53 protein-coding genes and 3 tRNA genes (2 of these 56 only partly in view) are annotated in these 56,289 nt (G+C 63.1%); 31 read left to right on the forward strand and 25 right to left on the reverse strand.

From position 1 onward, the window contains the following. Positions 1-255 carry the 5' end (the start) of a guanylate kinase gene (gene gmk / locus LFL96_RS15115; RefSeq protein WP_280996014.1) on the reverse strand. The gene continues 426 nt to the left of window position 1, outside the view, so 255 of the gene's 681 nt are visible here — the first part of the coding sequence; its start codon is at positions 253-255; its stop codon lies beyond the left edge, outside the window. Positions 256-273: 18 nt separating this feature from the next. Continuing rightward, positions 274-1,197, reverse strand: a complete 924-nt coding sequence (locus tag LFL96_RS15120) for a YicC/YloC family endoribonuclease (RefSeq protein WP_280996015.1) — start codon at positions 1,195-1,197, stop codon at positions 274-276. A gap of 326 nt (positions 1,198-1,523) precedes the next feature. Between LFL96_RS15120 and rph the strand changes: the two genes are divergently transcribed. The 4 genes from rph to LFL96_RS15140 all read left to right on the forward strand — a co-directional run bounded on the left by rph (position 1,524) and on the right by LFL96_RS15140 (position 4,285). After that, the gene (gene rph / locus LFL96_RS15125; protein WP_280996016.1) at positions 1,524-2,264 is read left to right on the forward strand and encodes a ribonuclease PH; all 741 of its coding nucleotides are present in this window, start codon (positions 1,524-1,526) and stop codon (positions 2,262-2,264) included. Further along, a complete protein-coding gene (rdgB, locus tag LFL96_RS15130; protein ID WP_280996017.1) occupies positions 2,257-2,904 on the forward strand; it encodes an RdgB/HAM1 family non-canonical purine NTP pyrophosphatase in 648 nt (215 codons plus the stop codon). Before rph ends, rdgB begins: the two co-directional genes overlap by 8 nt. Beyond that, on the forward strand, positions 2,901-4,130 hold the full coding sequence (gene hemW / locus LFL96_RS15135; RefSeq protein ID WP_280996018.1) for a radical SAM family heme chaperone HemW: 1,230 nt from the start codon (positions 2,901-2,903) through the stop codon (positions 4,128-4,130). Before rdgB ends, hemW begins: the two co-directional genes overlap by 4 nt. 65 nt (positions 4,131-4,195) lie before the next feature. Next, positions 4,196-4,285 (forward strand) — tRNA-Ser (locus LFL96_RS15140). A gap of 162 nt (positions 4,286-4,447) precedes the next feature. Here LFL96_RS15140 and LFL96_RS15145 read toward each other — a convergent pair. After that, entirely contained in the window at positions 4,448-5,209 is a 762-nt protein-coding gene (locus LFL96_RS15145) for a DUF6543 domain-containing protein (protein WP_280996019.1), read from the reverse strand. A gap of 171 nt (positions 5,210-5,380) precedes the next feature. Then, on the reverse strand, positions 5,381-6,148 hold the full coding sequence (locus tag LFL96_RS15150; protein ID WP_280996020.1) for a DUF6543 domain-containing protein: 768 nt from the start codon (positions 6,146-6,148) through the stop codon (positions 5,381-5,383). 253 nt (positions 6,149-6,401) lie between these two features. Between LFL96_RS15150 and LFL96_RS15155 the strand changes: the two genes are divergently transcribed. Continuing rightward, the gene (locus LFL96_RS15155) at positions 6,402-6,860 is read left to right on the forward strand and encodes a hypothetical protein (RefSeq protein WP_280996021.1); all 459 of its coding nucleotides are present in this window, start codon (positions 6,402-6,404) and stop codon (positions 6,858-6,860) included. A gap of 73 nt (positions 6,861-6,933) precedes the next feature. Here LFL96_RS15155 and LFL96_RS15160 read toward each other — a convergent pair whose 3' ends face one another. Together LFL96_RS15160 and LFL96_RS15165 are read right to left on the reverse strand one after the other, a co-directional pair. Further along, positions 6,934-7,164: a hypothetical protein gene (locus LFL96_RS15160; RefSeq protein ID WP_280996022.1), complete on the reverse strand. Its 231-nt coding sequence runs from the start codon at positions 7,162-7,164 to the stop codon at positions 6,934-6,936. A gap of 108 nt (positions 7,165-7,272) precedes the next feature. Next, positions 7,273-8,493, reverse strand: coding sequence for a Bcr/CflA family multidrug efflux MFS transporter (locus LFL96_RS15165; RefSeq protein ID WP_280996023.1), 1,221 nt, complete (start codon positions 8,491-8,493; stop codon positions 7,273-7,275). 202 nt (positions 8,494-8,695) lie between these two features. Between LFL96_RS15165 and LFL96_RS15170 the strand changes: the two genes are divergently transcribed. The 4 genes from LFL96_RS15170 to LFL96_RS15185 all read left to right on the forward strand — a co-directional run bounded on the left by LFL96_RS15170 (position 8,696) and on the right by LFL96_RS15185 (position 12,510). After that, positions 8,696-9,232: a hypothetical protein gene (locus tag LFL96_RS15170; protein WP_280996024.1), complete on the forward strand. Its 537-nt coding sequence runs from the start codon at positions 8,696-8,698 to the stop codon at positions 9,230-9,232. 91 nt (positions 9,233-9,323) lie between these two features. Beyond that, entirely contained in the window at positions 9,324-10,607 is a 1,284-nt protein-coding gene (gene hemL, locus LFL96_RS15175) for a glutamate-1-semialdehyde 2,1-aminomutase (protein WP_280996025.1), read from the forward strand. Positions 10,608-10,695: 88 nt separating this feature from the next. Then, complete coding sequence (ribD, locus tag LFL96_RS15180) at positions 10,696-11,862, forward strand: bifunctional diaminohydroxyphosphoribosylaminopyrimidine deaminase/5-amino-6-(5-phosphoribosylamino)uracil reductase RibD (protein ID WP_280996026.1); 1,167 nt, start codon at positions 10,696-10,698, stop codon at positions 11,860-11,862. A 15-nt stretch (positions 11,863-11,877) separates the two neighbouring features. Beyond that, positions 11,878-12,510: a riboflavin synthase gene (locus LFL96_RS15185; protein WP_280996027.1), complete on the forward strand. Its 633-nt coding sequence runs from the start codon at positions 11,878-11,880 to the stop codon at positions 12,508-12,510. An 81-nt stretch (positions 12,511-12,591) separates the two neighbouring features. Here the strand turns inward: LFL96_RS15185 and LFL96_RS15190 are convergent, their stop codons facing one another. Together LFL96_RS15190 and LFL96_RS15195 are read right to left on the reverse strand one after the other, a co-directional pair. Beyond that, a complete protein-coding gene (locus tag LFL96_RS15190; protein WP_280996028.1) occupies positions 12,592-12,894 on the reverse strand; it encodes a hypothetical protein in 303 nt (100 codons plus the stop codon). Positions 12,895-13,033: 139 nt separating this feature from the next. Then, positions 13,034-14,011: a LysR substrate-binding domain-containing protein gene (locus tag LFL96_RS15195; protein ID WP_280996029.1), complete on the reverse strand. Its 978-nt coding sequence runs from the start codon at positions 14,009-14,011 to the stop codon at positions 13,034-13,036. Positions 14,012-14,146: 135 nt separating this feature from the next. On the opposite strand from LFL96_RS15195, the gene LFL96_RS15200 reads away from it, so the two are divergent. The 5 genes from LFL96_RS15200 to LFL96_RS15220 all read left to right on the forward strand — a co-directional run bounded on the left by LFL96_RS15200 (position 14,147) and on the right by LFL96_RS15220 (position 20,006). Continuing rightward, positions 14,147-16,438, forward strand: a complete 2,292-nt coding sequence (locus LFL96_RS15200; RefSeq protein WP_280996030.1) for an NADP-dependent malic enzyme — start codon at positions 14,147-14,149, stop codon at positions 16,436-16,438. Positions 16,439-16,570: 132 nt separating this feature from the next. Further along, complete coding sequence (gene ribBA, locus LFL96_RS15205; RefSeq protein ID WP_280996031.1) at positions 16,571-17,704, forward strand: bifunctional 3,4-dihydroxy-2-butanone-4-phosphate synthase/GTP cyclohydrolase II; 1,134 nt, start codon at positions 16,571-16,573, stop codon at positions 17,702-17,704. A gap of 51 nt (positions 17,705-17,755) precedes the next feature. Next, positions 17,756-18,262, forward strand: coding sequence for a 6,7-dimethyl-8-ribityllumazine synthase (gene ribH / locus LFL96_RS15210; RefSeq protein ID WP_006050161.1), 507 nt, complete (start codon positions 17,756-17,758; stop codon positions 18,260-18,262). Then, complete coding sequence (gene nusB / locus LFL96_RS15215) at positions 18,259-18,693, forward strand: transcription antitermination factor NusB (RefSeq protein WP_280996032.1); 435 nt, start codon at positions 18,259-18,261, stop codon at positions 18,691-18,693. The genes ribH and nusB overlap by 4 nt, the downstream gene beginning before the upstream one ends. Positions 18,694-18,809: 116 nt before the next feature. Continuing rightward, positions 18,810-20,006, forward strand: coding sequence for a pyridoxal phosphate-dependent aminotransferase (locus tag LFL96_RS15220; protein WP_280996033.1), 1,197 nt, complete (start codon positions 18,810-18,812; stop codon positions 20,004-20,006). A 136-nt stretch (positions 20,007-20,142) separates the two neighbouring features. Here LFL96_RS15220 and LFL96_RS15225 read toward each other — a convergent pair whose 3' ends face one another. Further along, complete coding sequence (locus LFL96_RS15225; protein ID WP_280996034.1) at positions 20,143-21,339, reverse strand: lytic transglycosylase domain-containing protein; 1,197 nt, start codon at positions 21,337-21,339, stop codon at positions 20,143-20,145. Between the two features lie 616 nt (positions 21,340-21,955). Here LFL96_RS15225 and LFL96_RS15230 point away from each other — a divergent pair. Both LFL96_RS15230 and LFL96_RS15235 read left to right on the forward strand, forming a co-directional pair. Beyond that, positions 21,956-23,524 (forward strand): UbiD family decarboxylase, encoded by a 1,569-nt coding sequence (locus LFL96_RS15230; RefSeq protein WP_280996035.1) that lies wholly within the window; start codon positions 21,956-21,958, stop codon positions 23,522-23,524. A 90-nt stretch (positions 23,525-23,614) separates the two neighbouring features. Continuing rightward, on the forward strand, positions 23,615-24,292 hold the full coding sequence (locus LFL96_RS15235; protein WP_280996036.1) for a LysE family transporter: 678 nt from the start codon (positions 23,615-23,617) through the stop codon (positions 24,290-24,292). 9 nt (positions 24,293-24,301) lie between these two features. Here LFL96_RS15235 and LFL96_RS15240 read toward each other — a convergent pair whose 3' ends face one another. The 3 genes from LFL96_RS15240 to LFL96_RS15250 all read right to left on the reverse strand — a co-directional run bounded on the left by LFL96_RS15240 (position 24,302) and on the right by LFL96_RS15250 (position 26,436). Then, positions 24,302-25,267: a threo-3-hydroxy-L-aspartate ammonia-lyase gene (locus LFL96_RS15240; RefSeq protein ID WP_280996037.1), complete on the reverse strand. Its 966-nt coding sequence runs from the start codon at positions 25,265-25,267 to the stop codon at positions 24,302-24,304. A 198-nt stretch (positions 25,268-25,465) separates the two neighbouring features. Next, entirely contained in the window at positions 25,466-25,762 is a 297-nt protein-coding gene (locus tag LFL96_RS15245; protein ID WP_280996038.1) for a hypothetical protein, read from the reverse strand. Between the two features lie 380 nt (positions 25,763-26,142). Next, positions 26,143-26,436: a hypothetical protein gene (locus LFL96_RS15250; RefSeq protein WP_281000894.1), complete on the reverse strand. Its 294-nt coding sequence runs from the start codon at positions 26,434-26,436 to the stop codon at positions 26,143-26,145. 112 nt (positions 26,437-26,548) lie between these two features. On the opposite strand from LFL96_RS15250, the gene LFL96_RS15255 reads away from it, so the two are divergent. From LFL96_RS15255 to LFL96_RS15270, 4 genes are all read left to right on the forward strand, one after another. Beyond that, positions 26,549-27,538, forward strand: a complete 990-nt coding sequence (locus tag LFL96_RS15255; RefSeq protein WP_280996039.1) for a DUF2520 domain-containing protein — start codon at positions 26,549-26,551, stop codon at positions 27,536-27,538. A gap of 80 nt (positions 27,539-27,618) precedes the next feature. Then, on the forward strand, positions 27,619-27,939 hold the full coding sequence (locus LFL96_RS15260) for an EthD family reductase (protein ID WP_280996040.1): 321 nt from the start codon (positions 27,619-27,621) through the stop codon (positions 27,937-27,939). 222 nt (positions 27,940-28,161) lie between these two features. Next, positions 28,162-28,725: a YggT family protein gene (locus tag LFL96_RS15265; RefSeq protein ID WP_280996041.1), complete on the forward strand. Its 564-nt coding sequence runs from the start codon at positions 28,162-28,164 to the stop codon at positions 28,723-28,725. Positions 28,726-28,845: 120 nt separating this feature from the next. Continuing rightward, positions 28,846-28,919 (forward strand) — tRNA-Gly (locus tag LFL96_RS15270). 244 nt (positions 28,920-29,163) lie between these two features. On the opposite strand, the gene LFL96_RS15275 is transcribed toward LFL96_RS15270, so the two are convergent. After that, complete coding sequence (locus LFL96_RS15275) at positions 29,164-29,547, reverse strand: hypothetical protein (protein ID WP_280996042.1); 384 nt, start codon at positions 29,545-29,547, stop codon at positions 29,164-29,166. Between the two features lie 310 nt (positions 29,548-29,857). Between LFL96_RS15275 and trmB the strand changes: the two genes are divergently transcribed. Beyond that, positions 29,858-30,643 (forward strand): tRNA (guanosine(46)-N7)-methyltransferase TrmB, encoded by a 786-nt coding sequence (gene trmB, locus LFL96_RS15280; RefSeq protein ID WP_280996043.1) that lies wholly within the window; start codon positions 29,858-29,860, stop codon positions 30,641-30,643. A gap of 95 nt (positions 30,644-30,738) precedes the next feature. Here trmB and LFL96_RS15285 read toward each other — a convergent pair whose 3' ends face one another. The 3 genes from LFL96_RS15285 to LFL96_RS15295 all read right to left on the reverse strand — a co-directional run bounded on the left by LFL96_RS15285 (position 30,739) and on the right by LFL96_RS15295 (position 32,636). Next, the gene (locus tag LFL96_RS15285) at positions 30,739-31,575 is read right to left on the reverse strand and encodes an undecaprenyl-diphosphate phosphatase (RefSeq protein ID WP_280996044.1); all 837 of its coding nucleotides are present in this window, start codon (positions 31,573-31,575) and stop codon (positions 30,739-30,741) included. 79 nt (positions 31,576-31,654) lie between these two features. Then, positions 31,655-32,248: a DUF1439 domain-containing protein gene (locus tag LFL96_RS15290; protein WP_280996045.1), complete on the reverse strand. Its 594-nt coding sequence runs from the start codon at positions 32,246-32,248 to the stop codon at positions 31,655-31,657. A gap of 148 nt (positions 32,249-32,396) precedes the next feature. Beyond that, positions 32,397-32,636, reverse strand: a complete 240-nt coding sequence (locus LFL96_RS15295) for a YkgJ family cysteine cluster protein (protein ID WP_281000771.1) — start codon at positions 32,634-32,636, stop codon at positions 32,397-32,399. 431 nt (positions 32,637-33,067) lie between these two features. Here LFL96_RS15295 and hemN point away from each other — a divergent pair, with 431 nt between their 5' ends. The 3 genes from hemN to LFL96_RS15310 all read left to right on the forward strand — a co-directional run bounded on the left by hemN (position 33,068) and on the right by LFL96_RS15310 (position 36,404). After that, positions 33,068-34,459, forward strand: a complete 1,392-nt coding sequence (hemN, locus tag LFL96_RS15300) for an oxygen-independent coproporphyrinogen III oxidase (protein WP_280996046.1) — start codon at positions 33,068-33,070, stop codon at positions 34,457-34,459. 106 nt (positions 34,460-34,565) lie between these two features. Continuing rightward, positions 34,566-34,650, forward strand: a tRNA-Leu gene (locus tag LFL96_RS15305). A gap of 596 nt (positions 34,651-35,246) precedes the next feature. Beyond that, the gene (locus tag LFL96_RS15310) at positions 35,247-36,404 is read left to right on the forward strand and encodes a glycosyl hydrolase (RefSeq protein WP_281000773.1); all 1,158 of its coding nucleotides are present in this window, start codon (positions 35,247-35,249) and stop codon (positions 36,402-36,404) included. A 236-nt stretch (positions 36,405-36,640) separates the two neighbouring features. Here the strand turns inward: LFL96_RS15310 and LFL96_RS15315 are convergent, their stop codons facing one another. Genes LFL96_RS15315 through LFL96_RS15330 form a run of 4 tightly spaced genes read right to left on the reverse strand, consistent with a single transcriptional unit; the run spans position 36,641 to position 43,855 of the window. Then, complete coding sequence (locus tag LFL96_RS15315; protein ID WP_280996047.1) at positions 36,641-37,651, reverse strand: hypothetical protein; 1,011 nt, start codon at positions 37,649-37,651, stop codon at positions 36,641-36,643. A gap of 50 nt (positions 37,652-37,701) precedes the next feature. Further along, complete coding sequence (locus tag LFL96_RS15320; RefSeq protein WP_280996048.1) at positions 37,702-39,009, reverse strand: sel1 repeat family protein; 1,308 nt, start codon at positions 39,007-39,009, stop codon at positions 37,702-37,704. A gap of 2 nt (positions 39,010-39,011) precedes the next feature. Further along, entirely contained in the window at positions 39,012-41,000 is a 1,989-nt protein-coding gene (locus LFL96_RS15325; protein WP_280996049.1) for a phosphatidylserine/phosphatidylglycerophosphate/cardiolipin synthase family protein, read from the reverse strand. Next, entirely contained in the window at positions 40,997-43,855 is a 2,859-nt protein-coding gene (locus tag LFL96_RS15330; RefSeq protein ID WP_280996050.1) for a type VI secretion system Vgr family protein, read from the reverse strand. Before LFL96_RS15330 ends, LFL96_RS15325 begins: the two co-directional genes overlap by 4 nt. Before the next feature lie 329 nt (positions 43,856-44,184). On the opposite strand from LFL96_RS15330, the gene LFL96_RS15335 reads away from it, so the two are divergent. The 3 genes from LFL96_RS15335 (at position 44,185) to LFL96_RS15345 (ending at position 46,012) form a co-directional block, all read left to right on the forward strand. Then, positions 44,185-44,595 carry a lysozyme inhibitor LprI family protein gene (locus LFL96_RS15335; protein ID WP_280996051.1) on the forward strand — a complete coding sequence of 137 codons (411 nt, stop codon included), beginning with the start codon at positions 44,185-44,187 and terminating at the stop codon, positions 44,593-44,595. 116 nt (positions 44,596-44,711) lie between these two features. Next, positions 44,712-45,734 carry an SH3 domain-containing protein gene (locus LFL96_RS15340; RefSeq protein ID WP_280996052.1) on the forward strand — a complete coding sequence of 341 codons (1,023 nt, stop codon included), beginning with the start codon at positions 44,712-44,714 and terminating at the stop codon, positions 45,732-45,734. Next, positions 45,731-46,012, forward strand: coding sequence for a hypothetical protein (locus LFL96_RS15345; RefSeq protein WP_280996053.1), 282 nt, complete (start codon positions 45,731-45,733; stop codon positions 46,010-46,012). Before LFL96_RS15340 ends, LFL96_RS15345 begins: the two co-directional genes overlap by 4 nt. Before the next feature lie 173 nt (positions 46,013-46,185). Here the strand turns inward: LFL96_RS15345 and LFL96_RS15350 are convergent, their stop codons facing one another. After that, positions 46,186-47,571 (reverse strand): amino acid permease, encoded by a 1,386-nt coding sequence (locus LFL96_RS15350; RefSeq protein WP_281000775.1) that lies wholly within the window; start codon positions 47,569-47,571, stop codon positions 46,186-46,188. Positions 47,572-47,785: 214 nt separating this feature from the next. Between LFL96_RS15350 and LFL96_RS15355 the strand changes: the two genes are divergently transcribed. Further along, complete coding sequence (locus LFL96_RS15355; RefSeq protein WP_280996054.1) at positions 47,786-48,766, forward strand: alpha/beta hydrolase; 981 nt, start codon at positions 47,786-47,788, stop codon at positions 48,764-48,766. Between the two features lie 70 nt (positions 48,767-48,836). Here LFL96_RS15355 and poxB read toward each other — a convergent pair whose 3' ends face one another. From poxB to LFL96_RS15370, 3 genes are all read right to left on the reverse strand, one after another. Continuing rightward, positions 48,837-50,561 (reverse strand): ubiquinone-dependent pyruvate dehydrogenase, encoded by a 1,725-nt coding sequence (gene poxB / locus LFL96_RS15360; RefSeq protein ID WP_280996055.1) that lies wholly within the window; start codon positions 50,559-50,561, stop codon positions 48,837-48,839. 120 nt (positions 50,562-50,681) lie between these two features. Further along, the gene (locus LFL96_RS15365) at positions 50,682-51,674 is read right to left on the reverse strand and encodes an isoaspartyl peptidase/L-asparaginase (RefSeq protein WP_280996056.1); all 993 of its coding nucleotides are present in this window, start codon (positions 51,672-51,674) and stop codon (positions 50,682-50,684) included. Positions 51,675-51,920: 246 nt separating this feature from the next. Next, positions 51,921-53,177 carry an MFS transporter gene (locus LFL96_RS15370; RefSeq protein WP_280996057.1) on the reverse strand — a complete coding sequence of 419 codons (1,257 nt, stop codon included), beginning with the start codon at positions 53,175-53,177 and terminating at the stop codon, positions 51,921-51,923. A gap of 94 nt (positions 53,178-53,271) precedes the next feature. Here LFL96_RS15370 and LFL96_RS15375 point away from each other — a divergent pair, with 94 nt between their 5' ends. After that, on the forward strand, positions 53,272-53,982 hold the full coding sequence (locus tag LFL96_RS15375) for a 16S rRNA pseudouridine(516) synthase (RefSeq protein WP_280996058.1): 711 nt from the start codon (positions 53,272-53,274) through the stop codon (positions 53,980-53,982). Between the two features lie 168 nt (positions 53,983-54,150). After that, a complete protein-coding gene (locus tag LFL96_RS15380; protein ID WP_280996059.1) occupies positions 54,151-54,339 on the forward strand; it encodes a hypothetical protein in 189 nt (62 codons plus the stop codon). Positions 54,340-54,413: 74 nt separating this feature from the next. Here LFL96_RS15380 and LFL96_RS15385 read toward each other — a convergent pair whose 3' ends face one another. Next, on the reverse strand, positions 54,414-55,472 hold the full coding sequence (locus LFL96_RS15385; protein WP_280996060.1) for an NAD-dependent epimerase/dehydratase family protein: 1,059 nt from the start codon (positions 55,470-55,472) through the stop codon (positions 54,414-54,416). Between the two features lie 108 nt (positions 55,473-55,580). Here LFL96_RS15385 and LFL96_RS15390 point away from each other — a divergent pair, with 108 nt between their 5' ends. Then, positions 55,581-56,289: the 5' portion of a CDP-6-deoxy-delta-3,4-glucoseen reductase gene (locus LFL96_RS15390; RefSeq protein WP_280996061.1), read on the forward strand. 323 nt of this gene lie beyond the right edge of the window; only the first 709 of its 1,032 coding nucleotides appear in the window; it begins with the start codon at positions 55,581-55,583; the stop codon falls past the right edge of the window.

The raw sequence follows: 56,289 nt of genomic DNA on the forward strand, positions 1-56,289 counted from the left end.
CTCGCCGGTGTCGTGACGCGCCATGAAATCGTCGACGGTCGTGAAGTGGTAGTGCTCGCCGTCCTGCTCTTTCGGACGCGGCGGGCGCGTGGTGTACGAGATCGACAGACGGATCGCGTCGTCACCGGCGAGCAGCGCGTTCACGAGCGTGGATTTGCCCGCGCCCGACGGCGCCACCACCATGAACAGGTTGCCCGGATAAGTGCCGGCATAAGGATGGCGCGCTGCGCCGCTTTCGCGTGTGTGGTCGGTCATGTTCGTGTTGCTCCCGCTTTATTCCAGATTCTGTACTTGCTCGCGCATCTGTTCGATGAGCAGCTTCAGCGTCATCGACGAGTCCGCGAGTTCCTTCGCGGCCGCCTTCGAGCCGAGCGTGTTCGCCTCGCGATTCAGTTCCTGCATCATGAAGTCGAGGCGCTTGCCGACCTTGCCGCCTTTCTGGATCACGTGGCGCGTTTCGTTCAGATGCGCGGTAAGGCGCGACAGCTCTTCCGCGATGTCGATGCGGATGCCGTACATCGTCACTTCCTGGCGAATCCGCTCGTTGATCTCTTCGCGCGACACGATCGTCGCGGCCGCATCCGGCGCGGCGATGCCGAGCGCTTCCTGCAGCCGCTCGACGATCTTCTGCTGATGCTTGGCGATCAGCTCCGGCACCAGCGGCGTAATTTTCGTGACGATCGCTTCCATCTCGGTGACGTTGGCGATCAGCATGGTCGCGAGTTGCGCGCCTTCCCGGCCGCGCACGTCGATCAGATCGGTGATTGCCTGCTTGCCGCACGCGAGCACCGCATCGCGCAGTGTCTCGGGCGCGATGCCGGTTTCGGCGAGCACGCCCGGCCAGCGCAGAATTTCACCCGTGCGCAGACGGCCCGCTTCGGGGAACGTGGAGAGCACCGTGCGTTCGAGCAGCGCGAGTTGCGCCAGCGCGTCGCGGTTGATCGAACCCGCGTTGGCGGTCTGCTCGCTGCGCTGCAGGTTGATACGGATATCCACCTTGCCGCGCGACAGTTTGTTCATCAGCATTTCGCGCAGCGTCGGTTCGCAGACGCGCACGTCTTCCGGCATGCGGAAGTTCAGATCGAGAAAGCGCGAGTTCACGGTGCGCAGTTCGACCGATACGCTCACGCCGCCGGTGCCCGAGGCCGCGACGAGTTCGCGCGTGGCGCTCGCATAGCCAGTCATGCTGTAGATCATCGTAGTTCTCGCGATTGTGGCCATGCGCTCGACGATGGCCGGAGAGTCGAAGCGCCCGGCGTGTACGAGACGCGGGGCGGGAAACCGGCATTATCCCATTTTTGGCGAAAGGGCCGCCCCGAGTCGCCTGCCGCGATACCGGCCGGCGACTCGCGCAAGCCGATACGTGCAGCGGTGTTCGCGACAATCATGCGGCGATCGCGCGGCAACCTCACGGCGATCGCGCGGCGATCGCACAAGGATCACGCGACAAGCCGCGAACCGCGTCACACGTTCGGCGGTAAAATCGCCGTTTCCCTCCTGCTTTTCTCCATACCGATCCCGACATGAGCAATCAGACCCAACGCCCCAGCGGCCGTCAGGCAAATCAGCTGCGCGACGTGCGCATCACGCGTCACTACACGAAGCATGCGGAGGGCTCGGTGCTCGTCGAATTCGGCGACACCAAGGTCATCTGCACCGCGAGCATCGCCGAATCCGTGCCGTCGTTCCTGCGCGATCGTGGCCAGGGCTGGCTGACCGCCGAGTACGGCATGCTGCCGCGTGCCACGCACACGCGCAGCGACCGCGAAGCGGCGCGCGGCAAACAGACCGGCCGCACTCAGGAAATCCAGCGGCTGATCGGCCGCGCGCTGCGCTCGGTGTTCGATCTCGAGAAACTCGGCGCGCGCACGCTGCACATCGATTGCGACGTGATCCAGGCCGACGGCGGCACGCGCACCGCGAGCATCACCGGCGCGTTCGTCGCCGCGCATGACGCGGTGGCGAAACTGCTCGCCACCGGCCGCATCGAGAGCTCGCCGATCACCGACTATGTCGCCGCGATTTCGGTCGGCGTGTACGACGGCCTGCCGGTCCTCGATCTCGACTACGACGAAGACTCGCAGTGCGATACCGACATGAACGTGGTGATGACCGGCGCGGGTGGTTTCGTCGAAATTCAGGGCACCGCCGAAGGCGTGCCGTTCTCGCGCGACGAAATGAATGCGCTGCTCGATCTGGCGAGCGACGGCATCAACACGCTGGTCGCGAAACAGAAGGAAGCGCTGGAGCAGAAGAGTGAATGAGTTGCCTCCGGACGAAGGTGGGCTGGCGCCGGCATCGTCGTTGAAGAAGGTGGTGCTGGCGTCGAATAACGCGGGCAAGCTGCGCGAGTTCGCGGCGCTGTTCGGCGCGGCCGGCATCGAACTGATTCCGCAAGGCGCGCTGAATGTGCCCGAGGCGGAAGAGCCGTATCCGACCTTCGTCGAGAACGCGCTGACCAAGGCGCGCCACGCGGCGAAGCTGACCGGCCTGCCCGCGCTCGCCGACGATTCGGGTCTGTGTGTGCGCGCGCTGCGCGGCGCGCCCGGCGTCTATTCGGCGCGCTACGCGCAACTGGCCGGCGGCGAGAAAAGCGACGCCGCGAACAACGCGCGCCTCGTCGAAGCGTTGCGCGGTGAAACCGATCGTCGCGCGTACTACTTCTGCGTGCTGGCGCTGGTGCGTCACGCAGACGATCCCGAACCGCTGATCGCCGAAGGCCGCTGGCATGGCGAGATGCTCGACGCGCCGCGCGGCGAGCACGGCTTCGGCTACGACCCGTACTTCTTCCTGCCCGCGCTGAACGCGACCGCCGCGCAGCTCGAACCGGCGGTGAAGAACGCGGCCAGCCATCGCGCGATCGCGTTGCGGCAATTGCTCGCGCGTCTGACGGAGGAAGCGTGATTCCGATCAAGCCGGCGCCCGCCGACATCGGCAACGGCGTGATCAAGGCGTTCACGTCGCCGGGCAGCATCCGTTTGACGTCGCTGCCGCCGTTGGCGCTGTACGTGCACTTCCCATGGTGCGTGCGCAAGTGTCCGTATTGCGATTTCAACTCGCACGAATGGAAGGGCGACGCGTTCCCCGAGAACGATTATCTCGACGCGTTGCGCGCCGATCTCGAACTGGCGCTACCGTTGGTGTGGGGGCGGCAGGTGCATACGGTGTTCATCGGCGGCGGGACGCCGAGTCTGTTGTCGGCGGCGGGACTCGACCGGATGCTGTCGGACATCCGCGCGCTGCTGCCGCTCGACGCGGATGCCGAAATCACGCTCGAAGCGAACCCCGGCACGTTCGAAGCCGACAAGTTCGCGCAGTTTCGCGCGAGCGGCGTGAACCGGCTGTCGGTGGGAATTCAGAGTTTCAACGAAGCGCATCTGAAGGCGCTCGGCCGGATTCACGACGCGTCGCAGGCACGGCATGCGGTCGAAGTCGCCGCCAACACGTTCGACAACTTCAATCTCGACCTGATGTTCGCGTTGCCGGGACAGACGCTCGCCGAATGCCAGGCCGATATCGACACGGCGTTGTCGTTCGCGCCGCCGCATCTGTCGCTGTACCACCTGACGCTCGAACCGAACACGCTGTTCGCGAAGTTTCCGCCCGCGCTGCCCGACGACGACGCCTCCGCCGACATGCAGGACTGGATTCACGAGCGCACCAGCGCCGCCGGTTACGGCCGTTACGAAGTGTCGGCGTATGCGCAGCCGCATCGGCAGAGCAAACACAATCTGAATTACTGGCGCTTCGGCGACTATCTCGGCATCGGCGCGGGCGCGCATACCAAGCTGTCGTTTCCGAACCGGGTGCTGCGCCAGGTGCGCTACAAACATCCGTCGACCTTCATCGAACAGGCGAAGGCCGGCACGGCGGTGCAGGAAGAGCACGAAGTTTCGCCGCGCGATCTGCCGTTCGAATTCATGCTGAATGCGCTGCGACTGGTGGAAGGGTTTCCGGTGCATCGCTTCATCGAGCGGACGGGGTTGTCGATGACGTCGATCGAGCCGGCGTTGCAGGAAGCGGAACGACGCAAGCTGATCACGCGCGACCACGAAAAGATCGCGCCGACGCCGCTCGGTCAGGCGTTCCTGAACGATCTACAGGAGCTGTTTCTGAAAGATCCGCAGTGATGGGTGGCGTTTGAGGTTCGGACGGGTGTCGCGGCGGGATATTTTCAGGTTACAATTTAGGGCTTGGAGGTGTGGCCGAGTGGTTTAAGGCACCGGTCTTGAAAACCGGCGAAGGAGCAATCTTTCCGTGAGTTCGAATCTCACCGCCTCCGCCAAATTCCTGTTGTCCGCGTACCCGTTCCCGTTCCCGCCGTTGCTCTACGGCAGACCCATCCGAATCGTTCCGATGCCGCAGTTGATCTCCTCGATCCACTGTCTACCGGTGTCTGCCGGGAAGCTGACCTCATCGCCCTCCCCGGCATCTCGTGCTCCCACTCCTAATGCTGCAGTTCGTTCTGCAACTGCACCAATTGCTGGTTCGCCTGCTGGATCTGTTGATTCACGGCTTGCAGCTGATTAGTCACATTGCCGAGCTGCGATTGCAGCATGCCTTGAAGCTGCGCCAACTCCGCAGGCGAGCGATTCGCATGCTGCGGGCCGGGAAACTGCTGTAGCTGACTGTGCAGATTCTGATGCTCCTGCTGTAGCTGCGCCTGCTGGTTTTGCAAATGCTGCACCTGCTGCTGCAATTGAAGAACCGCATGCTGCCCCCATCCGATACCCGCCGGCGGCGCCCCTCTAAAACCGCCGGGCAAGCCCACATCACCATGCGCGCGCCAGTTGCCGCTCTCGTCCTGCTTGACGGGGTATGCGTATTTCGCCGGATTGTCCGGGGTGTGTATGCGCCAAGTGCCGTTGTCCTTGTCATAGCGCGCCGGGTACGTCTGATCGCCTTGTCTGAGGTAAGCCTGTCCGTCATCGCCGCGAAACACGCCGCGAGTCGACGGGTCGTCGCGCAATGGACCGCCGGGCGTAACTGCGTAACCCGTCAGCATGCCGCCCAGCGAATCAAAGGCATGCTGACCTGCGATCTCACCATTCGTCCTTGGGCTGAACGTCGCCGGCGCCTGGTCGCCGTGGCCTGCATGGAAAAAGGTGGAACTGGACGGCTCACCGCGAGAAGGACGCCCCTCTACATGAGAAACCCCATGCGTCTGAACAAGCCCTGGCTGATAGCTGTCGACTGACTGCAGTTTCATTTCAGCACTCCCCTTCAAGTGAAAATCGAAATCCGTATTGCCTGACGGTCGAGGCCTGCAGGAACAACACTTCCCGAATGGCACGTCGACGCCACCGCCGACCACGAATCCGGCTATCCTGGACAGGCCTCGCGACCACATGACGAGACTGCCCCTGCGTTGACGCGACCACTAATCCATCTGCTGCAGTTCGGCTTGTCGCTGAGCTATTTCCTGCCGCAGATCGATGGGCCGCTGGAAGATCTCATAACTGTGCGCGTTCAATTCCTGCCACCGCCGTTCCGTCTCCTGAGGCGATAGGCCATGGATCTGGTTCGGAAAATCGCGCTGCCGATCAAGTTGTTCCCGCGCTCGCGCCTCTGCCTGCTGCAATTGGCCTTGCAGTTGCTGAATTCGCTGCTCCACGATCTGCCGCGGGCCACCGCTTATCTCGGCCTTGGCGGGTTTCTGTCCACCGCCGCCCTTCAACCCGACCTCGCTGTGCGTGTGCCAGTTACCGCTTTCATCCTGTCTCACCGGATACGCGTATTTCGTCGGATTCTCCGGGCTGTGAACGCGCCAGGTCCCGTTGTCCTTGTCATATCTGACCGGATAGGTTTGATCGCCTTGCTTGATAAACGCCTGGCCGTTGTCGCCCCGGTACACGCCGCGCGTTGCCTGATCGGCACGCATGTGTGTCTGCTCCGACGCAGTACCCGCGCCCGTCCAGTTCTTCAGCATCGCATAGGTCTGCTGGCCCGCACCTTCACCGGTAACACGCGTATTCGATGTCGCCGGGCCGTGTTCGCCGTTGCCATGAATCATCGCGCCGTTGTCCGCTGCTTCGCGACTGGCAGGTGAGCGTTCCGAAGGCGGCATCCCGGACGGTGCACCATTGCCTCGAGCCACCTCCACATGCGCGGGATAAGCCGCTTGACTGCCGAATGGATGAACTTTCATTTCGCAATTCCTGTTCAAGTGAAACGTCGAAATTAGCCTTGTCGAACACTTCCCGCGAAGAGAAGTGCGAGTCCATTGCAACAGCAGTCCCTACCCGCGCGGTCGTATTTATATCGATGCGACCTCGCGACGCTTCAAACAACCGTATGCCACGACCAACGAAAAACTCAGCACAAACACTCGCCTCAACTTCCCGGCGCGCCGGTCGATATCAAAACTATCCGTGCATGACGCACACGCCTGGGAGGCACTCATGAAAATCCGTTCGCTGTCCATTGCATTGATTTGGGTCGCGGCAGGCTCGGGCGCGGCATCCGCGATGGCGGACACCTCCGCGGCGCTAAACAACGATGACAACGCAACCGTATTCGGTTCCGCGACGTTATCGAACGTGCAGGATGTCGGCGGCAACGCGCGAGTTGGAGCGTTGCCGGCGGTAGTGGGTATGGATGCGTTGCGCGGTGCAAGCGGCAACCTCGGCGTCAATCTCGCCGCCGGTGCGCTGAATGCGCAATCGAATGAAATCGCGTTGGTCTCGACATCGCATGCCGGGATCACGACGCAGCAGAATGTGCATGCCGTCGCGCGACTCGACGGCGGTGCGTCGGCGGAACTCGGCGCCGGCGCGCTGGCCGGCATGAGTGGAAACGTCGGCGTGAATATCGCGGCAGGTGTGGGCAATGCGCAATTCAACGGGCTCGTGATTCACTGAGCCCAGCGAATCTGTCGATCACGCGAGTCGTACCCGCGACTTCGCGACGCGCTTGCGCGCCCCGCCGCCGGCCTCACACGCTGAGCAACGCCAATCGCTCGCGTGCATCGGCACAACGGCGGTTCAGATCGCGATGCATCGGCTGACTATCGAGCAATGCCGAAACATCGGACAAACCGTAATCAAAGCGCAAGACCTGTTCAATGTCCGTGTAATCGTGATACGCGCCGCTGTCGGCCAGCTTCCGCGCTTCGGCGAATGCAGCGTGTTGCCGTTCGCCGTTCATCAAGTCTCTGATCGCCATGATTGCCGCTCCGAGGAACAGTGACTCCATCATAGCAACGCAATTTGAAACGCACGGTAGCGCGCACGCAACACCTGGTGTTTTCCGTAGAAGCGTGACGCGCGAATGTCAAACGACTGTCATGGACGTCTTCTTTCCATGCGAGCGCATCACCAGAATCCGTCCGACATAACACAGCACGCCGGCCACGCCGACGACCACGCCCATGCCCTTCGGCGAGCCGTCCTGCCACAGTCCGACCGCGAGACTCGATAGCGCGCCGAGCGCGAGCTGCACCGCGCCGAACACGGCCGCCGCCGCGCCGGCATTGACCGGATAGCGATGCATCAGATCGGTCGTGCAATTGGCGGACAGCAGTCCCACCACGCCGACCACGAAGAACAGACCGAACACGATCGACCACAAGCCGCCGAGTCCTGTCACCGACACGAAGCACACGAACAGCGAAGCCACGCAACTGACGGTTGCGGCGAACGAAATGATCGGCAGCGAGCCGAGCCGGCCGACGAGCCGCGTGTTCATGAAATTGCCGAACATGATGCCGACGATGTTGAGCGCGAACAGAAAGCCGTAGTGCTGCGCCGACACATGAAAATATTCGATGTACACGAACGGCGTCGCGGTGATGTACGCGAACATCGACGCGAACGCCATGCCGCCGCACAGCATATGCCCCCACGCGACCGGATCGCGCAGCAGCTTGCCGTACGCGCCGAACGACTTGAGCAGCGCGGACTCGGCGCGCTTTTCCTTCGGCCACGTTTCCGGCACCTTGAGAAACGCGGTCACCGCGCACACGCCGCCGAACAGCGTCAACACCGCGAACACCATCCGCCAGCCGCCGAGCAGCAGCAACTGGCCGCCGATCAGCGGCGCGAGCAGCGGCCCGATCGACGTGACGATGGCGAGCATCGACAGCACGCGGGCGGCGTCGCTCGGGCCGTGAGCATCGCGGGCAATCGCGCGCGCCAGCACCGAGGCCGCGCCCGCGCCGAGCGCCTGGATGAAACGGAACGTCACCAGCGAGCCGATCGAAAACGACATTGCACAGGCGACGCTCGCCAGCGCATACATCACGATGCCGCCGAGCAGCACCGGCCGGCGGCCGTACGTATCGGACAGCGGACCGTACAGCAGCATGCCGATCGAAAAGCCGAACATGAAACTGGTCAGCGTGGTTTGCGCGGCGCCGGTGCTGATCGCGAAGGCCTGCGCGATGGTCGGCAGGCTCGGCAGATACATATCGATGGAGATCGGCCCGCATGCGGCGAGCGCACCGAGCAACAGAATCAGCCGGCCATCGGGCCGGCGTCTGGTGACGTGAGACATGGGAATCCAGATGAAGCGCCGCGCCGTGCACGGCGGCGGTGCGGGTGAAACGGGTCATGCGCTAACGCATGGACTCGATTGTACGCGACGGTTAACCGGTGGCCGTGCGCTACGCCAGTGCGGCAACGCGTGCACGGCGGCGGCATCGTCGATCGGGTAAGCTGCCGCGTGAACGACCGCCCTTCACCACCACGCCCTTGCGATGACCGCCTTCCTGCTGATCTGGAGCCCCAAGAAATGGCCCTGGCCCGAACTGCCCGAGGTAGCCAAACGCGTCGCGGCGGGTGAGGCGGTGACCGATGCGTGGGGCTGCGGTTTCGCGCGCGGCATTCTGCCGGGCGACCGCGTGTTCCTGCATCGCGTCGCGCAGGAACCCAAGGGCATCTTCGGCTCCGGTTACGTCACGCGCGCGCCTTACGAGGTGCCTGACGCGGCGACCAAACGCGGCTACCGGCTATGCATCGACTTCGTGTACGACCGCCTCGTCGACGCGCATCAGGCGGTGGTGATTCCGCGCGAAGCGTTGCGCGCGCATCCGTTCTCGGTGCAGACGTGGGACGCGCAAAGCTCCGGCACGGTCATCAAGCCGATCGCCGAAGGCGCGCTGGAAAAGCGCTGGCGCGCGCTCGCCGGCAGACCGGGCGATAACCTGAGCGGCAAGCCCAGCGCTAGCCCCGGCGGCGACCCGCCCGCCAACCCGACCCATCGCCGGCCGCCGCCGGAAACCGCCTCACGCTGACTCCGGTACAATTTCCCCACCTATCCCAACGCCGCGCGAACCGCTTTCCCGCCGTCCGCGCCGCCGCGCAACCCCTATTCCATTCATCGTCATGTCGAACAATCAAACCCTCTTCGAACGCGCGCAACGCACCATCCCCGGCGGCGTGAACTCGCCGGTGCGCGCCTTCCGCTCGGTCGGCGGCACGCCGCGCTTCATCGAACGCGCGCAGGGTCCGTACTTCTGGGACGCGGACGGCCAGCGCTACATCGACTACATCGGCTCGTGGGGGCCGATGATTCTCGGTCACGTCCATCCCGACGTGCTGGAGGCCGTGCAACGCGTGCTGGGCAATGGCTTCTCGTTCGGCGCGCCGACCGAATCCGAGGTGGAAATCGCCGAGGAAATCTGCAAGCTGGTGCCGTCCATCGAACAGGTCCGCATGGTGTCGAGCGGTACCGAGGCCACCATGAGCGCGCTGCGTCTCGCGCGCGGTTTCACGAACCGCAGCCGCATCGTCAAGTTCGAGGGCTGCTATCACGGTCACGCGGACAGCCTGCTGGTCAAGGCGGGCTCGGGCCTGCTGACGTTCGGCAATCCGACCTCGGCGGGCGTGCCGGCCGATATCGCGAAGCACACCACCGTGCTCGAATACAACAACGTCGCGGAACTCGAAGAAGCGTTCAAGGCGTTCGGCAACGAGATCGCTTCGGTGATCGTCGAGCCGGTCGCCGGCAACATGAACCTCGTGCGCGCCACGCCCGAATTCCTGCAAGCGTTGCGACGCCTGTGCACCGAGTACGGCAGCGTGCTGATTTTCGACGAAGTGATGTGCGGTTTCCGCGTCGCGCTGGGCGGCGCGCAACAGGTCTACGGCATCACGCCGGATCTGACCTGCCTGGGCAAGGTGATCGGCGGCGGCATGCCGGCGGCGGCTTTCGGCGGACGGCGCGACATCATGGCGCACCTCGCGCCGCTCGGCGGCGTCTACCAGGCGGGCACGCTGTCGGGCAATCCGATCGCGGTCGCCGCGGGTCTGAAGACGCTGGAGCTGATCCAGGCGCCGGGCTTCTACGACACGCTCGCCGCGCGCACCACGCGCCTCGCGCAGGGTCTCGCGAATGCCGCGCGCGAAGCGAAGGTGCCGTTCGCGGCCGATTCGCTCGGCGGCATGTTCGGCCTCTACTTCGCCGAGTCGGTGCCGGCGAGCTTCGCCGAAGTCACGCAGAGCGACGTGCCGCGCTTCAACGCGTTCTTCCACAAGATGCTGGATGCGGGCGTGTACTTCGCGCCGTCGGCGTATGAAGCGGGCTTCGTGTCGATCGTGCACGACGACGCGATCATCGACGCGACGATCGATGCCGCGCGCGGCGCGTTCGCATCGCTCGCGGCCTGAATGAACGGCCTGATCTGAACGAACGGAGCGGGCCATCCCGCTTCGCACCAACCCGCCACCACCGACGACCTCTTCGCCCCGGACACCGATGTTCTCGCAAACCGATTTCGTCCACATGGAACGCGCGCTCGCTCTCGCGAAGCGCGGCATGTACACCACCGACCCGAATCCGCGCGTCGGCTGCGTGCTCGTCAAGCACGGCGAGGTCATCGGCGAAGGCTTCACGCAACCGGCCGGCCAGGATCACGCCGAAGTCCGCGCGTTGAAGGACGCGCGCTCGCGCGGCCACGATCTGCGCGGCGCGACCGCGTACGTGACGCTCGAACCATGCAGCCACTTCGGCCGCACGCCGCCGTGCGCGAACGCGCTGATCGACGCGCAGGTCGCGCGGGTGGTCGCGGCGATGGAAGATCCCAATCCGCAAGTCTCCGGACGCGGCCTCAAGATGCTGCGCGACGCCGGCATCGAGGTGCGTTGCGGACTGCTCGCGCAGGAAGCGCACGAGCTGAACATCGGCTTCGTGTCGCGCATGACGCGCGGCCGGCCGTGGGTGCGCATGAAGGTGGCCGCGTCGCTCGACGGCCGCACCGGTTTGCCTTCGGGCGTCAGCCAGTGGATCACCGGCGAAGCGGCACGCGCCGACGGTCACGCATGGCGCGCCCGCGCGTCGGCGATTCTGACCGGCATCGGCACCGTGCGCGAGGACGATCCGCGCATGACGGTTCGCGCCGTCGACACGCCGCGCCAACCGCAACGCGTGTTGATCGACAGTCAGCTCGACGTGCCGCCCGACGCGCAGATTCTGGCCGGCGCGCCCACGCTTATTTTCAGCGGTCATCTGGACGCGCCGCTTGCCGAGCGCGCGAGCGCATTGCGCGATCGCGGCGCGGAGATCGTGCCGTTGCCGAACGCCGCCGGCAAGGTCGACCTGCCCGCCGTGCTGAACGTGCTGGGCCAGCGCAACGTCAACGAATTGCACGTCGAGGCGGGCTACAAGCTGAACGGTTCGTTGCTGCGCGAAGGTTGCGTCGACGAGCTACTGGTGTATCTCGCGCCGAGCCTGCTCGGCGTGGACTCCATGAGCATGTTCAACCTGCACGCGCCCGACACGCTCGAAGGCCGCGTCAAACTGAATTTCCATACGATCGACCGGATCGGCGACGATCTGCGGATTCTCGCGCGCTTCGTGCCCGCCGTTTCGCGCGACACGGACGAGACCGGGATCGATCCCACGTCAGCACCCATTTCGAATTGACCAAGGACTAGCACGATGTTCACAGGAATCGTCGCGGCAGTGGGCCGCATTGAATCAGTCAAACCGCTCGGCACGGACGGCGACGCCGGCGTGCGCCTGAACGTCGACGCCGGCGGCCTCGATCTCGGCGACGTGCAGCTGGGCGACAGCATCACGATTCAGGGTGCGTGCATGACGGTGGTCGCATTCACGAACCATTCGTTCGAGGTGGACGTGTCGCGCGAAAGCCTGAACTGCACGGCGGGGCTCGGCGAACCCGGCGAGGTGAACCTGGAGAAAGCGCTGCGCGCGCACGACCGGCTCGGCGGACATATCGTGTCCGGCCACGTCGACGGGCTCGGCACGGTCACGCGTTTCGCGCCGGTCGGCGAATCGCATGAACTGCGCGTGCTGGCGCCGCGCGACATCGGCCGCTATCTGGCTTATAAAGGCTCGGTCACGGTCAACGGCGTCAGCCTGACGGTGAACTCGGTCGAAGATCGCGACGATGGCTGCGAGTTCTCGATCAACCTGATTCCGCACACGGTCCAGGTGACGTCGCTGAAGAATCTGCGCGAAGGATCGCGGGTGAATCTGGAGATCGATCTGATTGCGCGGTATGTGGAGCGGATGCTGTCGACGTCGCCGGACGGACTGAAGCCGCTTTAACCATCCAGCCGGCCGTGCAGATTCCGCGCGTCGGCAAAGCCTGACGCGCGGCGTGGGCGCCACCCGCCCTCGGGCGCCAGTTCAAGCGCTGGTATTGATGCTCGTCCCAACCGCGGCATTCGCGGCGGTCGCTTTCACATTCGACGGTGCAACCTCGTTCGACGCGCTGACCACGATTCCCTTCGGATGCGTGTGGTGATGATGGCTGCCCGTCGTGCTGGTCGACGAGGTGGCCGCCTTCAGATGCGCGGCAAAAGTCGGCTGCTGGCTCGACGAGCCGGCCGCGCTCGCCGTATTGCCGCGCCCGGTCAGTTGCGACAGACCGGAGCGGATCGCGCTGCCTACATTGCTGAGCAGCGATGAAGCGAGACCGAGAGGAATCATAGCGACGTCCGTGGTGTTGAGGCGGTGAGGCGATGGAGCAGCCGGAAGATACTTGCCGCCGCACTATACCCCGCCTTTGCCGCGACACACCTGGCGAATAGAACGGTGAAAGCCCGTCTGTTCACGCCATCGCAGCACCTCACCCGTCCCGCTGCCGCGCCCCCAGCGTCTCCCGGCAAATCCCCTGCAACGACTCGATGAACAGCGACAGCGCCTCCGGACGCGGCCGCTGCGCGTGCGTGAACACCGCGATCGGCGGCAGCGTCCATTGGAACGAATACGGCACCACCGCGACGCCCGCGATGCGCACCAGCTCCTCGGCGATATCCGCCGGCACGATCGACACCGCGTTCTCCCCCGCCGCGATCATTTCGCCGATCAGCTTCGACGAATAGCTCTCCACCATCGGCACCGGCGGCGCCGAACCCGCGGCGAGGAACAGATCGGCGACCTGATCGCGCATCGGCGTCTGCGGCGCGCCGAGAATCCAGTCGAGCGTGCCCAGCTTGTTCCAGTCGAGCTTCACCCGTCCGAGTTGCGCGGCGAGGCGCCGGTTCGCGATCAGCCGCGGCTGCTGCTGGTACAGCACCTCGAAGCTGACCTGCGCCAGATCCACCGCCGCCGATGCCCGCCCGATCATGACGTCGACGGTATGGTCGTGAAGCTGCGCGAGCAACTGCTCGCTCGTGCCTTCATGGATGGTGACGGTCAAGCGCCGCGCCATGCCCGCCTTCAGCCGCCGCAACGTCGCCGACAGCATCTGCCCGGAAATGAACGGAATCACCCCGACGTGCAGATGCGCGGCGTGCCCGGCGGCCACCGCCTGCATGTCGCGCGCAAGGTGATCGAGGTCGTGGATCATCGCGTGCGCGCGCCGCAGCACCACCGCGCCCAGCGCGGTCGGCAGCATGCCGCGCGACGACCGCTCGAACAGCGGCGTGCCGAACATGCTCTCCAGTTCGGCGAGCGCGTTGGTCACCGCCGGCTGGCTGCTTGCCATGTGCTCGGCGACCCGCGTCAGCGAGCGGTGCTGCTCGATCTGCAGCAGCAGCACGAAATGGCGCATTTTCAGGCGCGCACTCAGGCGCCGGACGAGGTCGGTGGGTTCGAAAGTCATTGCCGGGTCATGCATGCATCACAAAAAGATGATGGGTCAATATTAAAACAGAATGGAGAGCTTATAACGGCTGACTAGAATCGCCTCAACAGATCGCGTCGGGACCGGCCCGGCGCACCAGACAAGGCGAACGACATGAACCAGACCGACCAGCAAGCCGCTTTCGACTACCACGAGTTTCCCGCGCCGGGAAAAATCTCCGTGGTGGCCAGCAAACCGCTCGTGACCCAGCGCGATCTCGCGCTCGCCTACACGCCGGGCGTCGCCGGCGTCTGCGAGGCGATCGCGGAGGATCCGCTGAAGGCCTACCGGTTCACCGCGCGCGGCAATCTGGTCGGCGTGATCACCAACGGCACCGCCGTGCTCGGGCTGGGTAACATCGGCGCGCTGGCCTCCAAGCCGGTCATGGAAGGCAAGGCCGTGCTGTTCAAGAAGTTCGCGGGCGTCGACGTGTTCGACATCGAGATCAACGAGACCGACCCGGACAAGCTGGTCGAGATCATCGCCGGGCTGGAGCCGACCTTCGGCGGGATCAACCTGGAAGACATCAAGGCGCCGGAGTGCTTCATCGTCGAGCGCAAGCTGCGCGAACGCATGAAGATTCCGGTCTTCCATGACGATCAGCACGGCACCGCGATCACCGTGTCGGCGGCGTTCATCAACGGTTTGAAGGTGGTGGGCAAGTCCATTTCCGAGGTCAAGGTCGTCACCTCCGGCGCGGGCGCGGCGGCGCTGGCCTGTCTGGATCTGCTGGTCGATCTCGGGCTGCCGGTGGAGAACATCTGGGCGACCGACATCGAAGGCGTGGTCTATCGCGGCCGCACCACGCTGATGGACCCGGACAAGGCGCGCTTCGCGCAGGAGACGTCGGCACGCAAGCTGGCTGAAGTGATCGAAGGCGCGGACGTGTTCCTCGGGCTGTCGGTGGGCGGCATTCTGAGCGCCGACATGCTCAAGTCGATGGCCGCGCGCCCGCTGATCCTCGCGCTCGCCAATCCGACGCCGGAAATCTTCCCGGAACTGGCGTATGCGACCCGCGACGACGTCGTGATCGCGACCGGCCGTTCGGACTATCCGAACCAGGTCAACAACGTGCTGTGCTTCCCGTACATCTTCCGCGGCGCGCTCGACGTGGGTGCCACCACCATCACGCGCGAGATGGAAATCGCCGCCGTGCACGCGATCGCCGGCCTCGCGGAAGAAGAGCAGAACGAGGTGGTCGTGGCCGCCTACGGTGCGCAGGACCTGGCCTTCGGCCCGCAATACCTGATTCCGAAGCCGTTCGACCCGCGCCTGATCGTGCGCATCGCGCCGGCCGTCGCCCGCGCGGCGATGGAAGGCGGCGTCGCGACTCGTCCGCTGCCCGATCTCGACGCGTACGTCGAACAGTTGCAGCAATTCGTCTATCACTCGGGCGCGTTCATGAAGCCGTTGTTCTCGAACGCGCGTCAATTCGTGCGCGACGGCGGCAAGTCGCGCATCGTCTTCACCGAGGGCGAGGACGAGCGCGTGCTGCGCGCGGTGCAGGTGATCGTCGACGAAAAACTGGCGCGGCCGATCCTGGTCGGCCGTCCGGAAGTGCTGCTCGCGCGCATCGAGAAATTCGGCTTGCGGCTGCGCCTCGGCCAGGACGTGGAAGTCACCAACCCTGAATACGACGAGCGCTTCACGCAGTACTGGACCACGTACTGGGAATTGATGTGCCGCGACGGCATCACGAAGGAAATGGCGCGCGTCGAAACGCGTCGCCGCCTGACCCTGATCGGCGCGCTGATGGTGCGCCTGGGCGACGCGGACGGCATGGTGTGCGGCACGGTCGGCGCGTATCACGACCATCTGCGCTTCGTCGATCAGGTGATCGGCAAGAAGCCCGGCGCGCGGACCTACGCGGCGATGAACGTGCTGCTGCTCGATCAGCGCACGGTCGCGCTGGTCGACACCCACATCAACGACGACCCCACCGCCGAGCAGATCGCCGAATTCACGATCGCCGCCGCGAAGCAGATGGCGTGGCTGAACCTGACGCCCAAGGCAGCGTTGCTGTCGCGCTCGAACTTCGGCTCGGGCAGCGCGGCATCGGGTGCGAAGATGCGCCGCGCGCTGGAGCTGGTGCGCGAACAGGCGCCCGAACTCGAAGCGGACGGCGAAATGCACGGCGACGTCGCGCTCGACGAAGCACTGCGTGCGCGCATCCTGCCGCACTCGCCGCTCAAGGGCGCGGCCAACCTGCTGGTCTGCCCGAACGTGGACGCCGGCAACATCGCGTACAACCTGCTGAAAACCGGCGCGGGCAGCAATGTCGCCGTGGGCCCGTTCCTGCTCGGCATCAACGCGCCGGTGAACATCCTGACCTCCAGCGCCACCGTGCGGCGGATCGTCAACATGGCGGCGCTCACCGTGCTGCAGGCGAACCTGACGGACCGCTAAGTCCGTCGACGGCCGGCCCGGGTGGCGCTTCGCGCCGCCGTCAAGCCGGCCGAACGCCCTATCCCGTCCGGTGGAGGCGACTTGGGACCGCGCGTGGCGTAAAATACGCGCTTTCCCGAAAATCTCGCCAACATGACGCTCGCCTCCACTCAAGAGATCATCGCCGAACTGAAAGCCGGCCGGATGGTGATCCTCGTCGACGAAGAAGACCGTGAAAACGAGGGCGACCTCGTCATCGCCGCCGAATTCGTCACGCCGGAAGCGATCAACTTCATGGCCCGCTACGGTCGCGGCCTGATCTGCCTGACGCTCACCCAGGAACGCTGCAAGCTGCTGAACCTGCCGCTCATGACGTACCGCAACGGTACGCAGTACGGTACCGCGTTCACCGTCAGCATCGAGGCGGCCGAGGGCGTGACCACCGGCATTTCCGCGGCGGACCGCGCCCGCACGATCGCCACGGCGGTCGCGCCGGACGCGAAGGCCGAGCACATCGTGCAGCCGGGTCATGTGTTCCCGATCATGGCCCAGCCGGGCGGCGTGCTGGTGCGCGCCGGCCACACCGAGGCCGGTTGCGACTTCACCGCCCTCGCCGGCCTCACGCCGGCCGCCGTGATCTGCGAAGTCATCAACGACGACGGCACCATGGCGCGCCTGCCCGACCTGATGACGTTCGCGCAGGAACACGGCCTGAAGATCGGCACGATCGCCGATCTGATCCACTATCGCAGCCGCACCGAATCGATCGTCGAACGCATTTGCGAACGCACCATGCAGACCGCGCATGGCGCGTTCCGCGCGGTCATGTATCTGGACCAGCCGAGCGGCCAGCCGCATATCGCGCTGGTACGCGGTACGCCGTGCACGGATCAGGACACGCTGGTGCGCGTGCACGAGCCGCTGTCGGTGCTGGATCTGCTCGAAGTCGGCGAATCCACCCACTCGTGGACGCTCGACGCGGCCATGAAGGAAATCGCCGCGCGCGATTGCGGCGTGATCGTGCTGCTGAACTGCGGCGATTCGAAAGACCACCTGATCGACGTGTTCAAGGCATTCGACTCGAAAGAAAAAGCCGAGGCGCTCAAGCGCCGGCCGGTCGATTTCAAGACGTACGGCATCGGCGCGCAGATCCTGCGCGAACTCGGTGTCGGCAAGATGCAGGTCCTGTCGAACCCGCGCAAGCTCGGCAGCATGTCGGGTTACGGCCTCGAAGTCACCGGCTTCGTGCCGATGCCCGGCAGCACCGCGCAAGCGCCGCAAGGCTGATCCGACCACTCCCGCGCTTTGGCGCCCACTCAAAACACTACGGAATACACAATGGAAATCGGACAATACCAACCGAATCTCGACGGCGACGGACTGCGCATCGGCATCGTCCAGGCGCGCTTTAACGAACCTGTTTGCAACGGCCTCGCCGACTCCTGCATCGAAGAACTTGAACGCCTCGGCGTGACCGGCGAAGACGTGCTGCTCGTCACCGTGCCGGGCGCGCTGGAAATTCCGCTGGCGCTGCAAAAACTCGCCGAAAGCGCGCAGTTCGACGCACTGATCGCGCTGGGCGCGGTGATTCGCGGCGAAACGTACCACTTCGAACTGGTCTCGAACGAAAGCGGCGCGGGCATCACGCGTATCGGCCTCGACTTCGGCATTCCGGTCGCGAACGCGGTGCTGACCACCGAGAACGACGAGCAGGCCGTCGCCCGCATGACCGAAAAGGGTCGTGACGCGGCGCGCGTGGCGGTCGAAATGGCGAACCTCGCGGTCGCGCTGGAACAACTCGGCGGCGACGACGAGGAAGAAGACGAAGAAGAGGAAGAGGCATGAAGAGCGCACGCCGACGCTCCCGCGAACTGGCCACGCAGGGGCTTTATCAGTGGCTGCTGTCGGGTGCGCCCGGCGGCGAGATCGACGCGCAACTGCGCGGCGCGCAAGGCTTCGACAAGGCGGATCACGAACATCTCGAGGCGCTGCTGCATGGCGTGATTCGCGATTCGGACGCTTTGTCCGCGGATATTGCGCCGTGTCTGGACCGTCCGCTCGACCAGCTCTCGCCGGTCGAGCGCGCGGTCTTGCTGGTCGCCGCGTACGAGTTGAAGAACCATGTCGATATTCCTTATCGCGTGGTGATCAACGAAGCGGTCGAACTGGCCAAGACGTTTGGCGGCGCGGACGGCTACAAGTACGTGAATGGCGTGCTGGACAAGCTGTCGGCGCAACTGCGCGCGGCTGAAACGCAGGCGGCCCGCAAGTCCTGAGTCTTCCGCCTTCGCCGGCCTCGCGCGAAGTTGCGGCGTGTGCCGTGGCTTCGCGTAAGGGCGGGTGTGGTCTTATCCCGCCCGCCGCTTCTGAATGATGGATCTGATCTGATCGTATGACCTCCGTGACCGAACCCCTCGTGCGGCTTGCCGCGCGCGTCGACGCCATCCAGCCTTTCTATGTGATGGAACTCGCGAAGGAAGCCGCTCTGCTGGAGCGCGACGGGCGCGACATCATCCACATGGGCATCGGCGAGCCGGACTTTACGGCGCCCGAGCCTGTCATCGAGGCGGCCGCGAGCGCACTACGCCGCGGCGTCACGCAATACACCAACGCACTCGGTCTGCACGCGCTGCGTGAGGCGATCTCCGCGCATTACGCCGACTTCTACGGCGTACAGGTCGATCCGGCGCGGATCGTGGTCACGGCCGGCGCTTCCGCCGCCCTGCTGCTGGCGTGCGCGGCGCTGGTGGACCGCGACGACGAAGTGCTGATGCCCGACCCGTGCTACCCGTGCAACCGCCATTTCGTGATTGCCGCCGAAGGCAAACCGGTGATGGTGCCGAGCGGGCCGGCCGAACGCTTCCAGCTGACCGCCGCCGACGTCGAGCGTCTGTGGAACGAGCGCACGCGCGGCGTGCTGCTCGCGTCGCCGTCGAACCCGACCGGCACGTCGATCGAGCCGGCCGAGCTCGAGCGCATCGTCAAGGCCGTGCGGGCGCGCGGCGGCTTCACGATCGTCGACGAAATCTACCAAGGCTTGAGCTATGGCGAAAAGCCGGTGTCGGCGCTGTCGTACGGCGACGACGTCGTCACCGTCAACAGCTTTTCGAAGTACTTCAACATGACCGGCTGGCGGCTCGGCTGGCTGGTCGTGCCGCCCGGCATGGTCGGCGCGTTCGAGAAGCTCGCGCAGAACCTGTTCATCTGCGCGTCGGCGCTCGCCCAGCATGCGGCGCTCGCGTGCTTCGAGCCGCAAACCATCGCGATCTATGAAGACCGGCGCCTGGAGTTCAAGCGCCGCCGCGACTTCATCGCGCCCGCGCTGGAATCGCTTGGCTTTTCGGTGCCGGTCATGCCCGACGGTGCGTTCTATGTTTACGCCGACTGTCGGCACGTCGCGCATTCCGCGGCCGGCGACAGCGCCGCGCTGACCAAGGCGATGCTTCACGACGCGGGCGTCGTGCTGGTGCCGGGCATGGATTTCGGCACGCATGCGCCGAAGGACTACATCAGGCTGTCGTACGCAACGGCTTATCCGAAGCTGGAAGAAGCCGTCGACAGGTTAGCGAAGCTGTTTGGGCGGACGTGATTGCGCTGAAGCGATTCCGCTAACGCCAGACGTAAAAAAGGACACCTCGCGGGTGTCTTTTTTTGTTTGTCACAGCGACTCGATTAAAGCAACGCGAGTTCAGGCCAGGTGGGCCAGGCAGCCCAAGCAACAAGCCTCAGGCGCCCAACTCCGAAGCGGATGCAACATGCTTCGGCGCATTGGAACTGGCGTCGTCCTGCTCCGAGACCGGCGTCTTCACCGGCGCCGCGGCGCTCAGCGCATGACCGCCGTCGAGCGTCACCTGCACGCGCTTGCCGTTGCCGCCGCCCGCAGCCGCTGCCGCCGTATTGGCCGACGCGGTCAGAACCGGCGCCTGCGGTGCGTTGATCGGCACCTTGCGGCCACGCGCCACATCGCGCAGACGGCCACGTTCGGCCATGACCTTGGCGCCGTAGCCACCGTCGTCCTGCGAGGTCGAGCCGACGTACAGACGCAGACCGCCCGGCAACGAGCCGCCCCGCGCGATGCAATCCTTCAGCACCAGCGCGCCGACCTTGATGTTCGCGACAGGCTCGAGCGCCGCGCTCTGGCCGCCAAAATACTGGAATTTGTCCGAGTGCACCTTGGACATCACCTGCATCAGGCCTTGCGCGCCCACGCCGCTCTCGGCGTACGGGTTGAAGCCCGATTCGATCGCCATCACGGACAGCAGCAGCAGCGGATCGAGACCGACTTCGCGGCCGGTGTCGAACGCGGCCTTCACGAGCTCGCTGACGGGCTCCTGAGCGACGCGGTAACGGCGCGCCAGGTAAGACGCCACCAGATCCTGCTCGCGGGTGGAAACCAGCACGCGGTCGTCGCGTGCATCGGCGGACACGCGCTGCGCCGGAATCAGACGCGCCAGCGCGCTGACGCTCTGCATGGTGCGCGGGTCGAGGCCGTTCAACGCGGCGATGCCCATGCCAGCCGTGCCGGAACCGTCGAAAGCACCGTCGAAGCTGGTGTTGCTGACGGTGCTGGACATCGCGCCGTTGTTCGCACCAGCCGCACCGTTCGCGGTGTCCGCGCCGGCGGCGTTGGCGGCCAGCGAGTCGTCGGTGGAGGTGCTGCCCGGCGGGCCGAACGAAGGCAGCGGATTGCCCTGCAGCAGTCGGGCAGGACCCGCTTGCACAGCGGCGGAGACGATCGGCATCAGCTTGGCGGCAAGGGTGCCGCGCAGGGCCGGCATCAGCCACAGTACGAGTGCCAGCACGACAGCGATACCGCCGACAATGCTGAACAGGTGTTGACTCATTCGCGTCCCGCGACGCAGCACACCACGCATGACCTGCGCAATACGCTCATCGGGACGCCACGATAACCAGGCGTTCATTCAGATCTCCCATGTTGCATGATCCCCGAACCCCGCCATGTGAACAGGCGGTAACACGCGTTCGAAGAGTCAAGACATCGCCCGCTCTGTCTGGTTAGGGCAGCAGCGACGTCGGGAAACGGCAAATACCGTCTGTGGGGAGCCATCCTGAAAATTAGCCGCGGCATACCAAAAAAGTATGCAGGCGGTGGCTCCCACGCGAAAAACCAGCGACAGAAGGCGCTGGCGAGGACTTCATCAAGACCGTCAGATACCGTGCAGGGAATCGGTAAGCGGTGACGCGTTGCGTCTAAAGGGACCGGGGGCAGTGGTAAAAAAGGTTCACGCCCTGCAACCAATGTGGACGGATTCTATGCACGGTTTTATAGATCGTCAACACTATAGATAGGCAAAAGTATAACTAATTGTAATAATGAACACCGTTCAGTCGGTTCAGAACCGCGCGCCACGCGCCTTTTGAGCCATCTCGAATCCTGTCCTCCTCCCAAGCCGTCCGGCTGAATTACGTGCGCCTGCCAACGCAGGTAAAATCGACAATCTTTCGGGCGCCTCTCGACGCTGTCGCGCCTGCCTTTTTTGCCGCTTTCGCCGCTTGCACGGCACTGAACCGCACCAGATGAAATACAAAGACCTGCGTGATTTCGTCGGCCGTCTCGAAACGATCGGGGAACTGCGCCGTATCCCGCAAAACGTGTCGCCTGCCCTGGAAATGACCGAACTGTGCGATCGCGTGCTGCGTGCCGGCGGACCCGCGCTGCTGTTTGAGAGCAAAGCCCAGCATGCGTTCCCGGTCCTCGGCAACCTGTTCGGCACGCCTCGCCGCGTGGCGCTCGGCATGGGCATCGACGCGCAAGCCGGCGAAGGCGACGGCGCCGCGCTGGAATCGCTGCGCGACGTCGGCCGGCTGCTGTCCGCGTTGAAGGAGCCGGAGCCGCCGAAGGGGCTCAAGGACGCAGGCAAACTGCTGACGCTCGCGAAGGCGGTGTGGGACATGGCCCCCAAAACGGTCAGCGCCCCGCCGTGTCAGGAAATCGTGTGGGAAGGCAACGACGTCGATCTGGCGAAATTACCGATTCAGACCTGCTGGCCAGGCGACGCGGGCCCGTTGATCACATGGGGTCTGACCGTCACGAAAGGCCCGAATAAGAGCCGACAAAATTTAGGCATATATCGCCAGCAACTGATCGGGCGTAACAAACTGATCATGCGTTGGCTCGCGCATCGCGGCGGCGCGCTCGATTTTCGCGAGTTCGCGCTGCAGAATCCGGGCAAACCGTATCCGGTGGCCGTGGTGCTCGGCGCGGATCCGGCCACGATTCTCGGCGCGGTGACGCCGGTGCCCGACACGCTGTCCGAATACCAGTTCGCCGGGCTGCTGCGCGGCGGCCGCACCGAGCTGGCGAAGTGCATCACACCGGGCGTCGACGGGTTGCAGGTGCCCGCGCGCGCGGAGATCGTGCTGGAGGGCTTCATCTACCCGCAGCAAGGCTCGCCCGATCCGGCGCCGGCGGGCGCGCCGCCGCGTCCAGCGAAGGGCGCGTCCGCGGGTTACGAGCACGCGCTCGAAGGACCGTACGGCGATCACACCGGCTACTACAACGAGCAGGAGTGGTTTCCGGTGTTTACCGTCGAGCGCATCACGATGCGGCGCGACGCGATCTATCACTCCACCTACACCGGCAAACCGCCCGACGAACCCGCGGTGCTCGGCGTCGCGCTCAACGAAGTGTTCGTGCCGCTGCTGCAGAAGCAGTTCACCGAGATCACCGATTTCTATCTGCCGCCCGAAGGGTGCAGCTACCGCATGGCCATCGTGCAGATGAAGAAGAGCTACCCCGGCCACGCGAAGCGCGTGATGTTCGGCGTGTGGAGCTTCCTGCGGCAGTTCATGTACACGAAGTTCATCGTGGTGGTCGACGAGGACGTGAATATCCGCGACTGGAAAGAGGTGATCTGGGCGATCACCACACGTATCGATCCGGCGCGCGATACGGTGCTGGTGGATCGCACGCCGATCGACTATCTGGATTTCGCATCGCCGGTAGCGGGGCTCGGCTCGAAGATGGGGCTCGACGCGACTAACAAGTGGCCGGGCGAAACCGACCGCGAATGGGGCCGGCCCATCGTGATGGACGACGCGGTCAAGCAACGTATCGACGGTTTGTGGAACGAGCTGGGCCTGTGACCTTGCGTCACGAATCGAGGCCGGCGCCGGCCCCCGTCACGCCAGCCGTACGACAAGACCAATAAGAGAATCGAGGGAGCCGTTGCACGGATGCATGCCTTTTCAATGATGTCGGATGGCTTTTTTCTGTCGTTGTCGTTGTGTCTGGACATCGGTCTCGTGAACGTCGCGATCATTTCGCTGACGCTTTCCCATGGCTTCAAACCCGGGTTCTGGCTGGGACTCGGCTCGTGCGTCGGCGATCTGATTTACGCGGCGCTCGCGCTCGCGGGCATGGCCGCGTTGCTGCAGTTCGAGTCGGTGCGCTGGGTGGTGTGGATCGGCGGCGCGGCGATCCTGCTGTTTCTCACGTGGAAAATGGCGCGCGAGGCGATGTTCCCCGCGAAGGCGCCCGCCGTCGCCGGTGAAGCGCAAGCAGGTACGCCGCATCCGTCGGCATGGCGCGGTTTTCTGCGCGGCGTGCTGCTGGCGGTGTCGTCGCCCTCGGCGATTCTCTGGTTCGCGGCGGTCGGCGGTGCGCTGATCGCGAAGGCCGGCGCAACGAGCGTCACGACGGCGCCGGTGTTTCTCGGCGGTTTTTTTCTCGGCGGACTGTGCTGGACGCTCTTTATCTGCGGGCTCGGCAGCCATGGCCGTAAGCGCGCCGGCACCGGGTTGCTGCGAGCCTGCCACGTGATGTCCGCCTTGCTGTTCGCGTATTTCTCCTACAGCGTGATCGTCAACGGGTATCGCGATCTGATCGTGCAAACCGCGCACGCGGTGAGTTGACCGGCCCCGTCACGCGAGATACTGCGCGAGCTTCGCGAGATCGACGTTGCCGCCGCTCACCACCACGCCCACCCGCTTGCCCGCGACCGGCACGATGCCGTTCAGCACCGCCGCCGCGGCGAGACAACCGGTCGGCTCGACCACGATCTTCATGCGCTGCGCGAAAAAGCGCAGGGAGTCGATCAACTGCGCGTCGCTGACCGTTTCGATGCGTGCCACGTGCTCGCGAATGATCGCGAACGTGTAGTGACCGAGATGCGTGGACGCGGCACCATCGGCGATCGTGCGCGGTGTATCGATATGCACGATTTCGCCGCGAGCGAGCGATTGCTGGCCATCGTTGCCCGCTTCCGGTTCGATGCCGATCACCGTGCACGCCGGACTCAACGCCGCCCCCGACAACGCGCTCCCGCCGATCAACCCGCCGCCGCCCAGGCAGACGAACAACATGTCGAGCGGGCCGGTTTCCTCGATCAACTCCTTCACCGCCGTCCCCTGCCCCGCGATCACATGCGGATGGTCGTACGGCGGAATCAAGGTCATGCCGCGCTCTTCGGCGAGACGGCGGCTGATGTCCTCGCGGTTCTCCGTATAGCGATCGTAGGTGATGACCTCACCGCCATAGCCCCTGGTCGCGGCGATTTTCGCCTCGGGCGCGTCGTGCGGCATGATGATCGTCGCGTGGATGCCGGCGAGGCGCGCCGACAGAGCGATCGCCTGAGCGTGGTTGCCCGAGGAAAACGTCAGCACGCCGGCCTTGCGCTGTTCCGCGTCGAAATGCGAGATCGCGTTGTACGCGCCGCGAAACTTGAAGGCGCCCATCCGCTGGAAATTTTCGCATTTGAAGAAGACCGACGCGCCCGTGCGTTCGTCGAACGTACTCGACGTCAGGACCGGTGTGCGATGGGCGACGCCTTCGAGACGTGCCGCGGCGTCGAGGACGTCGTCGAAGGTGGGAGCGGGAAGCGCGTGCATCGGCGGAACTCTCGGAGCGGTGGTGGGATGGCCATTCTCCCAGCTTCATCCCCGCTTTGGAAAGACGCATTTCAGTGACCGAAAACACAAACGGCGCAATGCCGGCAATCGAGCCGGCATTGCGCCGTTTAACCAGCGGAACGTTAAAAGCCGAAGCGCACTTATGCTACTTAAGCGATCACGCCCGTGGTAATTCGATTAACGACGGTAATAGCCGTGGCCGTAGTAGCCACGGTAATAACCGTGATGGTAATAAGGATGACCGTAGTAGCCATACCCACCCACGACGACCGGCGGCGCAGCGTAGACGACCGGCGGTGCATAGACCGGCGGGGGCGGCGGCGCGTAGTAGACCGGCGGCGGAGCGGCGTACACCGGATAGGCCGGCGCGATCGGCACCCCGATACCGATACCAACGGACACATGCGCCTCGGCTGCACCGGCGAGTCCAAGGCCGAGTGCGGCGGCAACGACAAACGGAACGATCTTTTTCACTTCTATTCTCCTAGCGCGGCCCACCAAGGTCGCCGACTTCGCATGCCCTGCATGCTATGAATTCAATGTATCGAAAAAGCGCGCACGTATCTGTTCGCATTTGTTGCAAATTGCAATTGACGGCAATACGCCGCAATTCGACGGCACGGAGAATACGCCAGATCGAGCCGGCGGTGGACTAAAAATCAAGGGTTTGCGCGTAGTTGACGGACGCTGCGGGCGGTACGCCGGGGCGTCGAGCGTCGGCGGACGCCTTTTCAGTAATCTTTGATTACAAATTAGCTTCAATGCTGACGCGGAAAGTTGTGGCGGGGCCAACGAAAAATGCCCGGCAAATCAGCCGGGCATTCCTTACCTGCGCAGAGCACGAGCAACGGGCGTCAGCCCACCTTCACGTAGGCGAATTCGCGCGACACGCTTGGCGGCACGTACGCCCCGCTAATACGAACGCGCGGCGTCAGGCGCTTTTTCTGATCCCACCAACGGCGCCGCTGCGCGTGCGTGAGGAAGCGCAAGTGCTTTCGGTAAGAAAATATGCTCATCGTGACCTCCCGAATCTGACTGCGAGACGAAATACCCGGAACAGCAATGGCCAAACCGGCACATGAAGCGATTGTGAGCAGTTTCCGCGCCCGGCGGGCGCGCGCCGCCGGATAACCGGCCGGTGTCGCCATACGGCGCGCAAACTGTTCGGAGGAAAGTCCGGCCGCGCGGCCCACGCCAGGCGGCCCCGATGCGCGATACTGCTGCTTTCCCGTTCAAATGTTCCGTCTGGAGCAGGCAACCATGTCCCAGTCCTCCCTGCCGCGCCTCGGCTTCATCGGTGCGGGCCGGCTCGCGCGATGTCTGGCGCTGAGCTTTGCGCGCGCCGGCTATCCGGTCACGGCGGTGGCGAGCCGCTCGGCCGCTTCCGCCAGCCGGCTCGCCGGTCAAATCGAGCAGTGCGCGGCATGCGACGATCCTCAACAGGTCGTCGACGCCGCCGACATCATCTTTTTAGCCGTTCCCGACGACCATATCGGTACGACAGCCCACACTCTGAGCTTCGGCGCGGACGGCGCCCCTCGGACTCAACATGCCGATGGCGCAAACCACGCCGGCGCGGCGGCGTCGATGACCCGATCCAGCAAGGCGCTGGTGCACTGCAGCGGCGCTTCGCCGGTCGAGTTGCTGGCGCCCGCGCGCGCTCAAGGCGCGGCGATCGGCGGCTTCCACCCACTCTACCTGTTTGGTGGCGAGCTCGCCGACCTCGAACGGATCGCCGGCTGCTCGGTGACGATCGAAGCCGACGGCGCGCTGAAGGAGGCGCTCACGGCCCTCGCGCTGGCGCTGCGCTGCCATCCGTTGTCGATTCCTGCGGGCGGCCGCATGCTGTATCACGCCGCCGCACACTACGCGGCCAGCTTCGCGCTGTGCAGCCTGGCCGAATGTGTCGCGTTGTGGCGCACGCTCGGCTTCGCCGAGGACGACGCGCTGCGCGCATTGCTGCCGATGCTCTCCGGCACCATCGCCACGGCGCGCGACAAAGGTTTGCCGAACGCCCTCGCCGGCCCGGTCTCGCGGGGCGACGCGGGGGTCGTCGAAAAGCAGTTGGCGCTGCTGGAAGGTCTGGGCGGCGACCATGCCGCGCTGTACGGGTTGATGACGCGCCGCGCGGTCGCGCTCGCCGAGCGGCGCGCGAGTCCGCCCGTCGCGATCGAGGTGATCGCCGGCGTCGTCGAAGAATCGCTGCAACGCTCGCTGAATCAGGCGGCAGCAGGTGCAAGCGTCAAGTAAGCCGTGATAATGTGACGTCCGGCGGCGCCACGCGCAATCCGCCGGCGCCGCGCTTCGGGACCAACAGACGAGAACGCACAATGATCAAGGTCAGCATCCTTTATCCGTACCGGGAAAACGGCCACTTCGACGTGGACTATTACTGCGCCACGCACATGCCGCTCGCGGCGAAGCTGTTCGGGCCGTCGCTGAAAGGCTGGTCGGTCGATGTCGGCATCAACGCCGGGCCGCCGGGAACGCCGCCGCCGTTCTTCGCCGCGGGCCACTTCCTGTTCGACAGCGTGAACGACTTCTACGCGGTCTTCAAATCGGCCTCGGAACAACTGCTGGCCGACATTCCCAATTACACCGACGGCGGCAACGGCACGATTCTGATCAGCGAGATCAAGATTTCCGTGTGATGCCGCGCGGATGGGGATGAGGCGGCGGCTCTATGGTTAATATCGTCGAACCGGACGCTTCTTCCCGCACGCTCGCACACCGCACGACCCGATACACCGCTCGACGCGCCCTTGCGCAAGGTCGTCGCGCGGCAACCGGATAACACCGTTGGCGCACCGTTTGGCAAGCGCCGGCGTCCCGCGGCCGACCGACGGCCGTCACCCGAAGGATAAGGACACACGATGTTTGGCGATATCGCCCGTTTTCTGCTCAATACTGTCTTCACGCTGTTCGGCGCGGCTTTGCTGCTGCGCGCCTGGTTGCAGGTCGTCCGCATGCCGCCATACAACCCGGTGACGAATGCGGTGCTGCAGGCCACCAACTGGATCGTGTTGCCGTTGCGGCGCATCCTGCCAAGCACGCGCAGCATCGACTGGGCAAGCCTGGTCGCGGCGCTGATCGCGGCGATCGTCTACGTCGTCGCGATGGTGGCGCTGACCGGCGCCGATCCGCTGACGCTCGTGCCGACGCTGCTGATCGTGGCGGTGCTGACGGTGATCAAGTGGGCGCTGAATCTGATCATCTGGATGACGATTTTGATGGCGCTGCTGTCGTGGCTCAATCCGCGGTCGCCGGCCATGCCGATCCTGTATCAGTTGACGGCGCCGTTTTTGAATCCGCTGCGGCGCGTGGTGCCGCAACTCGGTGGAATCGATCTTTCGCCGATTCTGCTGTTCGTGATCGTGCAGGTGCTGTTGATGGTGGTGACGCGGGCGGCGGTGCAACTGACTTATTTCGTGATCTGAAGATGGGGGCGGGTGGGGCCGGAGGCGGGTGATGCGGTTTCGGTTTCGGTTTCGGCTTCGGTGGATCGCGGCGGAGCGATTTGCGCTGGACACCCATTCCCGAGTAAAATCGTGCGCTCTGCGGGCGTCGTATAATGGTAATACCCTAGCTTCCCAAGCTAGAGCCGTGGGTTCGATTCCCATCGCCCGCTCCACAGCTTCCTTCTGCGAAGCGCTTTCATTCGGCATAGCGCACTTGCTCGCCTGGCGCCAGGCAGTGCGAGATCCGGTCGACGCTCCCCTAATGCAGGCTTCCTACATCTAATCCGACGAGAAACGCACGTCTCGCGTACTTAGCAAACTCGCGCATTGCTCGCACATTCACTCATGGTCTACACGAAATACGCCGCACGACTTTAACCGTGCGGCGCCTCGTCTCAGACTAAACTACTGCCCCCCTCAAATCCACCGATTCGCCTCCCACACCAGCCTCGCGGCCGCGGCATGGTGATATCGGCCGAGAATATAGCGAATCCCACCCTGGCATTCCTCCACTGCATTCCCAAAAGACTTGTCCCCAGCCGGATTCAACCCGGATTGCGCCGGCAATAACTGATAAAGCCCGCGCGCGGAAATCTTCGGATTGCGCAAATCCACGACCCCGCCCGATTCCTGCGCCATCAGCCACAGCAAATCGTCATATTGAGTCAGCGATACTTTCTCGATCGACATTGCTTCGCGCAGTGCGTGACGCGTGGTCGTCGCAACGGTATCCGGATCGATGGCCGTCCAGTTCTGTTTGGCCGGTTTTGCCTGACGGTGATTGTGTTTATGCTTACTCATGGTGAATAGTCATTCGAATAATCGTTGAACACAGAAGGCTTACAGAACAATTAAATCATACGAATGACCACGACGGTTATTTAAATGTAATGTAGCCGACAATTTCCATTCGAAAATGCGGCCCGTCCCCCGTCTGGACGCACCCTTTTGGGTTGTGCTACCTTACGCGCACTTGCAACGCCCGCTCCACCTCGCTGCCGAGCATCGGCAGCCTCCAGCACGAGCCGCCTCCATGAAGGCGGCTTTTTTGTAGTGACGGCGGCGCCGGCCAGAGCGAGCCGCGACGCCCTCCTCCTTGTAGCAATCGACGATGATCCACGATCCCAACGACGCCGGCCTGCCGGACGACCTTTCCACGCCCGCCAACGCATCCGCGGACTCCTCCGCCGCACCTGAAGCCGGCGCCGATTCGCCGGAAAACGCACTGCGCCTGCGCCGCATCCGCAGCTTCGTGACGCGCGCGGGCCGCGTGTCGACCGGCCAGCGCCGCGCGATGGACGAACTCGGCCCCCGTTTCGTGCTGCCGTTCGCGCCGCAACAACCCGACTGGAGCGAGGTGTTCGGCCGCAGCGCCCCGCGCGTGCTGGAAATCGGTTTCGGCATGGGCGCGACGACGGCGGAAATCGCGTCGCACCGCTCGGGCGACGACTTCATCGGCGTCGAGGTCCATGAACCGGGCGTCGGCGCGTTGCTGAAACTGATGGGCGAGCAGAACCTGTCGAACATCCGCATCATTCAGCACGACGCGGTCGAAGTGCTCGAACAGATGATCGCGCCGGACAGCCTCGACGGCGTGCACATTTTCTTCCCGGATCCGTGGCACAAGGCGCGTCACCACAAGCGCCGGCTGATCCAGCCGAAGTTCGTCGCCCTGCTGGTGTCGCGCCTGAAACCCGGCGCGTATCTGCATCTGGCGACCGACTGGCAGAACTACGCCGAGCAAATGCTCGAAGTCCTCAGCGCGGAATCCGCGCTGGAGAATACCGCCGACGGTTACGCGCCGCGCCCCGACTATCGTCCGGTGACGAAGTTCGAACGGCGCGGGTTGCGGCTCGGTCATGGTGTATGGGACCTGGTGTTCCGCAAACGCGGCTGACGATAATCTGTCATCCACAAGCAAAAAGGTCCGCGAACGCGGACCTTTTTCATTTGCAGCGGGAGCCGCGGCGCCAGGCAATCAGCCGGATCGCCTCACTCCGCCCAACTCAACGCGCCGCTATACCCAACCAGCAGAATCAGCAGGCCAAAGCCGATCCGATACCACGCAAACACCGTGAAATCGTGCGCGGCGATGTAGCGCAGCAACCAGCGCACGCAAGCAAACGCGCTGATGAACGCCGCCACGAAACCCAGCGCGAACGTGCCGAGCGCATCGGCGGAAAGCAGGTGCCAGTCTTTATACAGTTCGTAAGCGGTCGCGCCGAAAATGATCGGGATCGCGAGGAAGAACGAGAACTCCGTGGCCACGCGCCGTTCGAGCCCGAACAGCATGCCGCCGATGATCGTCGAGCCCGAGCGCGACATCCCCGGAATCAGCGCGAAGCATTGCGCCAGGCCGACTTTGAGCGCGTCGAGCGCGCTGAGATCGTCCACGTTGCCGACTCGCGCCGGCACGTCGCCACGTGCGCGCTGGCGCGCTTCGGCCCACAGAATCACCACGCCGCCCGCCACCAGCGCGAACGCGACCGGCACCGGCGAAAACAGCGCCGCCTTGATCGACTTCTCGAACAACAGCCCCAGCACGACCGCCGGAATCGTCGCGATGATGACGTTCAGCGTGAAGCGCCGCGCGTCGGGACGGCTCGGCAACCCCGCCACCACGCTGCCGATGCGGCGGCGAAACTCCCAGCACACCGCGAGAATCGCGCCGAGCTGGATGACGACATCGAAAGTCTTCGCGTGGTCGTCCGTGAAATTCAGCAGGCTGCCCGCGACGATCAGATGCCCGGTGCTCGACACTGGCAAAAACTCCGTCAATCCTTCGACGACGCCCAGAATCAGCGCCTTGCAAGCCAGTAGCCAGTCCATCCGAGACCCTCATCGCTTTAATTAGTCGGAACGAACAGGACCGGCATGGTGAGCGCGGCCCTGCCGGCCGCGCGTGACGTCATTTCTCGACGATCTGTACGCGTATGCCGTTTGTAAGGATGGTAATTGTACCGGGTTCGTAATTCACCCCGGCAAATTGCAGTTGCTCGGGTTTGAAGGTGTAGATCGGGTAATTGGTCAGCAATTGCGTGGCGAGCACCGCCGCCGCGGCGTTGATCTGCTGCGTGAACGCCTGCGCGTCCCCGCTCACGCTGACGTTGTCGACGTTAGGCGATTTGAGCACGACCGATTTGCTGGCCGCGTCGTACGCGAGTTCGCTCGACAGCGTGAATACGCCGGCCACCGGCTGCGCCATGAACGGGCTCGCGAAGCGGGCGTCGAGCTTGACGGACACGCGATTGGCGTCCGGCAGGAAACCGACCACCGGATTGGAAAGCGCGACGTCGAACACCTGCGACACCGTGCGCTGATACGGGAATTTGCGCTGCACCGCGTCCTGCACCTGCTGCTGCGAGAACGTGTAGTGCGACGGGATGAACGGGAACGTCGAGCTTGCGCAAGCCGCAAGCGAAACGGTGATGCCCAGCGCGCTACAACCTGTCAGCGCGGCGAGCAGAAAGCGGCGCCGGGCCGGCGCAGCGGGTCGAATCATGCGAAATCTCCTGAGAGCTATGAGGCAAGGCGACGGTTTTGGTAAGACTGCCGCGATGCGAATACGTCATGCTGAATGGGGCTGATCCCGCCTGCGCGGCATGAAGCAAAAAAATACCGCCGCAAGCTGGCGAACGTCATCACGTCCGCTATCGATCGGCGCCCGCGTGCGGTTGCGTCTGTGCTTCGAGTTGCGTGAGCCACGCAAGTGCCTCGTCGCGCTGCGTCCCGCACATATCCGGCTGCGGCTGGAGACCCGAACAGCACGCCGGCCGCTCGGGCTGGCCGAAGATCGCGCAGCGCAAGTCGTCGCCGAGTTGCACGCAACGCACGCCGGCCGGCTTGCCGTTCGGCATGCCGGGAATCGGGCTCGATATCGACGGCGCGATACAGCACGCGCCGCAATCGGGACGGCACGCGTGACCGGCGAAACGAAACGGCGACTCACCGCGCTTCGAGCCGCCGGCGGACGGTCCGGCAGCGCCGCGTGCCTCATCTCGCGGCGCAGGATCATTAAAGCCTGTGCGCAGAAAATTTAGCACGTCCCCTTGCCCGTCTCTTTCAGGTTCCATCTTCAAACCACTCACGACATTTCCCTAACGCGACATCCGTCGACGCATTTTCTAGATCTGGATCAAGACCGCATTGTGCCACCGCATGCCGTGCGACCTTTTTACGCAATACTGCGTCGGGTCACGCACTTAGACTGGGTCGATCAACAAGGCCACGCCGCGAGCCACCTGTCGCGTTCGACATCGATCCACCAGACGATGCCTGCCCCGGCATCTCGCGTCGCGCGGTCCACGAACCCGAGCCCCCCATGACCATCGCCGAGACGCTGTTCCGCCCTGACCTGCTCGCCAAATACAGCGCGAACGGTCCACGCTATACGTCCTATCCGACCGCGCTGCAGTTCCGCGATACGTTCGATCCCGCCGACTATCTGCGCGCCGCCGCCGACCCGAGCGCGTCCGCGACCGACCTGTCGCTGTACTTCCACATTCCGTTTTGCGACACCGTGTGCTTCTACTGCGGCTGCAACAAGATCGCGACGAAAAACCGCGCGCACGCGCGGCCCTATCTCGAACAACTGAAGCGCGAAATGGCGCTGCAGGCGGCATGCTTCGACACGCGGCGTCCGGTGTCGCAATTGCATCTGGGCGGCGGCACGCCGACCTTCCTGTCGCACGATGAGATGTCCGAGCTGATCGCCGCGGCGCGCGAGCACTTCACGCTGCGGACCGAGGCCGAGGGCGACGGTGAGTATTCGATCGAAGTCGATCCGCGCGAGGCATCGCCCGAGACGATCGCGCATCTGCGCAAGCTCGGCTTCAATCGTTTGAGCCTGGGCGTGCAGGATTTCGATCCGCTCGTGCAGCAAGCGATCAACCGCATTCAGCCGCGCGAGATGACCGCGTCGGTGATGCAGGCCGCGCGCGAGACCGGCTATCACTCGATCGGCGTCGATCTGATCTATGGGCTGCCGCATCAAACCGTCGACAGCTTCAGCCGCACGCTCGACACGATGCTCGAACTCGCGCCCGATCGTCTCTCGGTGTTCGCGTACGCGCACATGCCGCAGCTCTTCAAGATGCAACGGCAGATGGACCCGGCGACGCTGCCCTCGCCCGCCACGCGGCTCGCGATTCTGCGGCGGGTGGTCGAGCGACTGACGGGCGCGGGCTACGTGTACATCGGCATGGATCATTTCGCGCTGCCCACCGATGAGCTCGCGCGTGCGCAGACGCAACGCACGTTGCATCGCAATTTTCAGGGCTACAGCACGCGCGCGGAGTGCGATCTGATCGGCTTCGGCGCGTCGTCGATCGGCAAGGTCGGCGACGTCTACGCGCAGAACGTCAAGGATTTGACGGGCTACGGGGCGGCGATCGATGCCGGCCGTCTCGCGATCTCGCGCGGCGTGCGTCTCACCGCCGACGACCGGCTGCGCCGCGACGTCATCACGCAGTTGATGTGCAATCTGGAACTGCGTTTCGACGAATTCGAAGCGACGTACGGCATCCGCTTCGCGCAGACATTCGAGGCCGAGCTGGAGCGCCTGCGCGAATTCGAGGCAGACGGTCTCGTCGCGCTCGATGCCGGCAAGCTCGAAGTCCGGATGGCCGGCCGGATGCTGGTGCGCAATATCGCGATGGTGTTCGACCGGTATCTCGGTCAGCAGACACTCGAGCGGTTTTCGCGGACCGTTTGACGGCATTGCAGCCGATGAAGGCGGCCGGCTTGCCCGTCGCCGAATTTTCGGCCATAATCTGCGTCTTCGCCGCGCGCCATGTTCCAGCGCGTGAGCCGCAAGATCTGCCCAGGTGGTGAAATTGGTAGACGCAGGGGACTCAAAATCCCCCGCCGCAAGGCGTGCCGGTTCGATTCCGGCCCTGGGCACCAAACAGATTCATCAAGTCAGCGCGTTCGCCGCTACTTTCGAATATCGCGAAACACCCTCTCTTTCGCAAAAATTTCCCTGATTTTTCACTTGCTTGTTGTCAATGCTTTGATCTCACAAGCGATGACTTTGCGCATACAGCGGCAGCACAATTGCCTCTCGCTTTGCAATTCGCGACATTTACGTCGTTGGCGTCCATGTCTGCGGCCATATTCAGAAAAAGCTATTGCCCAACGAGCCAAAGATGCACACGCACTTGATTAACAACACATATAAACACCTTGGCTTTTATTCGTTTGGCATTTTATGTTGGCCAACGACTTCGTCTTGATCAAAGCTCTGTAGAATCGCGCGATTCGGGTTTGAGATTAAGTCAAAGGCAGCATGGATACCCAGAGCATATTGAGGGCAATCAGGGCTGGCCTGTCACAACAGGATCGCCTGCTTAAGCTGGATACGCCGGTAGAAAATATGGACGATCCCGTTGGGAAAGCTCTCGGGCAGCTGTTGGAAAATTAATATGCAGAAGTCAAAGCGCTGGAAAATGCTGGCAGGCGGTTTCGCCTTGCTGGCAGCATTAATCTATGAATGCCAAAGCTTGACGACAGGTTGGGAAACAGTCACGACATCTTTTGCGAAAAGTGACAAGCCCTACGGCGGCGGAGCATTCCGCGTTCGCGGTAACGACGTCATCAGTTTGAAGACTGCAGGACCGGAACTCAAGTTCAAACCGGCAAGCCAACTTAAGAATCCTGAAGTGGCGGAACTCACTGAAGCGTGGATGGACGACTCTTCCGAGCGCCTAAATCGACGCACGGTGGCTTTCCTGAAGGGAACGTTGAATGGCGGATTGACACGGACCTTCCAGCAGCGCGGCCAGGACGCTGCCTGGTGGTATTCGAAGGACTGGCACACCGTCTATGTCAGCATCGGATGGATGGACTACAAATCGCCTGTCCCATCGAATGGTCTAACTCCGCAAATTACCAAGCTCTGGCGGTCAACTGACGGCGGCCAAAACTGGACCCAATTGACCTGGCCAGAAGACCGCAACATCGGCCAACTTCTGTTTCTCGATCCGCAACGGGGTTACGCGATCGGATGGGGGCCGCATATATGGCGGACGGCTGACGGCGGCCAGTCATGGCACGAAATCAAAGTGCCGCCACTCGCGGATGCAGGCAAACCTCGCAAGACGTTTGACGCGGTGAACCTCGGTCCCGATGGCGTATTGCACGTCGCCTACTACGTCGACAAGCTCGATGAAACTCAGACATCGAGCCTGATCTATCGACTCGCGTGGGATCAGCAGGATTTCGTGCGAGAGGTCGTGTTGCCGCAACAAACTGTCGTCGATCTGCAATCGACGCCGGACTCAGCAGGAAGCTATTCACTTTATGCACTATCGCGCCTCGGCCCTCCGCGTAACTGGGATGATCCGGCGGACAAAGGGCATCGCGTTGGCGCTATTTCAACGTGGACGAACGGCCCCCAACCAGTGGCGCGTCAACTGCATACCTTTGACAATAAGTTGATGCTGGACGGGCTCAGCGTAGGCAGACAGGGGGTACTGCTTGTTTATGCAACCGATGCATCGGGCGAAGGCGCACCGCGTGACCTCACCATCATTAGCAGCGATTCCGGACAATCCTGGAAGCCGCTAGATGAGAGCAGCGCTCAGGGCGGTTATTTTGATCCAGAGACCAACACGCAATACGCACTGTTCGCCTATACGTTGAAGAAGCGGAAATTCTAGTCAGTCCAGCTTTGGAATCCGGCGTATCCACTGCTTCCGCGATACGCCGGTTCTGTGGCTCAGATCTTCCATCATGAAACACTGAACTCGCAGCGCCCCGTTCAGCCGTAAGGGTGGCGCCAGCAACGTCTTGAGTGGCAGCAGATACCTTCAGACGGCAGTGCGATCCGATCAGTGACGACCTACAGGGTGAGGTGGTCGATGCGAGCGCGCTTCCGCGCCCGGCCAAACATCCTTCAGTCTTCGTGCAGGGACGCCTGCAACTTCAGCAGCTTCAAGATATCCCCATCGCTGACGTGGAACGACAGGTCGTCGGTGAGCGGTCTATAAAGATCCGGCAGGCGCGTCCATTCGAACAGAGAGTTATCCGAATAGAAATTTCCGATCTGCTTCAACGCGGGCGTTGCATCGGTCGTCCCTCGGGAGGGATCGTAATCGGCGCGTATTCTCGCGAATCCTTCCAGGTGTCCGATGCACGCGGAACATCCATTGTTTACCCCCTTTTCCCAAAGGCGATAAGCGTCTACCTTCCGTCCTTCCATGTCCGCGAGTACGCCAAGGCTGTCATAGGCCTCTCCATCTCCCTGTGCCATTGCACATTCCAGCATCGCTTTGCCGGCCGGCCTCAATTGTTTCGATCGAACAACGATGTCGCCACCCACCCAGACCATCGCATCGGGACTTCCGCGGTCGATTGCTTCGGACATCACCCGCTCCTGCTCCTGCGGCACCTGCTCAAGATAGGTCGCGTAGGTGTATGCCGCGATGGGAATACCTTGCGCCGCCAACTTCTCCAGCCGTCGTGCCGCATCCTGATGTGCCGCAGCGTCTCCCCGCACCCTGAAGGCCCAAACGCTGTCGACATACTCGGCCTTCCAACTGCCCGCCTTGATTGCGGCCCTGATCAGGTCAAGACGTTTCTTGCGTGCGGCCTCGCTGTCCCAGAAGTCAGGAACACTGTTTCCATGCGTGGTGTACTGGACAAACTCAGCAAAAGCCTTCGCTGCCGCGGCGGACTCTTCCGGCGTGTGGTCTTGTGCCTGACGGCAGACGAACGGCCTGCCCTTGAACTGCGCGAGGAGCGTCCGATCCATTTCCTGCGCGCTTACGTCATCCCACGCCGCCGAATGATTGAAGCTGGTCAGTTCCTGAGATGAAGTAGTGTCCTGGCGTGAAGGCAAGACACTTCGATCGGCGCAACCAGTGAATGCAACAACAACGAGAAACAGCGGTACTAAAATTCGCACGACCCAACTCCTGTTTTTTATTTGGACCAATCTGCCTGCCTGTCGAAACATCACACCTGATCGATATACGCGACCAGTTCCCACGCGACCCGTGAAGTCTGCCGGCGCTCACCCATCACGCGATCAAGAAGCGCGAGCTGACGCGATTCGTGTACGACCAGCGACGGCAACGTATCGCCCTTGAGGAAACGACGCTGCGAATCTCCCATCTGCCCCACCTGAAGCTTTGCATGCCAGACACCATCTTCAGGGCAAATCTCGCCGGTGCTGACGAAGGTGCCGAGCGGTACGCGGGACGCGACGCTCACAGGTTCTTCCGCCTGCGATGTCTTCTTCAAGAGCCCCGATAGCGGCAGGCCCGTCGCCGGATCGAGTTGCTTTGTTTTCGCCAGCCGATCAATGAGTTCTTCGGACGGCTTCTGTGGGGGCGTTGCGGCATCCTGCTGCTTTTGCCATTCGAACGTGCCGTCCCATGGCGGAAGCTTGGCGGGCGGCAACGGTACGATCTTGTCGATGTCGGGAACCCTTGGGTTGCGACCGTCATTACCATCGATAAACTTGCCGATTAACTTGTAGCGCGTTGCCCGTTCCGGGTCAGGTGCTACGCCCAGATAGCTCACAACATCACTCTTTGATTTCGCCAGGAATCCCATTTCTAACGCAAATGCGCCTTGCGTATTCCCGGCTGCCGCTGACTTTTGAAATGCCACCATCGCGTCTGCATACTTCTCGTTGTCCTGCAGCTTTGTTCCGAGATAGTTTGCCGCTTCGGCATGCCCCTGATCCGCAGCACATTGGAACATTTGAAGCGCGATATCCGGCGCCGCATCTGCTGGGTCAAGCAAATTCGCGACGTAATACTGAGCGTCCGCGTTGCCGAGATCAGCGGCCTTGCGGATGTAGCTTCGAGCCGCATCGGCGTCCTGCTTGAGTCCATATCCGTTCAGCAGGTAGTGCCCGACATCGTAGTAGCCACTGGGCACACCTGCCTTGATCAGCTGTTCCGCGAGATCGACACTCTCGTTCTCAGCATCAGGCGAAGACGCCATGCCAGTCGAAACAAGCAGTTGCAAATTATGATTCGCTTTGAAATTCCCGTATGCCGCGGCAATCCGGTAGTAGCGGGCAATATCGTTGTAGTCTTTCGGCCCCTCTTTTTTCTCAAGATAGCGGGCGTACTGAAAGAGCCTTTCCGATTCCTGATCGATCTGCGGCAGATGGGCGGCCTCATGCATGCATGTAAAGGCGAGATTGGCGCGTACAGCACCAAGGTCAGGTACAGACGTCACGGTATTTTCGTTCCTCGAACAGGCACATAAGAGACACGTTGCGAACAAAGCGATGATAGTTATACGCATGACTAGTCCAGCGCGCTGCGCGTCGTCGTATTACTGACAAAGCCGACTACCGGCACAACCGGCGACTTGCTCTTCGAATTGCGACGCGTCCTATTCTTCTCTATCAGCGCACTCCATGCTTTGTACGCCTCGTTCATATCGTCTCCAGTTGCCCGCTCATAGGCTGCATTCGAATCTCCTTGCGACGATTGCAGCTCCAGGAAGCTCGGCTTCGTATGAATCCCCCACAGACGCTTCCGAAGAGCCTTCGTCACCGCGCCATTTTCGTGGCAGATGTTCAACTCGCTATCCACTTCCATGCTCCGGGTGTTGATGTTGGCCGAGCCGTGCGTTGTGAACGCATCATCGATAATCATCACCTTGGCGTGAATATACGTATCCATCCATGCACCCGGGGGCGAGTCCGGTGCGACCAATGTGCAGATCAACACTTTCAGCCCGGGAATGTTGACCGGCACGGGCTGATATTGCCCATTGCCCGCAATCTGGTTGTTCACGCTGTCGAGCTTGCGTTGAACGTCCTTCTTCTGCGCCTCGTAGTCTGCGTTGACCTTCGCCATTTGCTCGCGAGTTCCCGTTCCATACATATCGACCAGGTGTTCGTTACTTTGAATGCCGTCCAGTTTCGCTTCGAGTGCGCTTTGCTGCTGTTGCAGTGACTCGCCACGCTCAAGACGTGTAATGGCCGGCAGTGCATCGGGACGTCCGAGAGCGGTCATCATCCGTTGGGTCGACACCTGTCCTTTGTCCAGACCGTCCTTGTTGGAATTGGTAATCACGAACAGGTAAATGGACCCGTCCTTACCCGTGTCACGCCCCCAACTCAACTGGTGCTGCACCGCCGCCTTGATGTTGTCGACCAGCGGTGGATAGCGGAAATACTGGTTCTCGATGTAGATAAACTTCGCCGCGTTATTCGCCGTCTGACGATACAGCGACCGGATGTCCCTGCGATTCTCCTGTGACTGCGTACGGGTAATCTGAGCCATTACTGGCGTGCCGAGGTCCGGACGCACGCTCAGTCTCGATGCCAAGGCCGCACGCGGCGTAATCAGATCGATGCCCGTACTGCGCTTCCAGGCATTGCAGAAATTCACATTCAGATGTTCGAGGATCGGTCCCGTCACACGTGCGGACATATCCTGTCTCGGCGTCGCCCCGTTACGACCGAAACGCGCATTCATGCGGGCGTAGGAATGAGCGTCGTCGTCCCAATAGGCGTCGAGCGTATTGTGACCCATCACGAAACCGACCGCATGCTCCGGCGCCTCGTAATCGATCAACACCATCTTCTGATGATGCGAAGGCGCCGCGCCGAAACTACCGACTGCCTCTTCGTTCAGATCCTTGTCGGAACGGAAACGGCTCTCGCGAAACATGATCTCGATCCGATCTTTCAGCGAGAAGTCACGCGTGGCCAGCTCGATGTTCCTGAATCCCTGGACCGCCGCCCCCTGCTTCGACGGCGCCCCCGACTGCGTCGCAGCAAACTGGTCGCGCATCGGAGCAGGTCTTCCGGCGCTTGCGCGGTAGTACCACGCGCGGTCGTAGTCCTTTTCAGAAATGTTCTCGTTCGTTCTATTCAACGTTCTCAGCCAGCTGAATCCGGGCGTCGGGTTTTCAATGAACTGCGCCCCGGCAAAGGTATCGACCCAGCACAGCAGTCTGATCCTGACATTGTGCTCGCCGCGCTCGATCAGCAGGTCGCCGATGCTCAACGTATTGAGCGAATCGCTGCCGCGCTTGAAATACATCGACGGCTGAAAACCCCAGCAGATGATATCGATGGAATGCCGCGCGGCGGCAATCGCGTCATATACGGCGCCGAATGCCTCCGCGCCGTTCACAAGAGGTTTATACGAGCATGGCAAAGGATGAAACTCGCAGGGAGTCCCCTCGTCCGTAATATCCACGAACCACGGCATGCACGCGTACGCACCCGATGTCCAGTTCAATGCGGCCGGGGTCACGATGGGCGGGCTTGTTGTCATGCATCGGCTCCAGAATCCGGATTAAGCAGATCGTTATATCGCTGGCGATGCAGCGCACGGTCACCCGGGGATGTGATATCGGCCGCGCTGCTGCTCGCGTGAAACTGGAACCCTTGATTAGCCAGCATCCCGTTCGCCGCATCCCGATAGTCGCCAGGAACAGGAATCTCATGCTTCACGCCGTTCGCCAGTTCAAGCATGTACTTCTGCGTCGTGACCTGATGGTCGATGGGTAATTGTCCAGTTCTGTCGAACACCCCCTGCTTTATCAACGCACCGTCGGCGTAGAGTTTGTACGGCATGCCGGCAGGCGCGACGTTCGTCGCGGACGGCGAAGCCATGGTGTTAAGGGTGAGTCGTCGTGTCGGCATATCCTTGAATGCCGGGTTGGTCACGTCCATTCGCGTCGGTCCGCTGAACGGGAAATTCGCGCCCTTGAAGTCGATCTTGCCCGGCGCGTGAATTTCGATGTTGCCGTCCTTGACGCGGATATACGCGCCTCCGGAAGTCAGCAGGATTTCCTGCTGCGCAGCCGCCTGTACTTTCTCCGTCACGGAGGACAACAACAACGATTTCTGCGCGGTGAGTTCCACATTGTCCGCGTGAGCCTGTATCTGAATCTTCCCCTTCGCCGCGAACAACTTCATCCCGGCGTTCTGCACGAACAGGCTCAACTTGCTGGTGACGCTTGCGACAAGCGACTTACCCGTCGCGATATGTGTACTTTGGCCGCTCACCAGATTGATGTGCTGGTCCGCCGCAAGGTGCGCAGACTTCTGTGTCGACAGCGCGATACCCGCCGGCGCGGCAAACAGCATCACCGGCTGGGTGAAGGCGCTCGCGTTGCCCGTTCCTCCGCCCGCTGTGTTGCCTCCACCACCGGTCGCACCCGCTTCGCTGTGCTGCGTCGAATCGGCAAATGTCTTGAGGGCGTCGTGCCCGTCCTTCAGACTTTCCGCCTGCGACGCCTCGCTCGCCTGCGACGCAGCGTCGAGCACACCTGTTGCACCGGCAAGCTGGTTGCCCGCAGCCTGTGCATCGAGCGGTTCGCTGACGACGGGGTGTGTCGACACGTACAATCCGCGCCCCGCGCGCAGCGCTCCATACGCTTCAGAACTCAGATCGAAGCCGCTGCCGAGGAAGTTGCCACGCGTGTTGCCGGTATGGTTGATCAGATAACCAAGATGCAGTTGGGCATTCGTGCTGGAACTGTATAAATGGACGCGATTCTGCCCGGTCGCGTCGTCCATCAGCATCTGATTGAAGCCGTCGCCGGAGAATTCTTTGGAGCGGAAGCCCGACAGCAACCCGTTCGAATGCCATTGTGGTTTTGCCGCACCGTTATAGACGCGATGCAACGCAATCGGCCGGTCGATGTCGTTGCCGATATATCCGATCAGCAATTCTTCGCCCGCGCGTGGCATGTGCACGCCGCCGTAGCCATCTCCCGTGTCGGACTGCGCTACGCGCACCCAGCACGATGCGCGCTCGTCGCCCTCGTTTATCCGGTCCCATACGAACAGCACCTTGATACGGTTCAACGCGTCGGTGTACGCCTCCTGCCCTTTTGGACCGGCGACAATGGCCGATTCCAGCTTGGCTTCGGGCTTGTGGTGTTCGAAAGGACTGCGGTAAGGCACTGTCGTGCGCTGCGCTTCGACGCTAACCCGGTAGAACCCCGTTGAGCCGTCTACGTGTGCAACGCTTAGCTGCTTGCCGGGATCGTCGGCGCGAGCCTGTGCGAGTCGATTGTTCAGACTGTGCGGGTAATCTGCTTCATGACCGGAAAGCGGGAGGTTGTTTTCAATGATCCACTCAACCTCAATGACCGCAAACTCGCGCTGATTGCCGGCATCCTGATCATGCGCGGGATGCCCTTCGACGACGAAACGCCGCCCCGCGTCGATTGCCCGCAAACCACCTTCACCATGAAAGCGCTTCGCCTGCGACTCCCATTCTTCCATGCGGATTTTCGAAAGATCGTCGCCGCGATCCTGCAACGGGTACGTATAGCCGCCGGTGTACTCATAGACCTCCGCCTGATTGGGCAACGCACCTTGATTGCCCAGCGTTGGAATCGACGTGCCTTTCGGGTTGAATGGGGTTGACGGGTTCTTGTAGTCAAACGTGCGCGTGGACAACAGCACGGATTGCAACGTCCGCGTACCCGACCATTGCGTTAGCGCGTCGGCCTCGTTGTTCACCCCCGCGCGACTAAAGCCGACCGTCTCCGGCGAGAGCGGCTCGAGAGTCTCAAGGCGGTCGGTGATGATCAGCGTGTGCGAGTTGCCATCGCTCGCCTGCTGCCAGACGCCGTACAGTCCCTCATCCTCCAGCAGGCGATGCACGAAGTTCCAGTCGGTTTCGTCCTGTCGGCAGTAAGAGCGCGAGGGTAACGGCTTCGACAACGCAAAGCGAAACATGCCGCGCGCCTGCGGATGCTGGTTAAATACGTCCGAGACGATTTCGTCGACGCTTTTGTCCTGCCAGTGGCGCTGGTCGCGGCGGAATCTCAGGAAATGCATCCACGATGAAAACGTTAACTGGTAGGTGGTCAGACTGCCTTCGCTGCCCAGCCGGCGCGCCATGTGCACGTAGCCGTGATGCGGCAGATACGCGCCGTCTGTCTGCTGCATCCAGAGCGTGACGGTCTGGGCGATCAGCGTCTTGAGCTGAACATCGCCCGACGTGGATACACAGTCGAGCATAAAAAGATAATCACGGCCAATGCGCGAGCGGCCAGTGACGCGATGCGGCAGCAGGACATTTTTGCCCGCCGGTGTATCCAGTTTCAGAAGACGGTCTTGCTGCGCAAGTCCGCCTGTTATTGCCCCGATCGCATCCCGTGTGCCCATCCCACATCTCTCTTTGTTCCGGCTAATCGCGCGATTTTACGTATGACGATTGTGTGAACGCAAATGGACAAGTGTAAGAAGCTGAAAAATAACTCCTTGGCAATGCGGCATGAATATTCAGGGGGATATTCGATCGACGAAACGTTAATTCCGCTTGAGCTAGAAGCTGCTCAACGCCCGGCGAAATGAATTTGTAAGACAGGATCAGATTTGTCACAGGCCAGCGAGACAGGACTGATCGAACGACAAAACCAGGCTTCTTCTCGAAGCGTCGCCTTGAGCAGCTACTTGTACACCCGGTACGACTACCCATAGCTACAATGCAGGGCATGACCCTGACCCGTTGTCTCGCTATCGCCCTGTCTTGCATCTCCACCAGCTCTTTTGCCGCGGATTGCAACAATCCGCCCGGCGGGATTGATCTCGTAAGCGCTCAAGGAAATTTACTATGCGCAGAGAATGCACGCATCTCAGCGGACAAAGAGTTGAACGATACATACAAAGCGCTTCTCAGCAACTTAGAAGACAAACCTGAAAACGAGAATTTCTCCAGAAGCCAGATCGTCACCGCCGAACGTGCGTGGGTGGTCTTCAGAGATGCGGAATGCGACTTCAGAACAAGTTCGAACGGTGGTGCGGATCAGTGGCAAGTCGTTAATCGTTCCCAATGTATTGGTCAGTTGACTGGCGAAAGAGCAAAGACACTCCGACAGTATCTGGAGCAATCTCAAACTCAGTAACCCGCCTCGATGACTCTTGATATCTTTTCGTCGCTAAAGGAGAGCAACCAAATAGACCCTTATCGCTTCGAGATGAAATAAACGTCGCGAGACAATCAACGAATATGCAGCTACGCATGCACAAAACAGCAAGATTCGGCTTCTTGATCTCCGCACTATTCATTTCTCAAGAAACAATGGGCTCCGATCAACAATCGGTCACGAACTTTCGCAATCGTGCGCAGTTGGTTTTTTCGATGCCCGTGCCGCCGATACTGATCCGAAAATTTGGACCTGGTTGGATGCGCTTGACGTTCGTCCGCCCCGACGGCAGCCAGTTACCCCTTCTCGAAGATGAAATGCTGGGCAATAACGGCGGAGTGATTTTTTCCATGGTCGGCGACCGCGCACTGTCACCCAGTGGAAATTACCTCGCTCTCGATTTAACACGCAATGGTATGACTCAAGACGAAGCGGGTAAGTCCGCGACAGCAAGTCGTGAGTTCTGTCCGATATTGGATACCGAGAATGGATGCGTTTCACGCGACTATTCGGGTGCCGTCTGCGGCGGAGCGTGGGATAGCAAGAACGATGTCTGGCGCAGTCAATTGGATTCGGGCCGCCCTGACATGCAGTCGATGAGTACTTTGGAAATGCCAACGGCGAAGGCCGTGTGGAGTCGGTACATTCACTCAGGAAGCGCAGACATCAAACCCTTCCTGCGTGTTGCATTGGGGCTCAGCAATGTCAAAGCGTGCGACCCGCCGAGCGCAGAGAACGCAACCTACTATGCGCAAATCGAGAACGCGCTCGGCGAAGAGAAGACAACAAACCGGACTGTCGATCTGCCGCGGAATAAAGCACAGTCATCGTCAATGCTTGATTTGAGCGATCTGAGGGTACGGACGGTCCGACGCAATCACGCATGGCTCTATGAGCGGCCGTCGGTAGGGAGCGTCAGACACGGTTATCTAGTCAAGGGTGATAAAGTTATCGTCATTGGCGAACAGCATACTGAATGGATCAAAGTTCGCTACGAGCGGGAGGATAAGTCGCGAGTCGAAGCCTGGATGCAAACAAAAGGAAGTCGGTCAATAAATATCAGACGCTTGTCGTTTCATAATCCTCACAACATGGTCGAGAATCTGACTGTCCGATGAAACCATCCCTCCTTCGCCTGACCTCTGCGCTAGTCCTGACATTGCCGGTCTACATCGCGCTCGCCCATATCAGCGCGCTCGAAAACTGGTTCATCAGCGGCGCCGGCTGGGCTACCTTCGAGCCACTATTCCGAGTGTGCAATGCTATCGGCATCACGGGCGATGGTCAGATCCTCATCGCCGCGATGCTGCTCGTCAGTTTTGCAATCGCGCTACTCATCGCGTCGATCGGAACATCGCTAGTCCGCAAGGTCAGACCTTCCATCCTGAAGAACTAAACCCGCAGTCAATCCACCCGACCGCCCCCTCTTCCGAATGCTGACTTTTCGAAGAAGAAGAAGAAAAACAACAACAAAAAAAAAGAAAAACCCCGCAAGCGCATCACGCTTCACGAGGCCTTCCTCAACCATCGACGCGACCAATCAACCGCGTCGAACCGAAACCGCCAGCGTCACCGCCCCGCCACCCGCGCCCCACCCCGTACCGCTGCGCGCCGGCGTTTGAACACATACCCGATCCACATCACCATCAGCCACATCGGCACGAGCCACACCGACACCGACAACCCCGGCGTCATCGCGAGAATCACGAGAACCAGCGCCATGAACGCGAGACAGATCCAGTTGCTGACCGGGAACCAGAACGACTTGAACACCAGCGTCTCGCCCGCCGCCACCATCGCCTTGCGCGATTTCAGATGCGTCAGGCTGATCAGCGCCCAGTTCAGCACCAGCGCCGCAACCACCAGCGCCATCAGCAATCCGAGCGCCTCGGCGGGAATCAGATAGTTGATGATCACGCAGGTGAACGTCGCGAGCGCCGACAATCCGATCGCCATATACGGCACGCCGCGACGATCCACCTTCATCAACGCACGCGGCGCGTTGCCCTGCTCCGCGAGGCCGTAAAGCATGCGGCTGTTCGCGTAGACGCCGCTGTTGTACACCGACAGCGCCGCCGTCAGCACCACGACGTTGAGCACGTTCGCAGTCAGCGTCGAGCCGATCTGCGAGAAGATCATCACGAACGGACTGCCGCCGGCCGCGACCTCGTTCCACGGATACAGCGACAGCAGCACCGTCAGCGAGCAGATGTAGAAAATCAGGATCCGGTAGATCACCTGATTCACCGCCTTCGGAATACTCTTGCGCGGCTCATCCGCTTCGGCGGCCGTGATACCGATCAACTCCAGCCCGCCGAACGAGAACATGATGACCGCGAGCATCATGAAGAGGCCGTGAAACCCGTGCGGGAAAAACCCGCCGTGACTCCACAGATTGCTTAGCGATGCCTGCGGGCCGCCATGTCCGCTGAACAGCAGATAGCCGCCGAACAAGATCATCCCGATCACCGCGACCACCTTGACGATCGCGAACCAGAATTCGGTTTCGCCATACGCCTTCACGTTGGCGAGATTGATCGCATTGATGCCGACGAAGCACACCAGCGCCGACACCCAGGCCGGCACGCCCGGCCACCAGTAATGCACGTAAGTGCCGACCGCGGTCAGCTCAGCCATGCTCACGAGCACGTACAGCACCCAGTAATTCCAGCCCGACAGAAAGCCGGGAAAATCACCCCAGTACTTGTACGCGAAGTGGCTGAACGAACCCGCCACCGGTTCCTGCGCGACCATTTCGCCGAGCTGGCGCATGATCATGAACGCGATGATGCCGCCGATCGCGTAGCCGAGAATCATCGACGGGCCGGCTGCCTGCAACACGCTCGCGGAGCCGAGAAACAGGCCGGTGCCGATCGCGCCGCCAAGCGCGATCAACTGGATATGGCGATTCTTGAGCCCACGCTTCAGGCCGTCTTGCTGCTGTGCACTATTCAACGTTGCGCCCCAGTGTATGGATTTCATTCACCGGTACGGACTTATGATCCGGCCCGGCCGAACCCGAAATTTTAGCGTGGCCGATATTGCCTAAATATCGGGAGCAACCCGCGTTTGGTTCTGCGCCGCACTTAACGGCGCGGATAAGCATTGTCACTGGCGTGGCGCTTCGGTATGGTCGCGTAGTCGAGGTCGCCGCCTCCGGAGATTGCTCATGTCGCCCAAACGCCTGTTTTGCGCTGCTGCCGTGTCTCTGTACTGCACGGGTCTCTGCCTGATCGATGCCGGCGCGGCCTTCGCCCAGACACCGGCGCCCGCCGACACGCCCATGACGACGCCATCCGCCGAACCCGCCGATGGGCCCGGCGCCCAAGGCACCCCGTCCGACGCCCCCGCCCCGCCGCCGATCGCGCAACCCGCTCAGCCGGCACAACCCGCGCAAGCGCCCCAACCCGCAGCCCCCACGCAAGCCGCCGCCAACGCCGCGCCCATGACCGGCCCCGTGCGCAACGTCGTGCTGGTGCACGGCGCGTTCGTCGATGGCTCGAGCTGGAACGGCGTGATCGCGAAGCTGCAGCAGAAGGGTTATCACGTGAGTTCGGTGCAAAACCCACTGACGTCCCTTGCCGATGACGTGGCCGCGACCCGCCGCGTGCTCGCGCGTCAGAACGGACCGACAATGCTGGTCGGCCACTCGTGGGGCGGCGTCGTGATTACCGAAGCGGGCGCGAACGCGCCGAACGTGGCGGGCCTCGTGTACGTCGCGGCGATCGCGCCGGACCTGCACGAGTCGACCCAGGATCTGATGAAGCGCGCCGCGCCGATGCCCGCGGCCCAGGCGATCATGCCGGACGCGAACGGCTTCCTGTGGCTCGACCGCAGCAAATACCGCGCGGAGTTCGCCGCCGACGTCCCCGAAAATCTCACTCGCGTGCTCGCCACCGCGCAGGTGCCGATCGCCGCGAAGGCTTTCGGCGAAACGGTGAGTCAGGTCGCGTGGCGGGAAAAACCATCGTGGTACGTGCTGACGACGAAGGACCGTGCAGTCTCGCCCGACGTCGAAAAATTTATGGCCGACCGGATGGGCGCGAAGATCGTGCCCGTGGCGTCGAGCCATCTCGCGCCGGTGTCGCACGCCGGCGCGATCGCGGACGCGATCGATCGCGCGGCGCGCGAGTTGAGCAGACAGCAGTAACGATAGCGGCGCGCCTCGCTACAGCGCACCTCGCCAAACCACGATCCGCTCAAGCACGATCCGCCAGCCGTTACCGCAGATTCGTGTTGGCCAGCTCGACCACTTCATCGCCGCGCCCGTTCAGCACCGCCTTCAACATATACAGGCTGAAACCCTTCGCCTGTGCCCATTGAATCTTCGGCGGCATCGCGAGTTCGTGCTTCGCGGTCACCACGTCGATCACCGCCGGCCCGGGATGCGCGAACGCTTCGCGCAACGCCGGCTCGATGTTCTCCGACAGTTCGATCCGCACGCCGTAGATGCCCGCGCCGCGCGCGATCGCCGCGAAGTCGGTGGTCGCGAGATCGGTGCCGGCTTCGAGATAGCCGCCTGCCTTCATCTCCATCGCGACGAAGCCGAGCACGCTGTTGTTGAACACCACCACCTTGATCGGCAGATCGAGTTGGCGCGCGGTGAGCAGATCGCCGAGCAGCATCGACAACCCGCCATCGCCCGATAGCGAGATCACCTGACGTCCGGGATGCGCCGCCTGCGCGCCGAGCGCCTGCGGCATCGCGTTCGCCATCGAACCGTGGTTGAACGAACCGTGCAGGCTGCGCTTGCCGTTCATCGTCAGATAGCGCGCGGCCCACAGCGTCGGCGTGCCGACATCGGCGCTCAGTACGGCATCTTCGTTCGCGACCATGTCGACGATGCTCGCGAGATATTGCGGATGAATCGCGCGCCCCGGCGCGGATGGCCGCGCGAGATCGTCGAGCCCCTTGCGCGTATCCGCGTAGTGCTTGCGCGCGTTGTCGAGGAAACGCCGGTCGGCCTGGCGTTTGAGCCGCGGCTGCAGGGCCTGCAACGTCGCCTTCACGTCGCCCACCAGTCCAAGCTTCAGCGGCGCGCGTTTGCCGAGCGCCGAGCCCCGCCGGTCGATCTGCACGATGTTGCCGTGCGACGGATAGAAGTTGCGATACGGGAAATCGGTGCCGAGCATCACGAGCGTGTCGCACGACATCATCGCGTGGTAGCCGGAGCTGAAGCCGATCAGCCCGGTCATGCCGACGTCGAACGGGTTGTCCCATTCCACGTACTGCTTGCCGCGCAGCGCATGCACGATCGGCGCGGCGAGCTGGTCGGCGAACGCGACCACTTCGTCGTGCGCCCCCGCGCAGCCGCTGCCGCATAGAAGCGTGACGGCGCCGGCCTGATTCAGCAGATCGGCGAGGCGGTCGAGATCGGCCCCGGACGGCACCACGGTCGAACGCTCCAGCGTGCCGGCCCACGCCGGCGTTTCGTCGGGTGCGTCGCCGAGCGCGACGTCGCCCGGCAGCACGATCACCGCGACGCCGCGTTCCTCGATCGCGGTGCGCATCGCGCGCGCCAGCACGCGCGGAAACTGCGACGGATTCGTCACGAGTTCGGCGTAGTGGCTGCACTCCTTGAACAGTTCCTGCGGATGGGTTTCCTGAAAGTACCCCAGCCCGATTTCCGACGACGGAATGTGCGCGGCAATCGCCAGCACCGGTTGATGATTGCGGTGACAGTCGTACAGACCGTTGATCAGATGCAGATTGCCGGGACCGCAGCTGCCCGCGCAGACGGCGAGCTTGCCGGTCTCAGCGGCATCGGCGCCGGCGGCGAAGGCGGCGACCTCTTCATGACGTGTGTGCATCCAGCGAATCGAACCGAGCCTTTGCAGGCTGTCCGACAGGCCGTTCAGGCTGTCGCCCGTGACACCCCAGATCCGTTCGACGTCGGCCGCCGCCAACGTTCTGGCCAGATAATCCGCGATAGTCTGCTTGCTCATGCTGCGCTCCGCTCAGTGAGAAAGTCGGTACCTCCTGGATCGCAGAGAGTAACCCTTCCTCGTGAAACGTGCGTTCTGCGTGTGCAGACAGTCCGTCGGATCGATCCGCCGCCCGCGCGGCTAGCGGTAGATCGCCGTCTCCGGCGCTTCGCCGAGCCGCGCGAAACCGCGGTACATGCCTTCGGTATTGAACGGCAGCGCGACGTTGCCGCGCGCGTCGACGGCGATCAGACCGCCGCGTCCGTCGATCCTCGGCAGGCGGTTCATCACCACGTCGTCCGCCGCATCCTGCAACGACACGTTGCGGTACGCCATCTGCGCGGCGACGTCGTAAGCGGCCACCATGCGGATGAACATTTCGCCGGAGCCGGTGCTCGATACCGCGCAGGTCGCGTCGTCGGCATAGCAGCCCGCGCCGATCAACGGCGTGTCGCCGACCCGGCCCACCTGCTTGTTGGTGATGCCGCCGGTCGACGTGGCCGCGGCCACGTGGCCTTGCAGGTCGAGCGCGACGGCGCCGACGGTGCCGAACTTGCGGTTCGGATCGAGCGGCTCGTGCGGCGCCGGGTCGTCTTCGTTTCGCGCGGCGTTCGCGCTGAGCGATGCGCCGTCGTGATCGAGCATCGCGCGTTGCTGGCCGCGCGCGAGCAGCCATTGTCCGTAACGCGCATCGGTATGGAAGTAGTCCGGCTCCACCGTTTCGAGCCCCTGCGCGGCGGCGAACGCGTCCGCGCCCTCGCCCGCGAACAGCACGTGCTCGCTGCATTCGAGCACCTTGCGCGCCGCCAGCACCGGATTGCGCACGCGCTTCACGCTGCACACCGCACCGGCTTCGAGCGTGCGGCCGTCCATGATCGCCGCGTCGAGTTCGTGCGTGCCGGCCGACGTGTACACCGCGCCGTGCCCTGCGTTGAAGAGCGGACAATCCTCGAGCAGACGCACGGCTTCGCTGACCGCGTCGAGCGCGCTGCCGCCTTCGGCGAGCACGCGCTGACCGGCGCTCAGCACGGCATGCAGCGCCGCGTGATACTCGGCTTCGGCGCGGGTCGACATCGACGCGCGCAGGATCGTTCCGGCGCCGCCGTGAATGGCTATGACTGCGTTGGCGTTCATCGTTTGACCTGAAATGGGCGTGGTGAAGATGGATCGGACGGCGCCGGTTTTGCGTCCGGATTCAAGGCTCGCGACGAGGCGAGCTTCGACGTGCACGGTGCGACCGTTCGATCCAGGAATGAGTGAAAGTATATTCACGCGGACGAGGCGCGGCAGGATTCGCAGCGTTCGCTCACCTGTTTTCACCTCGCCGGCATCCAGTTTCAGTTTTGGATCGCAACGCGCGCGCCCTCGACAACGCCGCGTTCAGCCCACCGCCCCGCTGGCCTCCGGAATATGCGCGAGGCGCGCCGCCGGCGACATGAAGATAATCCACGCCTGCACGCAAAACGCCGCCGCTGCCGCGACGAGACACGCGCCCATGCCCCAGCGCGCGCTGATCGCCGCGCCGAGCAACGCACCCAGCGGACGCGCGCCGTAGGTAGCGGTGCTGGTGAGCGCCGACACGCGGCCCATCATCCGCTCGGGCGTGATCGCCTGGCGCAGCGTGGTCGAGCCGACCACCCACAGAATCGGCCCGGCGCCGACGAGGAAAAAGCTCAGCATCGCCAGCCAGAACGACGGCGTGACGAGCGTCGCCACCATCACGAGCGACGCCAGCAGCCCGCAGCATGGGCCGATCACCAGCACGCGCCCGAATGCGAGCCGCCGCGCGATCGCCGGTGCGGCCAGCGCGCCGCACACCATGCCGACGCCGTACGCGCCAAGCGTCACGCCCACCGCCGACGCGCTCAGCCCCAGCCGATGCACCGCGTAAGGCACATACACCGCTTGCAGGATGAAGAAGCCGAGATTGAAGAACACGGCGGTCGCGAGCATCGGCCGCAGCAGCGCGTCGCGCATCACGAAGCGCGTGCCGTCGCGGAGTTCCAGAAGAAAGTGGCGCTGCGGCGCGGCCGCGCGCGGCGGCTCGCGCAGTCCGGCCAGCAACGCGACGGCCAGCGCCGATAGTCCGGCCGCGCAGCCGTACGCCCATCCCGCGCCGATCCATCCGACCAGCAAACCGCCGAGCGCCGGCCCCGCCGAATACGCGACGCTGCGCGCGAGTTCGAGCCGGCCGTTCGCCACGGCGAACGCAGTGCGCGGCACCAGCGCGGGCACCAGCGACGGCGCGGCGACGTTGTAGGCCACCGTCCCGGTCGCGGCCACGAAGCCGAGCGCGGCGAGCAACGGCAAGCTCAGCGCGTGCATCGACAGCAGGAACAGCACGCCCAGCATCGCGATCACGCGCAAGGCTTCGGCGAGCGTCATCAACAGGCGGCGCGACCGGCGATCGGCCCACACGCCGAGCGGAATCGACAGCAGCAGAAACGGCAACGTCTGCGCGGTCTGCAGCAGACCCGTGCCGCGCGCGTCGGCGCCGAGCGCGAACACCGCGACGAGCGGCGCGGCGGCGAGACTGATCTGCTCGGCCGACTGCGCGACGAGGTTCGACCACGCGAGCCGCTGGAACGCGGACGGCAAACGGACCGGAGAGGAAGACGAAGAAGATGAAGCGGACATCGGCGCACTCCCGTGCTGATCAATGAAGCGTTCATCGTGTTCCGGCGCGGGTCGCGGCGCGCTCCGCTTCTTGCGGTGTTATTCTTCGCTCGCCATGAATCTCGAAAGCATTCTCTTCACCCAGGGCTTCGGCTCGCGGCGCCAGTGCCGCGCGCTGATCGGCGACGCGCGCGTGAGCGTGGACGGCGCCGTGCGTACCGATCCCGACACCGATTTCCCCATTACCGGCGATGCCTTCACGTTCAGCGTGGACGGCGTCGTCTGGCCGTATCGCGAGCACGCGTATCTGTTGCTGAACAAGCCGGCCGGCTACGAATGTTCGCGCGATCCGCAGCATCATCCGAGCGTCTTCAGTCTGTTGCCGCCGCAGTTCGCCGAGCGTGGCGTGCAATGCGTGGGGCGGCTCGATCAGGACACCACCGGCCTGCTGCTGCTCTCCGACGACGGCAAGTTCGTGCACCTGTTCACGTCGCCGAAACGCAAGGTGCCGAAGCTGTACGTCGCCACCACGCGTCATCCGCTCGACGACGCGCAGTTGACCCGATTGCGCGACGGCGTGCTGCTGCATGGCGAACCGAAACCCATCGCCGCCGTCGATGCGACGGCGCGCGGCGAACATGCGCTCGCGCTCACCGTGATGGAAGGCAAGTATCACCAGGTCAAGCGGATGATCGCCGCGGCGGGCAATCGCTGCGAGGCGTTGCATCGCGAGCGGATCGGCGGACTCGCGCTGCCCGCGACGCTCGCGCCCGGCGCATGGCAATGGCTCGACGCCGCCGACCTCGGATGTTTACGGAGCGGGTAAACCGCTAGTGCTCGTTCAAGATGTTGATCCGGCTGGAAAACCGCTGTGCGCGGCCGCACGCAAGCGTTGCCGGACGGGGTTCGCGCGCTGCGGCGCAGCATGCTCTTCCTTACACGTCGCCCTATACTCGTTTAAACAATGACTACAAAGGGTTCAAGGAGGGGCGCCATGATCATCCACGACACTTTCCGCGTTTCGACCGTGATGATTGTTTTTCTGTGCGTCGGCCTGGTTCTGATCGGCGCGCTGCTGGTCACGATGCGACTGCGACATAGCTATCATCCGAATCTGATCGGGGCATTGATCGGCGCGATGCTGTGTTTCCTCCTGCTGGAGGCGCTGCCGGCGCTGACTTAGACGCGTTGTGCAGGTTCTGCAGGTTCTGCTGACGGCACGGTGGCGCTACGCGGCCGGCTATCTGGCCGGCTGTCTCACCCCTTCTTCGGCGCGGCCTCGCGCAGAAAATCCGCCACGCTCGGATAGCGCAACCGCATGCGCAATTCCGTCTTCAGCCGCCGGTTCCCGAGCCGCCGCGATTCGCGCATGAACGACAGCATGGTCGGCTCGATCTGCTGCTCCGCCTGCGCGCGCGTGATGCGCGGCGCGCGGGCACGGCCGAAGGCGTCGGCCACCGCATCGAAGTACTCACCCATTTTCAGCGACGAATCGTCGGACGCATGGACCACGCGCGCCGGCCGTCCATGCGTGGCGAGGCGCACCAGGATCGCCGCGAGGTCGTCGGCGTGGATGTGATTGGTGTAGACGTCGTCGGCGTCGATCAGCGCCGGCGTGCCCTTGTCGAGCCGCGCGAGCGGCAGACGATTGGCCGCGTAAATGCCGGGAATCCGCGCGATGCTGGCACGCACCCCGCCGCGCGCGGTCGCCCGGCGCAACTGCCGCTCCGCCGACACGCGACGTTTGGCACGCGCATTTGCCGCGTTGACGGTACGCGTCTCGTCGATCCACGCGCCGCCGCAATCGCCGTAGACGCCCGTCGTGCTCGCGTAGACGAGGCGCAGCGGCGCGCGCGAAGCGGCGGAACGGCGCACCCGGTCGGGTACAATATCGGCTGTTCCGGATCCGGCCCACAAGGCGTCGTCGGTCAGCGCGGTGCGTTCGCGGCGCAGGCGGCCAGACGGCAGCGTCATGGGCGCCATGGCGGCGCGCAATGCGCGAGCGCGCGTACGGCCCGCGCTCAGGGCGGCGAGCAATGCACGGGTGCGCAGATCGTCGTCGCCGGTCTTTTGCGGTGGCGCGAGATGCAGCACGGTCGGCGCCAGTCCCGCGAGCCGTTTCAGACTACGACGCCGGTCCAGATCGCCGATCAACGGCGTGACGCCGGCGGCGCGCAGGTCCGCGCGGCGCTCGGGGTGGCTGGTCAGCGCGAAGACGTGTGCGCGCGGTTGCAGCAGCGGCACGCAGCGCATGCCGACATCGCCGCAACCGACGATCAGCACGCGCGGCCGGCGAAAGTGTCGTGTCGTTTTCATGGTGGACGCATTGTAGCCGCCAGCCGCACCAGACGCCGCGTCGTGCCGTACCGGCATGCGCGAGGCGGGTCCGATAAAGATTACTGACTCTTCGATTTCCCACAATTTATGGCATTTAACGTCACGCTCCGGCAAAGCGGCCGGCAGTTTCAGGTAGAACAGGACGAACCGGTGCTGAGCGCCGCGCTGCGCCAGGGCATCGGCCTGCCGTACGGCTGCAAGAACGGCGCGTGCGGTTCGTGCAAGGGCGCCGTCGTCAGCGGTCAGATCGAACAACGCGCGCATTCGTCGTCGGCATTGTCGAACGACGAGAAGACGCGCGGCATGGCGCTCTTCTGCTGCGCGACCGCGTGCTCCGATCTCGAAGTCGACATTCGCGAGGTGGCCGGCGTCGGCGACGTGCAGGTGAAGAAGCTGCCGTGCCGCGTCAATGCGATCGAGCGCAAGGCCGACGACGTCGTCGTGCTGAAACTGCAACTGCCCGCCAACGAACGTCTGCAGTATCTGGCCGGCCAGTACCTCGAATTCATCCTGAAGGACGGCAAGCGCCGCAGCTATTCGATGGCGAGCGCACCGCACGTCGAGGGGCCGATCGAACTGCACATCCGCCATATGCCCGGCGGCGCGTTCACCGATCACGTGTTCAATACGCTGAAAGAGCGCGACATCCTGCGCTTCGAAGCGCCGCTCGGCACCTTCTTCCTGCGCGAGGATTCCGACAAGCCGATCGTGCTGCTCGCGTCGGGCACGGGCTTCGCGCCGCTGAAGGCGATCATCGAGCATGCGGTGTTCAAGAACCTCGACCGGCCGATGACGT

The organism is Paraburkholderia sp. D15 (assembly GCF_029910215.1).
Lineage (GTDB): Bacteria > Pseudomonadota > Gammaproteobacteria > Burkholderiales > Burkholderiaceae > Paraburkholderia.

Bases quoted from the DNA above. Each gene is read 5' to 3' on its own strand.
- LFL96_RS15120 (WP_280996015.1), bottom strand. From the start codon at position 1,197: ATGATCTACAGCATGACTGGCTATGCGAGCGCCACGCGCGAACTCGTC.
- rph (WP_280996016.1), top strand. From the start codon at position 1,524: ATGAGCAATCAGACCCAACGCCCCAGCGGCCGTCAGGCAAATCAGCTG.
- LFL96_RS15145 (WP_280996019.1), bottom strand. From the start codon at position 5,209: ATGAAACTGCAGTCAGTCGACAGCTATCAGCCAGGGCTTGTTCAGACG.
- LFL96_RS15150 (WP_280996020.1), bottom strand. From the start codon at position 6,148: ATGAAAGTTCATCCATTCGGCAGTCAAGCGGCTTATCCCGCGCATGTG.
- LFL96_RS15155 (WP_280996021.1), top strand. From the start codon at position 6,402: ATGAAAATCCGTTCGCTGTCCATTGCATTGATTTGGGTCGCGGCAGGC.
- LFL96_RS15160 (WP_280996022.1), bottom strand. From the start codon at position 7,164: ATGGCGATCAGAGACTTGATGAACGGCGAACGGCAACACGCTGCATTC.
- LFL96_RS15165 (WP_280996023.1), bottom strand. From the start codon at position 8,493: ATGTCTCACGTCACCAGACGCCGGCCCGATGGCCGGCTGATTCTGTTG.
- LFL96_RS15170 (WP_280996024.1), top strand. From the start codon at position 8,696: ATGACCGCCTTCCTGCTGATCTGGAGCCCCAAGAAATGGCCCTGGCCC.
- hemL (WP_280996025.1), top strand. From the start codon at position 9,324: ATGTCGAACAATCAAACCCTCTTCGAACGCGCGCAACGCACCATCCCC.
- ribD (WP_280996026.1), top strand. From the start codon at position 10,696: ATGTTCTCGCAAACCGATTTCGTCCACATGGAACGCGCGCTCGCTCTC.
- LFL96_RS15185 (WP_280996027.1), top strand. From the start codon at position 11,878: ATGTTCACAGGAATCGTCGCGGCAGTGGGCCGCATTGAATCAGTCAAA.
- LFL96_RS15190 (WP_280996028.1), bottom strand. From the start codon at position 12,894: ATGATTCCTCTCGGTCTCGCTTCATCGCTGCTCAGCAATGTAGGCAGC.
- LFL96_RS15195 (WP_280996029.1), bottom strand. From the start codon at position 14,011: ATGACTTTCGAACCCACCGACCTCGTCCGGCGCCTGAGTGCGCGCCTG.
- LFL96_RS15200 (WP_280996030.1), top strand. From the start codon at position 14,147: ATGAACCAGACCGACCAGCAAGCCGCTTTCGACTACCACGAGTTTCCC.
- ribBA (WP_280996031.1), top strand. From the start codon at position 16,571: ATGACGCTCGCCTCCACTCAAGAGATCATCGCCGAACTGAAAGCCGGC.
- ribH (WP_006050161.1), top strand. From the start codon at position 17,756: ATGGAAATCGGACAATACCAACCGAATCTCGACGGCGACGGACTGCGC.
- nusB (WP_280996032.1), top strand. From the start codon at position 18,259: ATGAAGAGCGCACGCCGACGCTCCCGCGAACTGGCCACGCAGGGGCTT.
- LFL96_RS15220 (WP_280996033.1), top strand. From the start codon at position 18,810: ATGACCTCCGTGACCGAACCCCTCGTGCGGCTTGCCGCGCGCGTCGAC.
- LFL96_RS15225 (WP_280996034.1), bottom strand. From the start codon at position 21,339: ATGAACGCCTGGTTATCGTGGCGTCCCGATGAGCGTATTGCGCAGGTC.
- LFL96_RS15230 (WP_280996035.1), top strand. From the start codon at position 21,956: ATGAAATACAAAGACCTGCGTGATTTCGTCGGCCGTCTCGAAACGATC.
- LFL96_RS15235 (WP_280996036.1), top strand. From the start codon at position 23,615: ATGCATGCCTTTTCAATGATGTCGGATGGCTTTTTTCTGTCGTTGTCG.
- LFL96_RS15240 (WP_280996037.1), bottom strand. From the start codon at position 25,267: ATGCACGCGCTTCCCGCTCCCACCTTCGACGACGTCCTCGACGCCGCG.
- LFL96_RS15250 (WP_281000894.1), bottom strand. From the start codon at position 26,436: ATGGCGACACCGGCCGGTTATCCGGCGGCGCGCGCCCGCCGGGCGCGG.
- LFL96_RS15255 (WP_280996039.1), top strand. From the start codon at position 26,549: ATGTCCCAGTCCTCCCTGCCGCGCCTCGGCTTCATCGGTGCGGGCCGG.
- LFL96_RS15260 (WP_280996040.1), top strand. From the start codon at position 27,619: ATGATCAAGGTCAGCATCCTTTATCCGTACCGGGAAAACGGCCACTTC.
- LFL96_RS15265 (WP_280996041.1), top strand. From the start codon at position 28,162: ATGTTTGGCGATATCGCCCGTTTTCTGCTCAATACTGTCTTCACGCTG.
- LFL96_RS15275 (WP_280996042.1), bottom strand. From the start codon at position 29,547: ATGAGTAAGCATAAACACAATCACCGTCAGGCAAAACCGGCCAAACAG.
- trmB (WP_280996043.1), top strand. From the start codon at position 29,858: ATGATCCACGATCCCAACGACGCCGGCCTGCCGGACGACCTTTCCACG.
- LFL96_RS15285 (WP_280996044.1), bottom strand. From the start codon at position 31,575: ATGGACTGGCTACTGGCTTGCAAGGCGCTGATTCTGGGCGTCGTCGAA.
- LFL96_RS15290 (WP_280996045.1), bottom strand. From the start codon at position 32,248: ATGATTCGACCCGCTGCGCCGGCCCGGCGCCGCTTTCTGCTCGCCGCG.
- hemN (WP_280996046.1), top strand. From the start codon at position 33,068: ATGACCATCGCCGAGACGCTGTTCCGCCCTGACCTGCTCGCCAAATAC.
- LFL96_RS15320 (WP_280996048.1), bottom strand. From the start codon at position 39,009: ATGCGTATAACTATCATCGCTTTGTTCGCAACGTGTCTCTTATGTGCC.
- LFL96_RS15325 (WP_280996049.1), bottom strand. From the start codon at position 41,000: ATGACAACAAGCCCGCCCATCGTGACCCCGGCCGCATTGAACTGGACA.
- LFL96_RS15330 (WP_280996050.1), bottom strand. From the start codon at position 43,855: ATGGGCACACGGGATGCGATCGGGGCAATAACAGGCGGACTTGCGCAG.
- LFL96_RS15335 (WP_280996051.1), top strand. From the start codon at position 44,185: ATGACCCTGACCCGTTGTCTCGCTATCGCCCTGTCTTGCATCTCCACC.
- LFL96_RS15340 (WP_280996052.1), top strand. From the start codon at position 44,712: ATGCACAAAACAGCAAGATTCGGCTTCTTGATCTCCGCACTATTCATT.
- LFL96_RS15345 (WP_280996053.1), top strand. From the start codon at position 45,731: ATGAAACCATCCCTCCTTCGCCTGACCTCTGCGCTAGTCCTGACATTG.
- LFL96_RS15355 (WP_280996054.1), top strand. From the start codon at position 47,786: ATGTCGCCCAAACGCCTGTTTTGCGCTGCTGCCGTGTCTCTGTACTGC.
- poxB (WP_280996055.1), bottom strand. From the start codon at position 50,561: ATGAGCAAGCAGACTATCGCGGATTATCTGGCCAGAACGTTGGCGGCG.
- LFL96_RS15365 (WP_280996056.1), bottom strand. From the start codon at position 51,674: ATGAACGCCAACGCAGTCATAGCCATTCACGGCGGCGCCGGAACGATC.
- LFL96_RS15370 (WP_280996057.1), bottom strand. From the start codon at position 53,177: ATGTCCGCTTCATCTTCTTCGTCTTCCTCTCCGGTCCGTTTGCCGTCC.
- LFL96_RS15375 (WP_280996058.1), top strand. From the start codon at position 53,272: ATGAATCTCGAAAGCATTCTCTTCACCCAGGGCTTCGGCTCGCGGCGC.
- LFL96_RS15380 (WP_280996059.1), top strand. From the start codon at position 54,151: ATGATCATCCACGACACTTTCCGCGTTTCGACCGTGATGATTGTTTTT.
- LFL96_RS15385 (WP_280996060.1), bottom strand. From the start codon at position 55,472: ATGAAAACGACACGACACTTTCGCCGGCCGCGCGTGCTGATCGTCGGT.